This is a genomic window from Microbacterium sp. AISO3 (assembly GCF_002204305.1).
GTDB lineage: Bacteria > Actinomycetota > Actinomycetes > Actinomycetales > Microbacteriaceae > Microbacterium > Microbacterium arborescens.
Genome location: NZ_NHRF01000231.1, coordinates 1 through 55,858 on the forward strand (window position 1 = coordinate 1; position 55,858 = coordinate 55,858).

The following is a 55,858-nucleotide window of genomic DNA, read 5'->3' on the forward strand; positions in this document are numbered from 1 at the left end:
GGCGTCCTCGGCGGCACCCAGGTGCTCGCCCCGGTCACCGCACCGATCGACCTGAGCGGCACCGCCGTCTCGGTCATCGGAGACGCGACCAGTGACACCACCACCGGTGGCACCACCGCTGGCAGCAACGGTGGCATGACGGGCACCACGCCCGAGGCGACCACCGACGGCACCGACGGCATCCTCGGCGGCACCCAGGTGCTCGCCCCGATCGTCGCACCGATCGACCTCAGCGGCACCGCCGTCTCGGTCATCGGAGACGCCACCACCGACACCACCACCGGTGACAACGGCGCTGGCAGCATCGGCGGTTCCTCGGCCGACGCGTCGACCGACGGCACCGAAGGCGTCCTCGGCGGCACCCAGGTGCTCGCCCCGGTCACCGCACCGATCGACCTGAGCGGCACCGCCGTCTCGGTCATCGGAGACGCGACCAGTGACACCACCACCGGTGGCACCACCGCTGGCAGCACCGGCGGCATGACGGGCACCACGCCCGAGGCGACCACCGACGGCACCGACGGCATCCTCGGCGGCACCCAGGTCGTCGCCCCGGTCACCGCACCGATCGACCTCACCGGAACCGCCGTCTCGGTCATCGGCGACGCGTCCAGTGACACCACCACCGGTGGTAACGGCGGCACGACGGGCACCACGAGCGGCGCGTCGACCAGCGGCTCGGACAGCATCCTCGGCGGCACCCAGCTGGTGCTCCCGATCACTGCCCCGATCTCGCTGACCGGAACCGCGATCTCGGTGATCGGCGATTCGACCACCGAGGTCGTCACCCCGGCCGGCCCGGGAACCGACCCGGGCACGGACCCCGGAACCGACCCCGGAACCGACCCGGGCACCGACCCCGGAACCGACCCGGGCACCGACCCCGGAACCGACCCGGGCACCGACCCCGGAACCGACCCGGGCACCGACCCCGGAACCGACCCGGGCACCGACCCCGGAACCGACCCGGGAACCGACCCCGGAACCACGCCCAGCACGGATGGCAACGGCGGAGCTCCCGCGGTTCCGACCGCGTCGAGCACGACGGACACCGCTGTGGTCGGCACGACGGCCTCGGCAGCGTCGGCTCGCCCGCTGATGCTCGCCAAGACCGGCGGTGAGGCTCCGATGGGTCTCGGCATCGGCGCCCTGGCGCTGACGCTGATGGGGCTCGTCCTCGTCGCTCTGCGCCGCCGCGCGACGGTCTGATCCCGACAGGAGTCAGTTTCGGATACAGCGGATGCCGCGGGCCTCGGCCTGCGGCATCCGCTCCGGCCTGCCCGCGGGGCACGCCATCGACGCGCACGCCACCGCGCCGGGATGCAAGGGATCTGCACCGACACCCCGGCGCTCGGCATCCGCTCTCGGGGTGTCGGCCCGCAAACCTTGCATCCCGGCCCGCGGCACACCCCGGAAACGACGGATGCCGCGAACCCGAAGGTCCGCGGCATCCGTACGGTGCGCCAGGGATTACTTGGCGGCGACCACCTGCAGGGTGATCACAGCGGTGAGGTCGTCACGCAGGCGAATGGTCGCCTCGTGCTCGCCCACGGCCTTGATCGGCGAGGTGATGTGGATCTTGCGCTTGTCGAGGTCGCCCAGACCAGCGGTCTTGACGGCGTCAGCCACGTCGGCGGGCTTGACTGCACCGAACAGACGGCCTTCGGCGCCGGCCTTGACCGACAGCTTGACCTTGTTCGACTCGAGGTTGTTCTTGAGGGCCACGGCCTCTTCGTGGTCGTGGATCGCGCGGGCGTCGCGAGCGGCGCGGATGGACGCCACCTGCTTCTCGCCACCGCGGGTCCAGGCCACAGCGAAGCCCTGGGGGATGAGGTAGTTGCGGGCGTACCCGTTCTTGACCTCGATGACGTCACCGGCGCTTCCGAGCCCGGCGACCTCGTTCGTGAGAATCAGCTTTGCCATGTCGGTGCTCCTTACCGGCCAGCGCCGGCGTAAGGCAGGAGCGCCATTTCGCGCGCGTTCTTGATCGCCTTGGCGATCAGACGCTGCTCCTGCACCGAGACACCGGTGATACGACGGGCGCGGATCTTCCCACGCTCCGAGATGAACTTGCGGAGCGTCGAAACGTCCTTGTAGTCGATGACGCCGACGCGGATCGCCTTCGCGGGGGCCGCGTTCTTCGCGCCCTTCCGCGGCTTGCGGCGGTCGCCGGTTGCCTTTCCAGCCATTGTTTTTCCTTACGAGAGTGATGATCGGATGCCGCTGCGCGCAGCATCCGGAATCCGATTCAGAACGGGGTGTCGTCGCCGTAGGAGGCGCCGCTGGTACCCGGTGCGCTCCACGCGTCGGGAGCCGAAGAACCCGGGGTCGCCCACGGCTCCTCCTGCACCTGCTGCTGCGGGCGCGACTGCTGACCGCCGCCGAAGCTTCCGCCGCCACCACCACCGGAGCCGGATGCGGCGCGCGTGACCTGTGCGGTCGCGTAGCGCAGCGAGGGGCCGATCTCGTCGACCTCCAGCTCGATCGCGGTGCGGTTCTGGCCCTCACGGTCCTGGTAGGAGCGCTGACGCAGGCGGCCGGTCGCGACGACCCGCATGCCCTTGGTCAGCGAACCCGCCACGTGCTCGGCGAAGTCACGCCACACGGACGCGCGGAGGAACAGCGCTTCGCCGTCCTTCCACTCGTTCGCCTGACGGTCGAAGGTGCGAGGAGTCGAGGCGATCGTGAAGTTCGCCACCGGCAGTCCGTTCTGCGTGTAACGCAGCTCGGGGTCTGCCGTGAGGTTGCCCACGACGGTGATGACGGTCTCGCCGGCCATGAGCCTTACGCCTTCGCAGCCTTAGCGGGGGCGGCAGCCTTGCGAGCGGCCTTCGCCTCGGAGCGCGCCTTCTCGGCGGCGACCTGTGCGATGGCCTCCTCGGCGCGCAGGACCTTGGTGCGCATGATCGACTCGCTCAGCTTCAGCTGGCGGTCGAGCTCCTGCGTGGTCTCGCTCGTCGCGGTGAAGTTGACGACGGCGTAGATGCCCTCGTTCTTCTTCTGGATCTCGTACGCCAGGCGGCGACGGCCCCAGATGTCGATGTTCTCGATGGTTCCGCCGTCATTCGTGATGACCTTGAGGAACTTGTCAAGGTTGGGAGCAACCTGACGCTCATCGATCTCGGGCTGGAGAATCACCATGAGCTCGTACTGGTACGTGTGCGTCACTGACCCACCTCCTTCGGACTAGAACGGCTCCCGGGCGTTTCCCGGAAGCAGGAGGGTGTGTAGCACGTGCCCGACCGAGGTCGGACAACCACAACAGCTTACCTGATCGCGCGTGATGCCGCCGACCGGTCACCGGTAGCGTGGGCGCATGGAGTGGATCGCGGATGTCTCGACCGGCGACTGGCTGCGCGAGCGCATCGACGATCCGTGGCGAGGGACGGTCCACGACGTGGTGCCGCGGGGCTTCGAGGCGTACGCGCGCATCCTGCATCCGGCATCGGTTCAGTCGCGTGCGGACGGCGCGCCACTCCCCCCGTTCGACGCGTGGGTCGAGATGCCGTGGCAGCAGTCGCAGCAGGTGGCGGCAGACCTCGTCACCGATCCCGCCACATGGGCCGAGACCGCCGCCGCGTTCGGGACGACGCTGCATCCGCTGGCGCAGTGGGACTCGATCGTGCGCTCGCCCGAGTTCGGCACGAACCAGCGCAGCGCGCCCGACGGCCGGTGGTTCGCCGCACCCGGGATGGGCGATCTCGACCCGCACCACATGGCGGTTCTCGCCCGCGAGCTGATCGGGCACACGTCGACACCGGATGACGTGACCGCGGGCCTCTGGGAAGGCCGGGGCGGCCTGCTCGGGCACCTCGGACGCGCCCCGTCGCGCACGGTCTTCCAGCCCGGCGACCCCGACGACGCGACCCTCGCCCGCCACAACCGCATGCTCGGGTCGTCGATCGGCGACCGCTTCAACAGCGTCTTCCGCAAACCCACCTGGCAGGAGGGCATCCTCTCGCGCGAGATCTCGGAAGGACCACGGCTGAGGCTGCCGGAGTGGGCGTTCGTCCTGTTCCGCGGCGCTGTCGACGAGTTCGCCGACGACGACTGGGAGCTGCGGATGCCGTGGCGCGACCTCGCCGCCGAGGCGATGGGAGCCGTGCCGACGTCGCAGAGCCCGAGCCTGCTCTGGCCCGCGGACCGCGCCTGGGTCATGGTCTCGGAAGTCGACTTCGACTCGACGATCGTCGGCGGCTCGAGGGAGCTCGTCGACGCGATCTGCCGCTCCCCCGAGCTCGAAGCCCTGCCCCTGCCGGCCGACGCATCCCTGTCGTGGGGAGCAGACGAGGTGAATCGATGAGCGTCCCGTTCGACCCCCGGCCCCTGCTCGAGCCGGTGTCGCCCGCCACCGCACGTGCGTTCCGGAAGCATCTGGCCGACAGCGGCCGGCTTCCCGGCGGGTCGGGCACCGCCGGCGTGATCATCGCGATCGTCGTCATCGTCTTCGTCGTGCTGGTGTTCGGCGGAGTCCTGTCGGCCATCGTCGGCGGTCTGGTGGTCGCCATCGGGACGCAGTCGGGTTCCGGTGCGGTGGTCTCGCTGGCGCCCGTCATCCCCCTCGTCATCCTGATCGCGCTCGCGGCGCTCATCCCGTTCTTCGTCCGCCGACAGCGCGCTGCGCAAGCCGCGGTCTGGTACCGGCTCGACGGGTTCGCGCGGGCCAACGGCATGAGCTTCGAGCCGCAGCGGCCCCAGCCCCCGCTGCCGGGCATGATCTTCTCGCAGGGGTCGGGCCGGATGGCATCCAATCTCGTCCGCGGCGACCAGCCGCGTTTCGTCGAGTTCGCGAACTACCGCTACACGACCGGGTCGGGCAAGAACCAGCAGACGCACACGTGGGGCTACGTCGCGGTGCACCTGTCGACTCCCCTGCCGCACATCGTGCTCGACGCGCTCGGCAACAACGGGCTGTTCGGCTCGAACCTCCCCGTCGCGTTCGACCGCGACCAGCACCTGAGCCTCGAGGGCGACTTCGACCGGTACTTCCGCCTCTACTGCCCGCGCGGATACGAACGCGACGCGCTGTACCTCTTCACGCCCGACATCATGGCGCGGTTCGTCGACAACGCCGCGGCACTGGATGTCGAGATCGTCGACGACTGGCTCTTCTTCTACGGAAAGCGCGACTTCTCGACCCTCGACCCGGCCACCTGGTCGTGGCTGTTCGGCGCCGTCGGCGCAATGATCGACAAGTTCGCACAGTGGGAGCGCTGGCGCGACGACCGGCTGGCGGCGCCGGCGGCATCCGGTGCGGGGGCGGCGCCGGGCGGTGCCGCGGAGGCCGCGACCGCTGGGCCGGCTGCGGCGGGACCGGGTGCGGCTGCCGGCTCCGCACCTGCGCTGCCCGTCACGCCGCCGCCGGGACTGCTGCGGCCGCCGCCCGGTGTCGCGGCCCCCGGCCAGCGGCTGAAGAAGAGCGTTCCCTGGATGGCGGTGGTCGTGGTGCTGCTCATCGTCACGGTCGGTGCCATCGGCCCAGTCATCGCCTTCATCGGCGGGATCTTCGCCGCCGTGCGCTGACCCGGTCGGCGGGGCACCCGTGTCGCGCGTTCGGTCGGTCGAGGTCCCATCTGGGCCGGGAATCACCTCCCGATACCCGGCCGAACTGGGACCTCGCCGAGCACCGCCGGGCGAATCCGCGTCAGAGGTAGGCGCGGTGGTAGCGAGGCTCGAGCGACGCCGCGCCCGTGAGAGCGAGCTCGGCACGGCGGGCCCAGTGGGGGTCGCGGAGCATCTCGCGGCCGAGGAGGACGAGGTCGGCGTCGCCGTCGGCGACGATCCGGTCGGCATGCCGCGGGTCGGTGATGACACCGACGGCGGCGGTCGGAACCCCGGCGGCTCGAACCACGGCTGATCCCGGCACCTGATAGCCGGGCGACGGGGAGTACTCTGCACCGGCGACGAGTCCCCCCGACGAGCAGTCGACGAGATCGACCCCGGCTGTGTGCAGGCGCCGCGCGAGCTCAGCACTGTCGGCGGCCTGCGACCCGCCCGGAGCGACGTCGTCGACCGACAGCCGCACGATGAGCGGCATACCCTCGGGCATCTCCGCCCGCACCGCGGCGACCGTCGCGAGCAGGAGGGCCGCCCGGTCGGCACCCCACCGGTCGTCGCGGCGGTTCGTCACCGGTGAGAGGAACTCGTGCAGCAGGTACCCGTGCGCGCCATGGAGCTCGATCGCGTCGAAGCCGGCGGCGATGTTCCGCACGACAGTGAGCTGCTCGAGCCACCGGGCGCGGGGATGATTTTTCAGAGCCTTGCGACGCTGGAGCGGCTTGAGCGCTTCGAGGTTGATGCGTATGCCAAGCCCCTCCGCGACCGCGTATTGGTCAGCAGCGGACATGCCGTCGAGGAGTATCGACACGTCGGAGAAGTCGAGAACGTCGACCAGTACCCAGATCGGGATGACACCGCCGTACTGCTCGGCATGATGGCGAATGAAGGCCGAGCGCTTCGCGGCGCGGTTGACACGCGAGCGAGCGTCGGCGAGCCAGGCCGCGTGGTCGAAGCTCTCGCGGAAGACCGCTGGGTTTTCGTGCGCGAGCGGATCACGAGCACCGAGCACATAGCTGACATGACTCCGCAGCGCGACCTCGACGCGCTCGAGACCGTCATGGACGAGCGTTCGGAGCTTCCTGTCGAACTCGTAGAGGTCGGCGATGGTGGAGAAGGTTGTCCCCGGTAGGAACTCGTCGGTGCGCAGCAAGTTGCCTTGGCCGTCGTTACCGAGCGCGCGGTAGATGTACCAATATCCGCTAAGCCGGTAGTAGTTGACCGCTCGCAGCCACCGTGCGGGATCTCCGTCGATTTCCATGCCGCGGCTGCGCAGTAGCTCGATCTGCTGATCGATCGTGAGGTACTGCTTCACAGAGGGCGACACGGGGCCATTGTCGCAGCCCGGAAAGAAATCCAGCCCACACCGGAGATCCGGGCGGGCTGAACGATTGAGTCCAACGTAACACGTCTCGGGGACATCGGGCGGGGAGAGCGACGAGCACTGGCTTGTCGGCGCCACCGGGGCTGTCCTCTTCTACCGTTCCAGCCCGCGACCACGCGCTGCCTGTCGAGCTTGCTCGGCATCGCGAGCGATGCGTGTGGCTTCCGTGTCGTGTGCAGCGCGCGCGGCGGCTTCGGGGGTGCGTCCGGAGGCCGACCGGGTCGCCGCGGCCTCCTCGGCGCTGTCCGCTGCCGCGTCGGCGGGTGCCGCGGCACGGGGGGTGGGGCGTTCGACGTCGACGCCCCACCAGGCTGCTTGCTCGCGCTGGCTGTCGGTGATGGTGCGGCGGGTTCCGACCATGCCGTCGAGGTCGCGGGCAGCGCCGCCGGCCTTGGCCGTGACGCCGCGGTCTCCGACCTCACGTTGCATCGCACCGACGAAAACTTCCTTCGCCTGCTCGGGAGTTCCGGCGACAAGGTGGAGGGTGTTGGACGCGCGGCCGCGGGTGGCGGAGACGTAGACCGCGGATGCGTTGGACGCGTCGGTGACGATGCCGTGTCCGGCCTGCACTGTTGCGCCTTGGACGCCGAACTCGGTTGCGGCGTACGCGAGGTGGGTGTGCTGCTTGACGTAGTCAGCGGGCAGCTGGACCTTGCGCTTTCCGTCGCTGACGGTGACGGACTGGTCGGGGTGCACGCGTTGGACCTTCCACACCTCGCAGTTCGCCACGCGTAGTTCGGTGTTGTTCTTGCGGGTCATGAGGCGGTCGCCGTTGCGGATGGTGAGCATGTCGCTGCCGGTGACCTCGACGGCGGGCGCGGTGGTGTGGCCGGCCTCGGCGTGGGCGCGCTGGACGAGGGCGTTGAGCGCATTTGCTTCTTCGTTGGTGGCCGTGGCGATCGCGACGGATGCGCCTGCCCGGGCCCGGGCGATCGCGTCGGCGGCGATCGTTTCGTGGGCGGCTTCCATCGTGTCGTGAACGACGAGATTGCCGCGCTCGTAGAGCCGGTCGAAGAGTTCTTCTGGTCGTTCGCGGGAACGCATCTGCAGCGTGAGCTCGGCGTACTGGCGGTCTTGGAAGCGGTGGAGGTCTGTCAGGTCCAGCGGTTGCGGGTGGGCCTCGACGGCCATGTCGAGGACACCGCCGCGGCCGACTGCCGGCAGCTGTGCGCGGTCGCCGACGAGTGCGAGAAGGGCGCCGTTCTCTTCGGCGATTTCGACCAGGGCGTGCGCGATGTCCTGGTCGATCATTCCGGCCTCGTCGACGACGATCCGGGTCTGGTCGTCGACGTGGAAACCCTCGGATGGCCCGTCGTAGGCGCGTTGCGTGAGCGGGTCGATGTCGCCGTGCTGGAGTCGCTTCCAGCGGCCGAGCGCGTCGCGCCGGAACCCGTGTTCGTGGGCGAGCTTGTGCGCGGACGACGCCGGTGTGCCGAGCGCTTCGCCGGCTTCTTGCGCGGCGCGCAGCGTGGGTGCGGCGACGACGAAGCGACGTCCGTTCTTCGCGGCGATCTTGGCCGCGGTCTTGAGCATCGTCGTTTTGCCGGCGCCGGCGGCCCCTTCAACAACGACGAGGGGAGCTTTGCCCCCGAGCGCGCGTGCCGCGTCGGACTGCGCCTGCGAGAGCTTCCCGATCGTGCGCTTCCCGAGGACGAGTTCGGACGCGCGAGCGCGCGCTGCGAAGACAGAGCGGAGCTTCGTTTCGACCTCGACAACACGGTCGGAAGTGATCCAGCGAACCCAGTCGGGGACGTCCTCGACGCGGATATCAAGGCGCCTGAGAGCGTCGGCTGTGGTGGCGGCGGTGGACTTCACCCACGCCTCGATCTCGGGGCGGGACGCGACGACACCCGACTTGCCGAGAACGACACCGATCTCGCCTTCGAGGTCCGCAACGGACCAGGCGGACTTTATCCCTTCGAGGGCAGCGACCGCATGTTCAGCGACCTGCGCACGGTCGACGTCGTCGAGCGCGATTGGCTCTTGCGGCTCGCCGCCGCCGAAGTCCTCGGTCTGCAGCCCGGCGTGCTCCAGCTCGCTGAGCCATCGATCTTCGGCGCGGCCTGGAGCGTGCACCTTCTGAGGACGGTCGATCGCCCATGCCTTCTGATCCCACTCGCGGATCAGGCCGGGGATGGGCTCTTCTCCCGGGTTGAGCTCGCGCCATTCCTGCTCGAGAAGGGAGACGTTGTTCTGCACCTGCAGCGCACGCTTGGACATCACCTCGGCGTGCTGAGCGAGCTCGACGACCTTGCCCGTCGACGCGTCGAAGGTAAGTCCTGCAGAGCGCAGCGCCTGGCGGAGACCGGCGTGCGAGTTGATGACGGCCTCCGCGATCCCGCGGAGCGCGCCCTGCTGCTTGAGAGTCGCGGCGGTGTGAAGGCCGCGCCACTTTCCGTCTGCGAAGACGCGCGTGTTCCATTGCACGTGGATGTGACGGTGGGGGTCACCGGCGCGTGAGGTGCGGTGTACGACGGCGACCTGCTCAAGCCGTTCGACGGGCACGAACTCCTGTGCACCGCGTGGCCCCACGCGGGTGACAGAGTTCTGCGCCATGTAGGTGCCCATCGTCTTCACCGCCTCGGCTTGCGCAGCATCGAGCGCGGCGGAGACTTCGGGGAAGAGGGCCGCGGCGACGGACAGCGACTTGTCGCAGTTGACCGTCATCTCAGCGAACCGCGGCGAAGCAGGCCGGACGACGACGTCGCCGTTCTTGTCGATGCGGACCTCGTCGCGAGGATCGCCCCGAACCTCTCCGGTGAGCGGGTCACGCCAGTCGACCCACGACTGGTACGCGTCGCCGTCGAGCTGCGCCTCAGCGCGCACAGTGCCGGTGGTGTCGTAGGCCGACCATTCGGCGATCGCGTCGCCGTTTTCGAGGTAGTACTCGTCGGCGTGCGAGTGATCCGATTCCAGGTACGCGCGAGCGGTGGAACCGGGACCCCGGTAGAAGACAACACCCCCACGCACGCCGCCAGAATACTATGGGCAAGCCCGTAGCATACGTGCATCTGATTTCAGGGTCTCTCGAAGAGAGGCAAGCTGGAAGCGGATCAGGTGAGATGCTGTCGAGAAGTCTTGGACTTACGGACGTGGCAATACTCGGAGCTTCGCTTCCTCTCAGAGAGAGGTTCGCGGAGATTCGACCTGCGCAACGTGCCCTCGGCAACGGCACCCCGCACCCAACCGGCATACCCAACCAGTCGCCTACAGACCTCACCGCGACGGCCACGCGCACCAGGACCAAGCCGACCGCGAGCTAGGCTGTGCTCCACCGATTTCAGCTTCCGCGGCAATGCCGCGCACCGCCTGTAGCGGGCGTTAGGTTTCGGGGTCAGGGCAGCGTGGGGCGCACCGGTTTCAGCGCCACACGGGTCGCGACGTATGGTGTCGCCCATGGAGCGCAACATCCGCGAATTTGTCGATGCACAGGTCTCCGAGAAGATCGCGAAGGGCGAAGCCCTCGCGCATCGGATGAAGACCGCCGAAGACGCAGCAGCAGCACTCGAAGAAGCCAACCGCGAGGTCACAGCAGCGCGGCGCGAAGCGCTCGCGGCCGGCTGGACCGAGAACGAGCTCAAGCGCCTCGGGCTTGCGCCCGCACGCGCGGCGCGGGCGCGCAAGCGCACCACGAAGCCCGCGCCGGCCGCGCCGAACAACGCCGCCGCCGGCGGCGGCAACGAAGAGCACCCCTACGGTCAGTAGCGTGTTGGTTTCGAGCTCACCACAACGTGGGGTGGTCGAAACCGACAAGGGAAACGGCGCGCGTCATGCGTTCCTCATCCCATCCGTGATCGCGGACAGTGTCTCGCAGACGTCGAGCACGGGCGACGCGATCGGCGCGAGGGAGCGAGGCGAATCGCTCGCTCGTGAAGCGGTTGCGGTGACGGCCGGCACGGGCGGCATCGTCCTGGTTCGCGGCCGCGTCACCGACACGCAGGTGCGACGCGGCTGGGTCGACGTCGACGTGCACGCACAGCGGCACGTCGCACCGATGCAGCAGCATCACATCCGGTGTGAGATTCACGCCGGTGAGGTGTCGGTAGAGGAACCGTTGCGGGCGCATCGTGCGCTGGCCGGCGCCGTCGCCGGCAGTCCAGAACCGGCCGTATCCGTCATCGCCGACAGCGCCGGTCCAGACCCAGCAGTCGTCGCGCCGAGGGCCGCGCACGACGTAGGACCAGAAACGGTCGACGTCGGACATTCGGCCCATGCGGTTATCTCCTCGCAGTGTCTGTACGGCCGAACCTACCGGGCTTGCGCCCGGTAGGCCGAGCCGGCCTCATGCCATCGGGTCGGGCAGCTCGAACAGCTTCCACATCGCCTGACGGAAGTCCTCGATCGACGAGTGCTTCAGCACCACCTCGTCGAACCCCTCACGGGTAGTCACCGACGTGTACCCGGTCTCCATACCGTCCGTGCGCTCGATGATGACTCGCGTCCTCGCGACCGGGCTCCACAACAGCTCCGCCATGTCCCCGTGCTGCGGGTCCATGCCGCCCTGGAAGTAGGGGATCGGCGCGGGCATCGGGGCCTCGTAGGCCCAGAAGTGGAGGGCGTCGCGCAGGGTGCGGAACGTGGTGCACATGGTGAGTCTCCTTCGTTGTTCTTGGTCGGTGTGAGAGCAAGAGAACGAAGCGGCGGAACGAAGTGCCATGACGCAGCGGTAAGCGGACTGAGGAGCGAAGCGACGAGGGAGCATTAAGGAGCGAAGTCGTGGCACGCAGAGACCGAGCGTAGTTATCGTGGCGAAGCACCGATCCAAGAACAACGAAGGAGACGGGACCTCCCACCACGAGCTCAGCGGCTGTGGAACCGTCTTCGCGGTTCTCCGAGACATCGCATGAAGCGGTCCGTATCGACTGTCTGAACGCGCTGCATCACGCCGTCTTCCACGACGTCGCATGTCGGGGCTGCTCGATAGCGTTGCCACGTGACCTGGGCAGAGAAGGAGTGGGTGGACGCCTCGGAGCGTCAGCAAAGCACGATCGCGACCGCCGTCGTAACCGCGTTTCTCGCGGTCGGCGCTGTGCTTTACGGAGTCGGGCTGTTCACCGCGGCCACGAGTGGCAAGGGGCAGCTGTTGATCGCCGGGGGCATTCTCGTACTGCTCGCGACCGCATACGCAGCAATGGCCCTCTTCTCATTCCGGCCGACGCAAGGCGCGCCGGCATCGCAGACGATCTTTCACATCTCGCCGGCTATCTGGGCGGTAGGCGACCCGGTGACGCTCGAAGTGGCCCGCTGCAGCAAGAAGCAGGCGGTCGCGGAAAGGTGGCGGCCGCGACGGGCCCGGCTGGTCTACTTCTTCCGCCAGCGCCCGACGCTCGGGCACGCGCGCGGACAGTCGTTCTCGGGCGGCCGGCACAAGCCCCGCTACCTGTACGAACTCGAGCTGCAGCACCCGATCGACGCGCTATACGGTCGTGGCGCTGTGATCGCCTCTCCCCAGGACGTGAGCGTCGTCGTGGTTGCCCGACAGGAACTCGGCTCGTCCTGGAGAGGCAAAGCTGGCCGCTGACCGAACCAAGAACGACGAAGGGACGGGACCTCCCACCACAGACTCGCCACGGCGACCATGCAATCTCGTCTCCTCGAGGTGGCTCGGAAGCATCTGAGCGGTGAACCACCACCTCAGGCTGGGGGCCCCACCCAGTAGCGATTGCTCGCTAGCTTCCGGAGCCGTTTGTCAGTCCAGAGCGCCGACGCGTCGGCCTAGCCGAGCTACCCAACCTGCCAGCCCTGCGTTCGATCACGCCCGCTAACCCCACCAATAGAGTGATGATGTGTCCATCATCCTGACCGCCGACGTGTTCACCCCGGCGAAGCTACCGACCGTCACCGACGTCGACCGCACGGACGTGTCTAGCGAACTGTCGCGCTGGGTCAACCGAGGAGGCTACTTCGTGTCGCTTCTCGGCACCACCAAGCTCGGCAAGACCACTCTGGTGAAGAGCTTTCTCGCAATGTTACCGAAGGACTCATGGTCGGTGTACCTGCCGGGGCAAAGTCTGGGTAGCGGCGCTGACGATCTCTGGTTGAAGCTTGCTCAACAGCTCCAGATTCCGACGTCGAAGGAGTCTGGTCTGGCGAGCAGTGACAAGACGAGCTGGGGCTTCCTCGCACGTCTGCAGGTGAGCTTGTTCGGTGCAGGATCTGCGGTCCAGAGCAACGTTACGAGTGAGCAGCAGGACAGCAGTTCCTCCGTCCAGAAGTTCAACGTCGACCCGTCGGTCGCCGTCACCGAGGCGGTCGAGCTGCTCCGCGCGAACAACCGGCAGGTTGTCATCGCGATCGACGATTTCCACTTCGTAACCGACGCTGCGGCACGACGAGCCATCGTGCTCGCGCTTCGTCCGCTCGCGGACCTCGGGTGCGCCGTCATCCTCAGCACGATTCCCGGGGGTGAGCTCGACACCGCGTTCTCGACAACGAACACCGGCGGGCGCCGGAAGACCGTGAGAGTACCCCGCTGGGGCGTTGACGAACTCGAGCAGATCGCGACACAGGGGCTCAAGGCGCTGCGCTTGTGGGCCGCGCCGGACTTGATCACCAACCTCGCTGAACAGAGCTTCGGCAGCCCGCAGATCATGCAACAGCTGTGTCTCGACCTCTGCGAGATGGAGAACGGCATCTACCGCAGCGACGAGCGCGCCCCTGTCGAGGAGGTCCGCGCCCCCGACGACATAGACAAGTTCTTCCGGTCCCTGGAGGACGACGAAGCGCTGGGCTGGCTAGCTAAGCTTTCCGCCGGGCCGGACCCGCGTCGTAAGCGTGAGAAGAAGTCGTACCCCACCGACCCACCAGCGGAGCTCGACGGCTATCAGCTGATCATGCAGTCGCTACACGATTTCGGCTCGCCACACGAGCTGCCGCTGTCAGAGCTGAAGCGACACGTGGGCGACCGTCTAAAGATCGACGGCAAGGAGCTCGGCCGACTCGCACTCGAATTGAAGGCTCGCAATCTCGGTCTACTCGCGTCGAAAGACACCACGTCAGCGCTGGAAGCGCAGAACCGCACCGCCCCTGAGGATGCTCTGGATGACGAGAGCGACGACGAGGAGTTCGCGTTTGCCGAGCTCGTCGCAGCAGACGCCATACCTCAGCCAGTCTTTGAGCTGCAGGGCACCGGCATCCAGGCCACGATCCGCATCTTGGACCCGCTTCTCTCATACATGATCAAGTGGCACCCGGAGAAGATCGTCGAGTCGGGACGTGGATGACCGCGAGAGCGGGCCTGCCGCAGCGGGGCAAGGCAGCGCGAAGAAGGGCGTCAGACGCGCGCACATGGTTTCTCGGGGCTACTTGAAGGCCTGGGCAGATTCCCGTGGCGTGATCGAGGTCATCGACAAGCAGAAGGGCGAGAGGTACCCCTCGTCCATCAAGAATGCGACGATCGTCAGCTACGTCTACGACTCTTCCGTTCTCACCCAGGATCTGGAGGCCGAGTTCGCTGCAGTCGAAGATGCCGGCATCCCCGCGATCGACAAGCTCCGCCGCGGCGAGACCGACCTGTCGGCCGACGACATGCACGCCCTGATTGCCTTCCTCGACATGCACCTACACCGGGGACGGTACGCCGATCGCGCCGGCGTGCGGGTCCCAGCCCAGGTCCTGAGAACCGATGGGACAATCGAGGCCGCCGAACTCGCGCTCGGCGATCTCCTGACGCTCGCGCGGGGCCTGGACGACATAGTGCAGTTGCGTGATCTCGGCCTCGAGCACTGGTACTGGCAGATCCTCCTGCAGGAGCGGCCTCTTGCCACTGGTGACGGAGCGGTGATGTTGTGGTCCCCGGCGGAGGGATCGCCCGTGTCGACGGTCACGTTCCCGTTGTCGCCTACGCAACTCCTGGTCGTGGGGGAAGCGCTCCGAGAGCACCTCCCCATTAGCGCAGCGATCGCCAAGAACAGCAAGCGATGGCTCGTGGGGCTAAGGGGAACCCTCAATCTAGCGCGGCATCAGCCTTCAAGCTGACATAAGATCCCCTATCGGTGGCCTCGGCATCGGCTCTGTGTGTCCGGAAGTGTGGTCGATCGTCGAATTGCATCGCCAGCGAACGCACGCTCCGCTGATGCGCTAGTGGCTCTCTAGGGCCGGAGGATGATCGCGGTATATCGCGGCCTCTCGGACGCATCGAGCCCAGCCATTAATGCAAAAAGCCACCGCGTGGCGAGCATGCGGTCTGTGCTGGCAACGAATCGGAAACGGCGCTCGAGCTCGCGGACGAGCGGGTCTTCGTCGCTGGCGAGATTCAGTGCAGGGCCTGGGCTGCCTGTGCCACCAGGGCTGCCCGCGCCAGGGAGTGTGTTGGGGTTCTGCCGAGCGTCAGTGAAGCCCGCGTCCACGTACGCGAACGTCTGGGGCACAACCCACGGGGCTTTGAGGACTTTACCGGCGAGTATCGCGAGGTTGGACGCCATAGCGTTCTCATCCGGGGAGATGCGGATCATCCAGCGCACCGTCGCCGAGATCCACCGCTCCAGCCGTACTCCATCCGGTGTGTGCTGAGCGGCGTGCGAGAGCATGAAGTCGCACTTCGCTTCGGCGCGGGCGCCGTCAAGGTGCTCGACTACGCTCGCGACGTTCATTGCGGCGCCGGGCCGAAGTGTCATAGCCCTGGCGAAGATGTCCTCATCGAAGTCGACATGTACGTACCGCTCGGCCACGAGGTGCGCTCGCACCTGTCTCACGATGTCGGACGCGAGCCGGCCGTCCTCCTCGAGGACGTCCAATAGTGCGGGGGTCGAGAATGTCCGTACTCCAAAGTCAGCGGCCAGGATGTTCAAAGTTCGGTCATCAGACCACAGCGCTCGTACGTCGCTCGCGACAGCTGCTGCCGCGTACCAGGTGTCGTCTTTCAGCTGCTCCGCGCGATCGCGGGTGGTCGTCCGTGGGCGCTCGTGCCGGGCCAGGGGCCGCATCAGTTCCACGAGCGCGGATAGGCGGCTGACGTCGAGACTCGCCTCGTCTGTGAAGCGGGCCCGGAGCGCGACGGGGCCGCGCATCCCACCCGTGATCGAAGTCGCGTAGCCGAATCGCTCAGCCCGCGAGAGCCCGGAGACCGCGTCGCGAAACTGATCCGCCGATACGCCCAGGCCGGCGAACACACCCGTGAGACCCAGCCTCAACTCCTCGGGCAGTGTCGCTAAGAAGAACAGCGATGTGGTGTCCGCCACCACCGAGTTGGCGAGTGCGAGACGCGCGACGTTTCGTTCGAAGTCGTCGCCTCGCGAACTAAATCTCACGCCAGAGGCATGAGTCACGACGGCCTCGGCCAGGGTGCCTCCGTGGGCGTAGCTGACGGTGCCTACGGGCAGGAGGCCGGTGAAGATCTTCGCGTCGAACTCTGAGGTGTCCGGTCGCTCTCCCACCGCGTCAATGATTTGCGCCATCAACTTCGCCCCGGCAGCGGTATCGTCGTCGTCATCCTCGTCAATGGCTTCGAGACGCTTGATTGCCCCGTCCGGGAAGTCGCGGAAGTAGTTGCTGAAGAGCGCAGCTCGCGCGAGCTGTTCGGGGTCCTGGTCTCCGCCGTCGCCGTCGGGGTGTTGCTCCCGGAGGCCGTCATCCGGTTGGTCGTGTCGGAGCTCATCTGTCGGCTTTGCTGCCGGGGCTCTGCGCGGCGCGATGAGCAGCCCGACGATGCGGCGTCGGATGTACTCGTCCTCCGCCCAGTCGTTGGCAATGGCGACGAGATCTGCGGTGGCGCCGACGAGCTCGCCGTACTGCTCGTAGAGACCCAGCCACACGTGGATCAGCTGACGGCGGACCGGCCGTTGTCTATCCGTCAGGGTGTCCCACGTTCTCAGAGCTGCCTCGAACTCGCCGGCGTAGTACTGACAGGAGATGAGCGTCCAGACCGCGAGGGGGTCGTTGCTGCTTACCCGGACGAGATTCTCGGCCGCGTCGAGCGCTTTGCTCCAGATGCCGCTTGCTGAGTACAGCTCCACGAGTAGTGCATACGTCCGGGGATAGGCACCCCACTGGTGCGGGGCGTTGGCGCGAGCTTCCTCGGCGTCGTGCAGCGCTTCGTCGGGCTCATCTCGCTGCCACCGGACACGAGCCGCGGCGAGCCAAACGTCGGAGTCGTTCATTCGAGCGGCGGCAGCTTCAAGGGTGAGAGCTTGCTTCTCGGTCTCTCCCTGGGTCTGATAAATCTCACTCAGGATGAGGCTCAGATTGGCAGACGTATGCGCCGCGGCCTGCAGCCGGTCCATACCGCCGGAGGCTCCGCTCGCGGCGTCCGCGATCAGCCGCAGATGCTCGGCGAACACCGCGTTGCCAGCAGCGCGCTGCTTCTCTGCGAAGGGGTGGAATCTCCCGAGCCGCGCCAGCGCGAGCGCGAACGTTCCCTTTTCCTGGTAGTCGTCAGTGAGGTCGAGGGCGCTTTCGAAGTGGCGGGCAGCTGCTTCGTCGTCCTCGTCGGCCAAGGCGATCAGTGCTCGGAGGTGGCTTGCCGTCGCAGGTGCGAGGTCGGGCTCGTCAACGAGTGCTCGCCCCTGCTCGAGGTCACCGTTGTCGGCGTGCAGCAACGCCGCCGAGGCGCGGATCTTCAGGCTTGCCGCCTCCATCGGGGTCGCTTCACCATTCGGCTCAGCCGTGATCAGACTCAACGCGCGCAGCGGGTCGTTCAGCAACCGCGCGATGGTAGCTGCCAGAACGATCACGTTCACTGAATCGACTTGCCATTGCCGGAAGAGATCCCGAGCCTTGATAAGCAGCGCGAACGCGTCAGCAGTATTGCCCGCATGCAGTGCCGTGGACTCGAACAGCTGCTGGGCGACAAGGGATTGCGCGGCGATGATGACCGCGGCGGGGCTTCCGGTCTCCTCGAAGAGCGGCAGGGCGAGTCGAACCGCCTCTGCGTGATCGTTCTGGTTTGCGGCAAATCGCGCCAGCAGCAGAGACCGCGTGGCGGTCTCTGCTGCTGTTCTCGGGTCCCAGGCCTCGAGTACGTCGCGCGCTTGGTCGGTATCGCCCTTGAGCTCTAGCTGCCACGCCTTCACGAGAGCGTGTTCGGTGTCGCTAGGGGACTTCTGCGTGCTCTGGTGGCTGGGCTGACTGTTGCTGTCCCGCTCGCTGCGTCTGAGCCACTCGCGTCGGATCTCCCAGTAGCCGAGCGGGTGGGCGCCGAGTGTGAGCGCCTTGTCCAGGAACACTGCAGACGAGGATGCGGCGCCGGCGTCGTCGGCCAAGTCTGCTAGCCAGCACCAGACCTGCGCCGGGGCGTCGCTGAGGAACTGTGGCTCGCGGTGTGCCCACCCATCAAGCCGTGCGCTTCGATCTGGCCCGTCGAGGAGGCCGAGCACCGTGTCGAGGCGCGGCCACACCTGCTGTGCCTCGCGCGCGGCCAGTGCTCGCAAAGGGCGCATTCCGGTCAGGCGCGTCTCCCGGAGGGTTCGGTCGTGGTCACTCGTGACGACAGCGTCTTTAACAGAATCGATGCGCTCTCGAACGGATGCAGCGTTAGTGTTCGAGGCGACGACAGCGTCAGCCCGATCGGTGGCAGCCTGCTCGATCCAGCTGAACAGCTGGTCGCTCGTGACGGAGCTGTCTGCCGTGAACGCGTCCAGCGAATCGCGGAGGGCCGGACGCGCCGCATCGTCTCGCATCCTCTCGAGAAAATGTCTCGCATACAGATGCATCCTCAGAGCTCGAGTGTTCAACTCGAGGCCGTGCTCGCGTGCGCGCTTGCGAACGATGCGGACGACGCGCATCTCATAGGTGACCCACTTGCCAAACCACAGCCCGGGTCCTAGTAGCGCCGATAGCCATTCAGGCAAGGTGCCCCCTTTGCTCGCCTGCAACCGATCATGACACCTGGTACTCCTCAGGCGGCGAGACGGCACCGCATCTGACCGTGCATGGGGCGAGGAGTCGGCCTGATTAATGCTCCCGACGCTCGGAAATGCTGAGTTCGCTGGACGGAAACAGCGCACTGCCGATGCCGCAGCGCTACCTCCATGTCACATCGACGCCTTGAGTCGCGGTCTCCTCGACGGAGCTGAGCTTCCGATCCACCGGAAGACGTCCGCGCGTCCACTGACGCCGAGTCAGCAACATGATCCCTGCGAACCAGGAAACTGACATAATCATCAATATCAGAGAAAATAGCAGGTCAGGCCAGCTATCGACCGTTCTGCTTCATTGAGGACTGTGGGCTTGTGATGGCGAACTGCCATTAGCTCACGGGTGGCCCACAGCACTCTGTCAGTCCGCGTCGGCCACAGTGTCGACTTTGTTCTCACCTAGGGAGAGTTGCCGCGCCGTGTCGAGGCTGCCGAGGAGCGTCGTGCGAGCTTCCCCCAGCCGCCACTGCGTGATCGCGGTCGCCATGTGGCCCGCGGCGCTGCCGCGGGAGGAGGCCGGTGAATTCGCGACGTGACGCCAGGTCGCAGCGAGTCGATCAGCTACCTCGCGCTCGCCTCCGCTCGTGCGCATCCGCAGGACCTCGACCGCGATCGAAACGGGTGCGGCGTGTGGGAACGTACGCGCGAGCTTCTGGTCTCTCCCCCAACGCATCATGTTGAACTCCGCGTTGTAGGCCTGCACCGCTTCCACATGGTCCGCGATGCGGTTCAGCAAAGTCTCCACCGCCCGGTCCACGTCATCACGCGCCGCTGCGCGCCGCTGCAGTCGAAAAGCCAACCAGACGCCGAACACACCAATCGCGCCGCCCACGAGAGTCGCAAGCAGCTGCGGGACGAAACTGTCGAGGAAGCTCACCCCGCAACTTTGCCACTCGGCGCGCGTCGCACGGTGGGCGGCTCTCTGACTTCGAGTGGGCACGCTACAAGCTCCCAGCTCCGCGCCCGGCGCCCGGGCTCGCATGCCGCGATCCAGCCGGGCGTCGCAAGCACGCATTGACGCCTGCCCCTCCGCGTACGCTCAGACCATCCGAAGAGCAACACCCGAGGAGCAACGAAATGAACGACTGGGCGCCTGACAAAAGGCCTTGGTTCCGATCCCCTGACAGACGTGTGACGTGCCTTTTCTGCGGCGAGGAGAGCGCTACACGGTCATGGGAGGACGAGGCCGCAGACACTGGACGGATCGAGCTCTACTGCTCCAACCAGAGTTGTCAGGCACGCGAGATGGTCGTGCTGGTCCTCAAGGACACCTATCAGGCTCACACGCGAGCAGACGTTCGCATTCTCGAGGCCCTTGACCGCGGCTCGCACGGTCTGGGGCTCGCTGAGCCTGACCTGCGGGGGCAGTCAGTCGCCGAGATGGTGTCCACCATTCGCCGTTCGCTCACTCCGATCCGCCAGAGCACGGAAGATGTCACAGTTGCAGCTCGAGGCCGTGGAGCACCCATACCCGTCGAGCGCGGCGACAGCGTGGACGACGACGAGGATTAAACGTCACTGCCATGTCGCGCAGTCTCTCTAAACTGACGCCATGATCGATGACCCCGCTAACGCGCTCGCTGACATCCTGGAGGGGTGGGCGTTCGTCGAGGCGGGGCACTCGCTCGAAGATTCCCGCGACCTCGGCAACCCGGAGGACAGCACGGAGTTCTGGGCCTTCCATGCCCGTGTCTTCGATCTGATCCGGGAAGTCGAGCGCGCGATCGTCCTGGTGGAGAGCCGGCGACCAGCCACCCACTTCCGGAGGCATATCCCGGCGATCTATGCCGCAGTCTGTGGGTACACCGTGCCGTTCCGCAGCACGGCCTCATACCGTACTGCCGTCATCGACAGGGCGGTGATCGATTCGCTCAGATCCCTCGGGGACGTGCTCCAATCGATGGACGCGTTCGTCGAGAACGACGCTGCGGGCCGACAGCGCGTCGAGAAGTCGATCCAGGCAGTGCGAGATCTTCTCGCGGACGTAGAGGACCGCGAGTCCCGGGCCTACCTCACAGCGCTCGTTGCCGAGCTCGAGCAGGCCATCGCCGATGTCGACACATTCGGCACAGCTCTTGTGCGCCGACTGAGCAATGAGCTCGCGGCAGTTTTGATCCAGCAAGGCGCGAAAGAGTCCGTGCGCGGCGAGAAGCAGAAGAGCGCACGGTTCTTCAACGTGGCGCGTGATCTCATACTCGTTGGCGCCACTTCGGCTGTCACGAAGGTGATCGATGTAGGCGTGGACCAGGCGATTGCCCAGATCACGAGCTAGCTCAGTCGCGGGACGACAGCGCCCGCCGAACGCTCGACGCCCCTACCCCGAGCACACGGCCGATGCTCTCCCAGCTATGGTGCTCGGCGCGTAGCTGCCGAGCCGTTGCGATTCGCTCCTGTGTCATCACACTTGGCCGACCCCCGACCCGGCCTTGGCTGCGGGCGTACTCGAGGCCTCGTTGGGTGTTGTCCCTGATCGTGTCGACGCACAGCTGCGCGATCTCGTGAACTGCACGGGAGAACCCAGCGCCTAGGACGTACACCGGGCGTGAGGGCTCAGATGTATTCACCACGTCATTCTCGCGCTCGCCCCTCACGATGCGCCGGCCGGAAAAGATCGTCGTCGGCTGCGTGATCTGGCTGGATGGCACCCCGTGTCACAGGTGGTCGTTATTCTCTCGCCATGGAGTGGAAGTGGGATGTCGAGAAGCCTCTCGGCCGCGGCGGCTTTGGTCATGTGTATGAAGCCTGGGGGCCGTCGGGACCCGGTGCCGCCAAGGTAGTGAAGAAGGCCGCCGGGGGCGACCGCGAACAGTTGGTGGTGTCCGGCCTGCCACCTTCGCGACACATCATCCCCGTGTTGCACGTGGAAGAGACAGAGGACTCATGGGTTCTGTTCATGCCTCGCGCCGAATTTTCACTGAGAGATCGAATGTCCAAACCAGTCTCAGTGCCGGAAGCGATCACGATCCTCAAGGACATTGCACAGGGGCTGGCTGAGGTCGCGACAGCGGCTGTTCACCGCGACCTGAAGCCCGAGAACATCCTGTTCCTAGACGGGGCGTGGGCACTCTGTGACTTCGGGATCGCAAGGTATATCGAAGCCACGACCGCTCCCGATACGCTGAAGGACTCGATGACCGCGCCCTACGCGGCCCCTGAGCAATGGCGCTTCGAGCGCGCCACTTCCGCGACAGATGTGTATGCGTTTGGCATCATCGCGTACGAGCTACTGTCGGGGCATCGCCCCTTCACTGGTACCCGAGAGCAGATACGGATGGGGCATCTAACCGAGGTCGCGCCGATGCTTGAGGGGCCGCGGAAACTGGCTTGGCTTGTCAACGAGTGTCTCGGGAAGGCAGCTGAGGCACGGCCTTCAGCGGCCAACATCACAGCCCGCCTCGCCCGTGTGGGAACCGAGGCCACCTCGCCCGCAGCTCAGGCGCTTGGGCAAGCGCAATCTTCTCTTCTCGCCGAAAGGGCAGAAGCTGAGGCGGCCGCCGCGGTGGCACGGACCGAAGCGGAGCGTCGGGAAAACTTGGTTTCGGCGGCGAGGTCGGGCCATGAGGCAGTTATCGAAGAGGTGGTCGAGTTCATCCGTGACAGTGCGCCCGACACAAGTGCGGAACGGCGCGGGGGTGGCGTCGCCCTGACGCTGGGCGGCGCTCAGTTGCGAATCACCCCGTTGCAGCCTGTTGGGTCCTCTGGGGGGACGCTGGATGTCGTTGCAGCTTCGAGCATCGAGCTTTCTGTCAGAGGTAGATCTCGCGGCCACTCGCTCTACTTCGGAGACTTCGACGAGCCCCACCACTACGTCTGGTACGAGATGGGGTTCATGCAGGGTTGGGGCGCAGACTTCGACAACGAACCTAGAGCGCTACCTGGGCCAGAAGGGCTCTCTATTCTGACCAGCCGCGCAGTTGGTGGCGGCCAACTGGGCTGGGGTATCTCCTCCCTCGATCCGGGCGACCCTGAAGACTTCGTTCAGAGGTGGGCCACCTGGTTCGGATTGGCAGCGCAAGGCAAGTTTCCGAGGTTGTCCAGCCTCCCGGACGGTCGTACGACGTACCCCCGCCGCCGCTACTGACGGCGCGACCCTACGCACATGTTCGCGGCGTTCGCCAGAAACGATCGCGAGACATAGATCGGTAGTTCACACACCCCAGCAGGCAACGCACGGGCTCGGGGCCGAGACCACGGCATCAAGGAAGCCCGCCACCCCAACGCTCGCGAAGCACCAAGCCGGAACCGGTAGCGGGTCGAGACCTGCGTGTCGCCCTGGGGCCGAGCTGGCCAAACGGCGACTTCTCACCTACCCTGAGAGCACGCCTCCAACAGTTTGAATGGACTCATATGACCATCGCCGAGACACCCCGCGCCGCGGCCGCAGCGCTACGGTACCCAGGTTCAAAATGGTCACTCGCTCAGCAGATCGTTGCTCAGTTTGGGCCCCACTTTCACTACGTCGAGCCGTACTTCGGTAGTGGCGCGGTTTTCTTCAACAAACAGCCGTCTCCGCATGAGGTTCTGAACGACCTCAACGGTCAGGTCTCTAACATGTGGCGGATGCTGCGTGACCGCACCGAGGATCTGTGTTGGGCGCTCGAGACCACCCCGTGGAGTCGAGCCGAGTACGAGCAGTCGGACAAGCCCAGCGGTGACGACCTGGAGGACGCACGTCGGTTCGTGGTCCGTGTGTGGCAAGCTCACGCCTCTGACCTCGCGAAGAAGACCGGGTGGAAGAACCGTGGAGTGCATCAGCGGGCGGGCGGGATGTCGCACAGGTGGCAAAAAGTTCCACACCAATTGCGGACCCTGGCGTGGCGGTTGTCGGATGCTGAGATCGAGAGTAGAGACGCGCTGTCCGTGGTGCGCCGGTTCAACGGGGCCGATGTGCTGATCTACGCCGACCCTCCGTATCTTCACGAAACCCGCACCCAGAAGATGTACGCGGAGGAAGTGGACCTTGACCACCATGTGCAGCTTCTCGAAGCGCTCGTGACCCACCGGGGACCGGCCGTCATCAGCGGATACGCGAATAGTCTCTACGACGAGACCCTGGTCGGTTGGCGACGCGTCGTCACAAAAGCTCCGAAGGTGGAGAAAGGAGCCGCACGGTCAGAAGTGCTGTGGGTCAAGCCTCTGTGAACCCGGCCGGCCATAGCGTCGGAAAATACTCGCGAGCGCGCTGCGTAGGCTGAACGAGAGGTGGCTCCTCCAGAGTGAACCTTGGGGTGGCCCAATCTGCCCACGCCAGCGGCGGCCACCACTTGAGTTGGCCGCCGCTGTTGGGATACCACTGCCAAAGCAGGTGCCGCCTGCCCTCGACGTCGACGAACCCGTCGATACGGGTCTTCGTAGACTCCCACTCAATGTCCCCGATGGGGTTGAAGCCGTAGAGGTCGAGCGGGAACGCTGACAACTGGAACTCTTGCCAGTTCGCACTACGACTGAGAACCGCGTACTTGCTTGCCTGCAATGACAGCCCATGAGTTTGCGCGTCGGCTTCGTGCCATGACGTCACCAACTGAACCAAGGCCGGGCCAGCCAACCCCGGCTCTGTAACCCAGTTGATCTGCCGATCGACGAGATGGGTGCGAAACTTCGCCGCAGCGTTGCTCAGTTCAACGAACGCAGCCTCCCGCGCAGCCGGCGCGAACGCCGCCATCTTGCAGGACACGCCATAGCTGGGGCCTTCGTCCGCGAGGCGCAGCACATCGAACACTCCCTTGTTCTCTGCGGCCGTCCCCCCGATGATGCTGGCAAGCCCGCGCTCAAAATCCCGAAAACCCGGCATCGAGCCAGCCTTGGTTTGGTTCTGCCCGGAGCCATCGCGGTACGTGCTCAGAACCAGTCGTAGCGCTTCGAGCTCATCCCCAGACAAAGGGCGGTCACGGAATGGAAGCGTCGTCATTCTCTCATTCAAGCAGTCCCCGTCTGCGGCGACCCAACCACAGGGACCGCCGATAGCGCATACCAGGTTGAGCCACGAGCACAGTGCGACCGCGCAGTCACAACGTGCGGCTAGTGTCGAGGTGCAACCTACATCTTCTTATCACGACCATCCGCTGGGTTTCGATACGGCTAGATTTCGTATGCCTCCGTGGCACAGCAGTCCGGCGTCCCGCAACCGATCGTTTTCAGCCGCGCGAAACGATCTGCGTTGTGCTCGACACGAGGTGACCGGCTGGAGAGATCTGCCTGTGCAGTCCGTTCTCTTCGAACACGTGGGCCGCGCCGGGGAAGGCTTCGAACGGAAGTGGGTTCAGCGCTTTCGGGTTGTGGAACACCGTGAGGCCGTCTACCCAGTCCTCTTCATAGCCGGGTCCGACGAACTGCTCGAAGTCAACCTCTACTCCGGTGTTGTCCTTCGAGTAGCGTCGGCCCCGGTGCTTCACCGTCACGCTCGGATCACCCATGTCCGCCGCGATACCCATTCGGTTGAACTTGGAGAGCGTCCCAGCCGCGTTGAACGCCACTGCACTGACATGCTCTGAGTCCGGCAGCTTGAAGAAGCCCGAAGGGAAGTCCTTCGTACCCCACTTGATCCGAGAGACCGGCACCTCGACGCGCTGCACCTTGCCATCGGACTCAACGTCCTCGATGCGCACGCCGTACAGATACTCGAAGAGGGCCGACTGGCTCCACGTCATCGACAGCTCTTGATGGAAGTCCTGGATGGCGATGACGAAGGGGATGGTCAGGTCCAAGCCTTCGCGCGTCCAGTAGCCTTTGTCGTTTAGCTTCGCCCACAGCGGTCCAGAGAAACGAGTCGGCAGATAGTTGTGTACGTACTCGAAGATCTCGTCTTCCGTCTTCGGCAGAGGAACGACCTGGTTGGCGGGCGGAGGGTTCGACGTGGTTGCTTCCACATAGAAGTCACCCACGATGCCTCGCGCCAGGAAGTCCGGTGCAGGCTTCGGCTGCTCTACCCGGTGGCCCGCTTCCCTGAGCACGGCCCATAGGTAGAGTTCCCAGACCCGCGCATCAAAGCCGGTTGTCTGAAACTGCTCGATGTACGAGCCGTCCTGGTTCTCGTACCAGCGCATCGCTACTTCGATCAGCCTCTTTGCGGCGATGGCGCTCGGACTGTCGCGAAGGTACTTGAAGCGCTCGTGCAGCTTGCTCTCCTTCGCAACCTTCGCGAAGAAGTCCACCGATGCCTTCTCATCGCCTTGTCTTCGCTCGTTGTCGTAGTCGTTGTGGACGCGAGCCATGCTCGCCGCGGTTCGCTGGACGGCTTCACGGAGGTCCGCATGGTCTTGAAGGATCTCCACACCGCGGTACCTACCGGCGAGATCCGGAGCCATGACCGCGCTGTGCAGGTCTTCGTCGGTGAGGTCCAGAAAGATCGTGGCAAGCACCCGTGCAGGCGCGATCTCCAGCCAGTCCACTTCTTTGATCGGCGGCAGCCCGCCAGGCCCGCGCGCCCAAACCACGTGAGCGTTGAATCGTCGTTCAGACACTTGCCGTATCTCGACGGGCTCTACTTCTTCGTCCCCCACCGTGTACCCCCTTGTTGGTCACTTCAGGCTAGCGGTGGGGATGACCTGGCATCGGCAGTGTCCGTTGCCTCGGTTGCGGCGTGTTCCAGAACGATCGTTATCGCGAAGGTGGCGAGCTGGGAAACTCGTCTCGTGGAAGCCATCTCCTCGAACCTTGACCGGTGTGCGGTGCACACCTGATGCACCTCGCAAGCAGAGCCCTGTTCGGGCTCGCGGGCGTTGCCGCCGCTCTGTATGTCACCTCTGTCGGCGTCACGCTCCTCGACGCCGAACACCCCCACCCCTGGCTACCGAACGCCTGGTACTGGTTGGTGCTCGGCGTGCTTGCCGTCAGCCTCGTCGGTGGCGCCTTGCTGGAGTTGCTAGCCGCGCGAAAGAAGCCCTCGCCCACCCCCGCGGACACAGGGCCGACCGCTGACACTCCCCGAACGGTCGGCGGGCAGGCGCAGCCTGCACGGGCGCGCATCAGCGGCGCCAACCAGCGGTTCGGTCGCGTCATGACCAGCCGGATGATCGGTGGCCGATACGTCTATCTCGTGAAGTGGGCCAGCAACTACAAGACGATTGGGTACCTCGCAGCGGGCAAGCGGGGCGGATTCGATGTCTACGACACCGACGAGGTGTACCTGACGTGGGTGCCAACTTTGGAGGCGGCGGCGAACCTAATGGATCTGACAGCGGAGTGAGCTACCGCCCAGCGAAGGCCGCGCAGCCTAGACCCACTCACTAACGTCCTCAGCGTCGCTAGATTTAGGCTATGGACAAGTGGATATTGCGTGGCCGCCTGATCTCCACCGGGGCCCCGGTGGAGATGGTCATCGAACGGTCGTACATCGTGTCGATGACACCACCCGACCTCCTTCAGCCCGTACCGAACTATTTGCAAGGCTTCGCCAAGCTGGGCCCCGACGACACGCTCGGTCGAGTGAACATGATCAGCGAGTACCGCCCTCTCGAAGTTACCTACGACGAGGCCATCGAAAGTAACGGCCTCCTCGTAACCGGCGATCTGTATCCATATTTTCTCGGTGGCGGGAACGGCGGATATGACGTGCTATTCGCCAACATCGAGATCACGGAGTTCGTAAGGGCGTGATCCGGTCAGCGCAGCCCCACGTCCCCCGCACGCCCGTGCCGGCCGGGCTCTGACATCACGTGAGCGGGAAGGCCCCCCAACAACAGGCCAGACCTGCCCGACAGCCTCCCCCACGGTTCGACCTCACGCGGGCATGATCACCTGGTTGCGGATCGGCCGGAGGGTTTCGGAGGCGGGCCGGTTGTTCCAGTCGCGTGCCCAGAACAGCGTGGCGATCTCTTCGTGCTCGAGCTGGTCGGTGAGTCGGAGCTCGTGGTCGCGTTCGATGTTGTCGGCGACCCGGTGGCAGGTCTCACGCGAGGCGCCGCCGATGAACTCGTCGGGCTGAGCTCCCGTCTTGTCCCCGTTCCCGGACGCGCGCAGCTCGACGGCGAGAACATCGGCCTGGGCGTCGGTCAGCTTGATGGCGTGGGGGTACATTTCGTTTCCTCTTCGTGTCGGTGCTGATTTGGGAGTCACAGTATCGGTTCGTTCTCCCTCTCGTTTTTTGCCGTGAAGGCGGTTTACCGCCGCTAGGGAGGGCGGCCGGAGTGCAACCCGGAGGGCGGAGGGGGAGAGAGTTTCGGCGCGATGTGAGGGAGCGCAGCGACCGCGTGCCGAAAGTCTCGGAGGAGCCGGCGGCGCAGCCGCTTGAACGGAGGTTGGCCGACCGTATGCTGCCGAAGGCTTCACGGCAAAAAAGGAGCATCCCAGAGGGGTGCGATCGCTGCCGGGCCGCGTGAGCGGGCCGTCCTCTTCCGCGCGCGTCGCGCCAAGGGACTCTGCGCCGCTTCGTCGGCGTCCGTTCAAACGGCGCCGCCGCTGCCGAGATTCTGGCCGTCGTTTCAACCGTTCAGATGACGCCCGAGCCTGACGTATCGGCCGGTTCGCGTTCGATCAGTTCGCCGGTGAGCCATTGGGATAGCCGGTTGATCTCGGACGCCGCCTGGTCGGGGTCGGGGTGGTCGCCTGCTGAGTCGTCGATGGTCGCGCCGGTGTCGAGGGTGAGGATGAGGGTGGCGTGGCAGACGGGCCGGCAAGGTTCGACGAGCACCAGGTGGCGGTTGTCGATGATCAGGCCGGCGACCTCGGTGATTTGGGATGGGTCGACGTCGACGACGCGGGTCCGCGTCGGCGCGTTGTGGTGGTCGCGTTCCTCGACGACCGCGAGAGGTTCGGTGTGTGACATGCCTTAATCGTCGCGGCCCCCCTGGCTGTTCAGGTTCGGTGTCCGTCGGTCTGTGGAGAGATGGGCCCCTTCGGGGGTGTGTGAGGGGGCAGGGCCCCCTCACTGCGCCCTCAGGTGGTTTCGCGGGCCGCCGCGGCGGCGTTGGCGATCGCGAGGGCTTGTTCCTCGGTCATGCCGACGACGACGATCTGTCCGCGCTTGATGCGTCGGGGCTTGTTCGACCGTGGCGCGAGAGCGGCGAGTTCTTCGGCGGTGACCGGATCGAGCGGGGCGTCGTGGGCCTGCACGGTGATGTGGCGGGCGTACCCGTGGCGCTCACGTTCGATCCATGCGGTGATGTTCGCCCAGGCCTGTGCGCGTCTCTGCCTGGTGCCTGCGAAGAACGCGTCGGCGGTCCGCCTGTTCTCCGCGCGTCGGTGGGGGGTCACCTTCGGGCCGGTGTGCCGGGGCGGGAGCTCGGCCGCGATGAGTACGCGGACGACCTCTGTGTCGGGGCGGCGGGTGAACTGCGGGTACCGTGCCCGGATCGGTGCGTTGCGCTCGCGCTTGGCGGCGTTGTATCGCTTGTCGAACCCGCGGGCGTAGAACGCGATCAGCTCGAGCTGCGCGTTCACGACCCGCTCCCCCATGAGTCGTTCGATCCGGTACGGCGTGCGCTTACGTGCGAAGAACCGGTCGGCTGGTGTTTGCATGTCCCTCTCTCCCTCTCGTTTTCGCCTGGAAGGCACGAAGTGCCGAGCAGGCGGAGAGGGGGGGGAATGCAACCCCGCAGGGGCGGTGGAGGAGAGAGTTTCGGCGCGAGATAAGGGAGCGCAGCGACCGCGTGCCGAAAGTCTCGGAGGAGCCGGCAGCGCAGCTGCTTGCACTCCCCCGTCGGAGCCGTACGATGCCGCAGGCTTCCAGGCGAAAAAACGAGCGCCCCGCAGGGGTGCGGGCACCGCGATCCGCGGAACGCGGATCGTCCACTCAGATGAGCGCAAACGGCCTGTTGTGCGGTGTTGTCGCCGATATCACTGCGATAGCGTCGGGCGCGTGGCACAGCGCAGCATCGTTTACATCACCGATGACCTTGACGGCACCGAGGACGCCGAAACGGTCACGTTCGCCTATCAGGGGCAGAACTTCGAGATTGACCTCTCCGAGGGCAACCGGGAGAAGCTCGAACAGCTTCTGCAGCCGTACATCGCCGCCGGCCGGAAGGCCGCGGGCGGACGAGCGGCCCGCAGCGGGGCGCGGCGCAGCCGCGGTGCCAGCGACCTCTCCGCGATCCGCAGCTGGGCCGCTGAGCACGGCTACGAGATCAACACGCGGGGCCGCGTCCCCCAGGCCGTCCTGGACGCGTACAACGCCGCGAACTGACGCAGCCGGCGGCGGCGCGTCCTGCCGGGTCGCGCATTGCGCGTATCGAACATATGTTCGCATCGGGCTACCCTGTGTGCAGGGAGTCGGGATGGGAACGAACAGGCGCTACGCCGCGGCGGTCGATCGCCGGATGGATGCGACGATCCTCGAGCGCATCGCGCGAGACGCCGGCCCCCTCCAGTCCCTATCCCGCGAGGAGATCGGCTTGGATACCGAGCCGGTCACGATCGACCCGAAGCCCAAGCCCGTGCGTGCGTGGGTGCGGTTCGGCGCGACTCCGGTGTGGGTCGATGGGCAGGCATGCCGGTGGACGGCGGATGCCGTGGCGGTCCGGTTCCTCGTCGGCGAGGTCGAGCACCGCGCCTGGGTGTGGGCGTCGGCGGTGACCCCAGTGGCCACTCCCCCGTCGCTGTGACCTGATTCGCTCACTCGCACGCGGACCACAGGCCCGCCCCTGCAGCTGCAGCCGCCTCCTGAGCCGCTTTGTGGACGTCCTGGCCCGCGTAGGGTGCGTCGTAGGTGTACTCGTACCCCATGCCCGCGGCAAGGGCGCTCTCTGCGATGCTGCGGCCGTCGACGAGAACGTGTCGCAGGAGTCGCCCGTACCGGTCGACGTCGTCCTGGGTGGGGTCGGGGTAGAGCTCCACGATGCGGCCGTAGAGGGCGTCGTTGACGGACCGAGCGACGCGCGGCTGCGGCGAACTCCGCGACGACGGCGTCCACCTGGTCGGCATCGAGGCGCGCGGGTTCTGCGAAGCGCCCGAAAGGCTCGCCCGATGCGCCGAGCGTGCGCCATCCGCCGGCGCTCTCGGGAACCGATCCACGGTGCTCCGGCGGGTCGCCCGGCAACCCGGCGTACTTGCTGCCCTTGCGTCCGGCGTGCGCGAGCTGTACCGCGATGCGGCCGCCGGTGCGGTGCACGGCATCGGTGACCCGTCGCCAGGCGGCGACGTGCCGGTCGTCCCACATGCCGGCGTCGTCGGGGGTCACCCGGCCCGACGGCGACACCGCCGTCGCCTCGGTGATGATGAGTCCCGCGCCCCCGAGAGCGAACTGGCCGTAGTGGACGACGTGCCAGTCGTCGACGACGCCGTCGGGAAGCGGCGCCGCGTACATGCACATCGGCGAGACCCCGATGCGATTGCGCAGAGTCACGTCGCGCAGTCGCAACGGTCGCAGCAGGGCCGGGCCGTCCGCCTCGTCGGCAGCACCGTTCGCAGCGGGGGGCGGGGAGGTCAGGGTCATGCTCCTGCTTCCTTTCGGCGGAGACGGATGACGGCGACGACGGTCGCGAGCAGCAGGGCGAGCCCCAGCCCGGCGATCGTCAGCCCGACGTCGCGGATGCCGCCGGCGACGGCGCCCGCGTCGAGCAGGTGCGCCACGACGACGGCGGCGAGCGCGGCGCCGACATACTGCGCGGTGCGGTAGATCCCGGTGGAGGCACCGGCAGCCCCGGCGGGCACCGCGTGATGGAGCAGGAGCTGGTTGCCCAGGTTGTTGAAGCCGTTGGGCACGCCGAGCAGGGCGCAGACGATCGCGAGCACCCAGAGCGGCATGTCGGCCGCACCGGTGAGTGCGAGGAGCGTGCCGGCCAGGACCATCGCCGAGGTGCCGACGGCGAGCAGGGCACGCGGGTGCCAGGTGCGCCCGAGGCGCGTGGCGACGACGGTCGAGAGGGCCCCGACCCCGAACACCGGCAGCATGAGCAGTCCCGTCACGGCCGGTCCGAGGTCGCGGGTCGCCTGCATCCACTGCGGGAGTCCGTAGAAGATGACGTAGAACGAGATGAACGTCGCGATCGCCCGCAGGCAGGTGAGGCCGAACTGCGGGTACCGGCCCAGCAGGCGCACGTCGACGAAGGGCCGCTCCGCCCGCAGTTCACGCCAGACGAACCCGGAGGCCAACGGGACCGTCACCGCCGCCGAGACCACCGCGACCGTCGGCGCCGAGTCGATGCTGAGCAGCGCCACCATGAGCGCGACCAGCGTGCCGATCATGAGGACCATGCCGGCGGGGTCGAGCGCCCGCCAGGTCTGCGCTGCGCTCGCCCGAGGGCCGCGGGCGTCGGCGGGGACGAAGGCCAGCACGAGCGTCGCGCAGAGGATCACCATCGGGATGTTGACCCAGAAAATGCCCGGCCACCCCCACGCCACCACCACGAGACCGCCGACGGTCGGGCCGAGAGCTGCCGTCGTCTGCCCGCACAGCGCGATGATGCCGATCGCGCCGGTGGGCGTGGCGCGCGCGAGGTCGGCCTGGCGGCGGATGATCGCCATCGCCGCGGGGAACTGCGCGGCGGCTCCCAGCCCGAGCACGACCCGGTCGACGATCATCCAGCCGCTGTCGGCGATGAACGGACCGGCGACCGAGGCCACCAGGATGAGCGCCAGGCCCAGGAGGTAGACGCGTCGCGGTCCGTACAGGTCGGCGAGGCGTCCTGCCGTGGGCGACCCGACCGCAGCAGCGATGTAGAGCGCGCTGATGATCCATGCGGTCGCGCTCGTGGCGACGGCCGCGTCTCCCCCGAACGACGCCACCATCGGAACGAGCGCGACCGCGATGATCGACGAGTTCAGCCCGAGGAGGATCGTGCCGCTGCCGAGCGACCACGGCAGCCGCAGCGGCAGCGAACGGCGGCCGTCCGGGCCGCCCGCAGCCGCGGGTTCCGGCGTCACTCGGCGAGCTCCGCCACCCCGCCCGGTGTCGCGAGGAGCACATCGGGGTGGGCGGCGAGCATCCGGAAGGTGCGCTCGACGACGTCGGCGAAGCACGCCTGACCCGAGACCCAGCCGAACAGGCTGAGTCCGAGGTGGCGGGCGCCGACGATGTCCGCGTCGGCGATCAGCTGGTCGACCGTCGCGGTGAGCAGCTCCTCGTAGTCGTCGGCGACGATCCCCCGGGCGTAGAGCTCGAACATGTCCTCCGTCTCCAGCGGATGCGGCACGGCGACAAGGCCGTCTGAGGCGCCGACCAGCGTCACGGGGCGCTCGTCGATCGGCCAGTCCCCGAACCAGCCGAACCCCGCCTCGCGCAGCAGGGCGGTGGTCCGCGAGGTGCCGGCGCGTTCGGGGCCGAACCATCCGGTGGCCTCGCGCCCGGTCAGACGCTGGACGGTGTCGCGTGCGCTCTCGATGTACGAGCGCTCGGTGGCGGCATCCATCTCAGGAGACAGGATGACGTTCGCGCCGGCACCTCGCACGACGATCTCGTCGGCACGTGCCGCGACGCCGCGGGCGAGCCCCGGCACAGTACGGGCACCGAACTCGTCGAGCGCGACGGCGACGGGAACGCCCGCACGGTCGGCGATGTCGAGCAGCCGCCAGATGCCGGTCGTCAGGCCGAAGTCCCACTGCGACAGTCGGGCGACCTGTCCGTGCCGGGGCTCGGAGGTGTCGCGGCCCACACCGCCCTGCATCGACGTCGGCGAGAACGCTCCCGCGGGAAGGTCGTCCTGGTACGAGGGAGCGTGCAGCAGCACCGAGACCACGAGCTTCTTCGCGCCCGGCAGCGTCCACGCCGGACGGTGCGCGTCGTAGGCGCGCGGCAGGTCGGGGGCGAACACGGTCGCGTCTGCGGGGTGGGAGATGAGGCTCATGCGCCGACCTCCGTCAGAAGAGCCGCGTGTTCGTCGGCGAGCGTGCGAGCGAAGTCGACCTGCGCGTCGTAGTGGTGGGCGAGGTAGTGGTCGCTGATCGCGCCGGCCGTCGTGGCCCAGATGCGCTCGTCGGCGCGAACGTGCGCGAACAGCTCTCGGAGAGCCCCGGCGAACCACGGCTGCCCGGCGAGGAAGGGGTGCGTCGCGAGGCAGACCACCCGCCCCTGCCCGTCGCGTTCGCTGTCGGCCAGCGAGCGGTCGATCTGCGCTTTCGCCAGGGCGATGAAGTCGGATGCGGAGAGGCTCCGCACGTGCACCATGGGGACGTCGTTGAGCATGAAGCTGTACGGCATCGACACGATCGGGGCGTCACCGACCGTTCGCAGCGGGCGGGGCTGCTCGTCGTGGATGAAGTCGGCGAAGTACTGCATGCCGTGCGCGGCCATGAGGTCGACGGTGTTGTCGGTTCCCGAGATCTTCGGGCCCAGCATCCCCTTGATGCGCCGGCCGCCGTAATAGGTCTCGCTCAGCCGTTGCGAGAGCGCGTAGAACGCGTCCTCTTCGTCGTAGGGCATGTCGTAGATCGGCCGCAGGTTCGAGATGCCGTGGCTCATGATCTCCCACCCCCGCTCGAACATGGCGTCGCGAACCTCGGGCTGCTCCTCGAGCAGCGACAGGCTGAGCGACACGGTCGACGGCATCTCGAACTCATCGACGATGCGCAGCATCCGCCACAGGCCGACACGGTTGCCGCTGTCGCGGTGCATGTAGTGCTGCGCGTCGGGGAAGGCGATCCGGCCCTGCGGTGAGCCGCCCCCGGGCGCGATCCAGTCGTAGTGCTCGACGTTCGGCGCGTGCCAGAACGCGAGCAGCTTGCCGCCCGGCCACTCCACGCGTGGCCGGGTCGCCATCGGGGCGTACCAGAGGCGCTCGTTGTTGCGGATCGTCATGCGAGCTCCGCGGTGGCCTCGGCCAGCGCCTCGGCATCGGCACCCTGCATCGCCTCGAATCGGTCGAGGACCCACTGCTTGGTCACGACGTCGCCGAAGCGGTCCTGCATGTCCCACAGCGACACCTCGCCCGACACCGTGCGGAAGTCGTCGCAGCACTCCTCGACGATGCTGATGTGGAAGCTGCGGTAGGCGGCATCCACGACGCTCGCCCGGACGCATCCGCTGGTGGAGGTGCCCGTGAAGATCAGCTCGTCGACGCCGAGCTCGGCGAGCAGGTCGTCGAGGCGGGTGCGGTAGAACGCCGACGCGACGGTCTTCTCGACGATGTGGTCGGTCGGAGCCGGCGGAACGGCAGCGCTGATCTCGGTCCACGGGTTGCCGCGTTCGCAGCGCTCGGTCAGGCTCGAGCGCACCCGCTGTGCCAGCATCCGGTCGTCGAGCGAGTCGAGGATCATCACCGCGTAGATGACGGGAACGCCCGCGGCCCGCGCCGCCTCGAGCAGCTCGTTCGTGTGCGCGAGCGCCACCGCCGTCCCGGGGCCGATCTTCTCGTGCTCGGTGAACGCGCGCTGGAAGTCGATGACGATCACGGCGGGTGACGTTCCCGGTCCGACCTTCGTGCGCCGGGCGCGCAGGTCTCGGATCGTGTCGATCTCGACGTTCCAGTCGATCGTGTCGTTCATGCGAGGTCTCCTTCGGAGGGTGGGGCGAGTCGGCCGAGAGCGCGAGTGAGCGCTCCGGGGTCGGGGTCGTGGAAGTCGTGGACGGCGCGATGGATGTCGGGGGCGCCCAAGCCCGTCGGGCGCAGCGCCTCGGTGAGCAGCGCGTCGATCCGCGCATCCGAGAAAGGAGTATCGACGGCGTCGCCCTGCGGGTGCCTGACGGATGCCGTGTGGGCGGTGCCGTCGGCGAGGTGCACGGTGACCCGCGCGGGACGCGAGGTCGCGGTATCGGGCCGCAGGTCGGCCGTGGCATCCGTTACCGCCACCACGGCGGCGATGCGCGCCAGTTGCGGGTGCGGAGGCACATCGGCCCGCTCGGCCGACACGTCACCGAACCACAGTGCGCTGGCGACGGCGAACGGGACGGAGAAGTACGCGCCGTGCCGCGAACCCCACGATGTGGCGGGCAAGGATGCCGCCGAGGCCACCCCCTCGACGCGCACCGAGACGATGTCGGCGAGGTCGACGCCCGCCGCGACCATGCGAGCGCGAACGAGGAGCGCCGCGTCGGCGGGACCGTGCGTGTAGGCGCATGCGGAGTGCTGCTTGAGGTAGCTGGTGGTGACGAGGCTCTCGTCACCGAGGCCGCGGATCACGGCATCCGGGTCGATCGTCCCGAGACCGCCGAGATCGGCGGCGAGCCCGTCGGGGTCGGCGGCGAGCCCGGCGGCTGAGAAGCGCGCCGCCGCGAGTCCGGCCAGGGCCCCCTGGCCGACCCACTGATCGCGCGCCGCCGAACCGCGCAGCACGGGCTGCCACGACGTCGCGGGAGCCATCGCGGCGCCGGTGCCGACGGCGCGCGCGACGCCGTCGGCATCCGCACCCAGGAGCACCGCGCACGCCGCCGCCGCACCGACGGCGCCGAGGGGTCCGTGGGTGTGCACGTCGGGCCGGAAGGTCGTCGCCCGCCCGACGCGCGCGGCGACCTCGTAACCGACGTAGAGGGCGTCCCACAGCCGCTCGCCCGCGATGTCCTGCGCCTCCGCGAGCGCGAGCACGGCCGGCACGGTCTGCGCCGCGGGGTGCCCCTTGCTGTACCGGTTGCCTTCGTCGCGCTCGGTCGAGACCCCGGCCACTCCGTTAAGCCACACAGCTGATTCGACGGCGACGCGGCGCGGGGATCCGACGAGGGTCGCGGGCCCGGGGCTCGGCGTCCAGGCACGCCGCAGCCGCTGCATCTCGGGCATCGCGGCGGCTCCGACGGTGACCGCGAGCAGGTTCTCGACGGCGCGGACGAGCGAACGCTTCGCATCATCCGAGGCCGTTGCGAACGGCGCCGACGCGACCCACTCGCCGAGAATCCGAGACGCTTCGCGGTGAGTCGTCATGCTCAGTGGCCCAGGTAGGCGGCCTGGACGCGCTCGTCCGAGGCGAGCGCCGAGGCGGTGCCGTCGAGCGCGACGCTGCCCGATTCGAGAACGTAGGCGCGGTCGGCGAGCTGCAGCACCTGGTGGGCGTTCTGCTCGACGATCAGCACGCCCACACCGCGATCGCGGATGGCGTTGACGGCGTGGAAGACGTCCCAGGTGAGCTTCGGCGAGAGCCCGGTCGAGGGTTCGTCGAGCATGAGCAGACGTGGCGCTCCCATGAGAGCGCGGGCGATGGCGAGCATCTGCTGCTGACCGCCCGACATCGTCTCGGCGAGCTGCTGGCGTCGCTCGCGCAGGATCGGGAACAGGTCGAGGATCTCGTCCTCCGAGAACCCCGTGCGCCCCTTCTTGCCCCAAGCGCCCATGCGCAGGTTGTCCTCGACGGTGAGCGAGCCGAAGAGCGCGCGGTGCTCGGGCACGAGCATCAGGCCGCGCTGCGCGACCAGGTGGCTGCGTCCGTAGCCGACGGCGCCGCCGTCGAAGCGGACCGAGCCGCCCTGCTGCTTCACCTCGCCAGCGATGGTCTTCAGCGTCGTCGACTTGCCGGCGCCGTTCGCCCCGACGATCGCGACGACCTCTCCGGCGTCGACCGAGAGCGAGATCCCGTGGAGGATCTCCAGTCCGTGGTAACCCGCACGCAGGTCGTCGATCTCAAGCAGCATCGCCGTACTCCTTACCGAGGTAGGCCTCGATGACTCGGGGATCTTGCAGAACGTCGTCGACCGAGCCCCGCGCGATGACGGCTCCCTGGTCCATCATCACGACGCGGTCGCTGAGTCGGCGGACGGCGGTCATGATGTGCTCGATGAAGAGCATCGTCACGCCCTCCTCGCGCCGCAGCTCGTCGAGCAGGTCGAGCACGGGAGTGCGCTCGGACGGCACCAGACCAGCCAGCACCTCGTCGAGCAGCAGCACTCGCGGACGCATCGCGAGGGCGCGGGTGAGCTCGAGACGCTTCTGGACCGCCGTCGGGAGCGAGCCCGACTCGGCATCCGCCCATGACCACAGGCCGGTGCGATCGAGGAGCGTCGCCGCCTCGTCACGCGCCGCGCGCTCGGGCCGCACGCCGCGGCTCTGCACCGCGATCGTGACGTTCTCGAGGGTGGTCATCGTGTGGAAGGGCCGCATCAGCTGGAACGTCCGCACGAGCCCCGAGCGTGCGAGCACGTGCATCTTCGCGCCGGTGATGTCGCGCCCGTCGAGCGTGACCCGCCCCGAGTCGGGCGGGAAGGCGCCCGTCACGCAGTTGAACAGCGTCGTCTTGCCGGCGCCGTTCGCGCCGATGATCCCGACGATCTCGCCCTCGTCGACGGAGATGTCGACGTCGCGCAGCGCGTGCAGGCCGCGGAACGACTTGTTGATGCCCTGAATCTCGAGAAGGGTCACTTCTTCTTCACCACCCAGTTCTTGACGGTGCCGTAGACGCCCTTGGGGAGGAGCAGGACGCAGGCGATGAGGATGACGGCGTAGATGAGGATGTCGAGACCGCCGTGGCCCTGGAGGAACGACAGCGCCTCGGGAGGGTGACGGAGGAAAGCGGCGACGGCATCCGAGAGCGGCGCCATGACGACGGCTCCGATGACGGGACCCCAGACGGTCGCGACCCCGCCCACGACGGCCGTGATGATCGCGTTGTTCGAGACGTGGGCGCCGAACGCGAGCTCGGGATCGATGAACATGTAGTACTGCAGGTAGAGCGTGCCCGCCGCGGCCGTGATGGCGGCGGAGAGAGCGACGGTGGTCAGCTTGTACCGCAGCACGTTGACGCCGATGGCCGCCGCCGCCAGGTCGTCGTCGCGCGATGCCAGGGTGAAACGACCCGTGCGGCGACGCAGGAACTCGATGACGACGACGAGTGCCAGCACGACCATGCCCACGCCGATCCACCAGTAGTTCGGCGAGCCGACGGGGAACTGGAACATCGCCCAGTCGTCGCCGCGCAGCACGGGGACGGTGAAGCCGACCGTGCGGTTGAGCGCGTCATTGCCGACGACGAACAGTCGCAGCATCTCGGCGAAGGCGAACGTCGACAGCGCGTAATAGGCACCGGTCAGCTTGTAGCGCAGGGCGAGGAAGCTGATGCCCACGGCTGCCGCTGCTGCCAGGGCCATCCCGGCGATCAGGCCGATCCACGGACTCACACCGAAGTCGACGAGCAGCACGGCCGTGACGTACGAGCCGATGCCGAAGTAGGCGGCGTGACCGAAGCTGAACATTCCGCCGAAGCCGCTCATCATGTTCCAGCCGATCCCCATGAGGGCGAAGATCAGCACGCGCATGGCGACGGCGAGCTCCGCAGCGGGAAGGACGAAGGGCAGGGCGACCCCGACGACCGCCAGCACCCCGAGGGCGACGTAGTGACGGAAGGTCGTGCGACGGTGCAGAGGGATACGCGGTGCGAGCAGGTGAGCACCCGTGGTGAAGTCGGGCGCCGTCGGGCGCGCGGGGGTGGCGACGGTCATGCGGTCCTCCCGAAGATTCCGCGGGGCTTGGCGAAGAGCACGATGAGGAAGACGACGAACACGGCCAGCAGCGGTGACTGGCCGGGCAGGATCAGCCCGCCCAGCTGCTCGGTGAGGCCGACGATCAGCCCGCCGACGAGCGCACCGGGGACGTTACCCATGCCGCCGAGGACCACGACGACGAACGCCGTCAGGTTGAACACCGACCCGGCTGTCGGTTCGATCGTGGTGAAGGGAGCAACCAGCGTGCCGGCGGCTCCGGCTGCGGCGGCGCCGAGCGCGAATGTGAGGATGTAGATCCCCTTGATGTCGATGCCCACCAGGCGGGCGCCCTCGGGGTTCGCGGCGACCGATCGGACCGCCGTGCCGACCGGGGTGCGCTGCAGGATGAGCCACAGGGCCGCGACGAGGACCAGCGCACCGACGAAGGCGTAGATGCGGCTCAGGTCGACCGTCGCGCCGAGGATCGGAACACCGGTGTTGCCGGGCAGCTGGACCGAGAGCGGGTTGGGGCCGAACACGAGCAACAGGATGTTCTCGATCGCCAGCGCCAAGCCGATCGTGATGAGCAGCTGGGTGTGGATGGGGGCGCGCATGATCGGGTTCAGCAGACCCGCCTGCGTCGCCGCGCCGAGCAGGAACATCGTCGGAACGGTGATCAGCAGCGTCGCGTAGGGGTGCATCCCGGTGAGGTTCACCAGCACGTACGTGAGGTACATCGCCAGAGCGACCATGGCCCCGTTGGCGAAGTTGATGATGTGGAGCACCCCGTAGACGAGGGTGAGTCCCATGGCGACCAGGCTGTAGATGCCTCCGGTCAGCAGTCCCGTCACGAGCGCCTGCGCCAGCACGGTCGGGCTGCCCGAGATGAACCCGGCCACCACGGGCGCGAGGGCGAGCACCCCGAGGGTCACGACCAGAGCGCGCGGCGAGGGGCCGTTGTAGCGGCGGTTGCGGACGGGCTTCTCGCCGGCCGGGGCGGTGGGCGGGGACGCCTGGATCGTCATGAGACTCACTCCTCGCTGTCAGCGGACGGGGGCCGGGTAGACGAGCGGCTGCTGAGCCAGGGCCGCCGGGTAGACCTGGGTGACTGCGCCGCCGAGCACCTGCATCGTGACGACCGAGGCGTTGACGTTCTGTCCCGTCTCATCGAACGAGACGGGACCGTCGTTGACGACGTGCGGCTCGTACGTCGTCGCGGCGATTGCATCACGGATGTCGGCGGGGTCGGCGCTCCCGGCGGCGTCGATCGCTTCGGCGATGAGCGTCACGGCGTCGTAGGTGAGCATCGCGCTCGTCCGCATCGGCTCGCCGAACTCGGCTTCGAACGCCTCGGCGACCGCGACCGCCTCATCGTTGGTGGCATCCCACCGGTAGTTCGCGTCGAAGTAGTTCTCACCCCCGTTGGGGGCGTCGGCGGTGAACTGCACCTGGTCGTATCCGCCGTTGGCGACACCGAACACGGCGTCGAGATCGGGGGCGATGGAGCTGACAGCGCGAGCGATCGCGAGGCTGTCGTTGTAGTAGCCCGAGACGGCGAGCACGTCGGCGCCGGCGGCTGCCACCTGCTGCACCTGGGTCGACAGGTCGCTCGACGAGGGGTCGTAGCTGATCGCCGGTTCGACCGTGATGCCGTACTCCTGGGCCTTCGCAGCGAACGCCTCGTAAGCCGAGGCGCCGAAGTTCCCCTGCTCGTAGAGGTAGCCGACCTTGGTCACCGGGGTGCCCGCGGCCTCGGCGATCTCGGACAGATAGGTCGCGCTCTGCTCGCCCATCATGCTCGCCGACGGCTGGATGCGAAACGAGTTGGTGTAACCCTGCTCCAGGATCGAGTCGAGTGCCGACACGTCCATGACGAACGGCACGCCGTTGCGCTCGGCGACCGAGGCGATGTTCGCGCTCGTCGCGCTCTGGTACGAACCGACGAGCGCCGCGGCGCCCTCCTGGATGAGACGCGTCGCCTCGCTCTGCCCGGTCTCCGGCTCGCCGCGGGTGTCGGCCGCCTCGAGGACGAGCTTCGCGCCGCCGAGGGATTCGATGCCGCCGGCGTCGTTGATCGCGTCGACGGCCATCTGTGCGGCGTTGCTCATCTGCTGGCCGTCGACCGCGTTCGAACCGCTGAGCGGGTGGAGGGCTCCGATGACGATCTCCTCGGGTGCCTCGCCCGAGGATGCTGCCTGGCTTGCTCCGACGGCGGATCCGGCACAGGCCGCGAGCGTGACGCTGCCGACGGCGAGAGCGGTCACGGCGAGCGTGAAGCGACTCGTGGTTTTCAACTCGACTCCTTGGAGGGTGGTGTTCCGTCTGATGGAGCTGTTTCGGTGACCGGAACGTTCGGGTTAGTCCCTGACTGGGATGTATGCGACGGTATGCCTCGGATATGCGGCGCCAGTTGCCCGCGTGTATCCGGAATGTTTCGTCTCGCCCGAATCGGGCATCTGGCGTTCCGTTCAGTGAAACGTGGCCGTACGCTTCTGCGCAGAGCGTGCCGGACGCTCATCCACGCGAGGAGAGTGCGCCATGGCCGATACTGCCCCGTCGACGACATCCCGGGTCGCCGAGGTGCTGATGTCGTTCACCGACGCGACCGCGCCGCTGGGTGTCTCGCAGATCGCGAGGTCGTGCGACCTGAGCAAAGCGGTGGTTCACCGCATCCTGCAGTCCCTCGTCGCATCGGGACTCGTCGACTATCTGCCCGACACTCGCCGCTACTGCCTCGGCCCGGCGGCGATCGCCCTGGGTCAGACGGCAGCCGCGGGCAGCCGGCTGTACTCCGCGGGGATGCCGGCGATCTCGCACCTGGCCAATCAGACCGGCGAGACCACGACGCTGACGGCCCGCCACGGACATGGACGGCACTACATCGGCCTCGTGGAGAGCATCAACCCGATCCGCATCAGCGTGCGCATGAGAGACCATGTTCCGCTGTGGTCGGGAGCGAGCGGCATCAGCATCCTGGCGTTCATGGACCCGGTCGACGTCGACTACGTCCTGAGCCAGGAGCGGCACGCGTACACCGAGGCGACCGTCATCGACGAGACGATGATCCGAGACCGTCTGGCCGAGACCCGCGAGCGCGGGTGGGCGCATACCGCGGGCGAGCGCGTGCGGATGTCGAGCAGCGTCGCGGCCCCGATCTTCGACCGTGATGGCAGCCCGGCCGGTTCTCTCTCGGTCGCCTACCTCGTCGACCGACTCGGCGACACCCAGCACCACGACCTCGCGCAGCTCGTGCTGGCCGCCGCCCGCGACGCGACCGCCAGACTCCAGTAACCCCCCGCCTGTTCGCGGCGGCGAGGGTGCGCATCTGCACGGTCCGGGGCGGCCCGCACCGTGCAGATGCGCGTTCTCGGCGTCAGCGAGAGGGCGAGACGGCGGGCTGGCGGGCGATCCAGTCGTCCATGCTCGTCTCGGGGTGGTCGAGCCAGTGGTCGCCGTAGTAGTCGGCGAAGGGCAGGTATTCGTCGAGGATGCGGCGCAGCTCCGAAATCGCATCGAGCCCCTCGGGAGCGATGTCGACGCGCAGGTCGACGTGCGCGCGCCGTTGACCGCGTGCCGTCGTGATGATCGACGACGACAGGTGCCGGCGCCCCTCACCACCGGCGGCGAGGCCGGCCTCGAGCGCCCGCATGAGACGCTCCTCGAAGAGCCCGGCGGTGTCGTTCTCGTACGACGCAGCCATCGCCTCGAGCACGCGCGGGCCGATGAGGGTGTTCCCGAGCACGGCGAAGCCGTCGCCGACGAGGTGACCGGCGTACTGCGACTCGATCACGACGTCACCGGTGTGGGCCGCGACGCGGCCGTCGTCGAGGACGATGCCGAGTTGCCGGTACCGGAACGACTCGTCGGTCTCGGCGAGCGCCGCGATGATCGTCTCGGGCGCCAGACCCGTCGTCCCGAGGTCGAGGGCGCGCTGGCCGAGCCGCCAGTCGGAGTGCCACTGGCTCGTCACCGCGACCCCTCCCGCAACATGGGGGCATCGCGAGGCGAGCGCGATCGACCCCGTGCCCTGGCAGACCCCGACCGCACCCGTGCTCGGGTCGGTGGCGATGATGCTGAACGTCATCGTGTTCTCCTTCCGGGCGCGCTCAGCGCGCCGTCATTTCCCAGCGGATGACCACGCGGCGGAGAACCCGCACGACGAGGTTGAGGACGATGCCGAGCACCGAGAGGATGATGAGCAGCGCGAAGACCGCCGCCGTCTCCATCCGGCCCTGCGCCTGCAGGATCAGCACGCCGAGGCCCTTCTGCGCCCCGACGAACTCCGCGACGATCGCGCCGATCATCGAGTTGGCGACGGCGAGCTCGAGCCCGGAGAAGATCTGCGGGAGCGCCGCGGGCAGCATCAGGCGCGTCTGGATCTGCAGCGGCTTCGCGCCGTTGACCCGGAACAGGTCGACTTGGTCGCGGTCGACGCCGCGGAACCCGTGCAGCGCGTTGACGAGCATCGGGAAGAACGCCAGCAGCACGACCACGACGACCTTCGAGGGCATCCCGAACCCGAACCAGATGATGAACAGCGGCGCGACAGCCACCTTCGGGATCGACTCGATCGCGACGATGTAGGGAAACACCACGGCGTAGACGGTCGGGAACTGCGCGAGCACGATCGCGAGCACGAGGCCCGCGACGACTCCGATGCCGAGGCCCGTGAGCACGATCGACATGGTGGATGCCGTGTTCTCGAGGTAACGCGGGAACGCGTTCGGGTCGAACAGCGCCTTCAGCACATCGCTGAGCGGCGGCACGACGTAGACGGGGGTGTTCGTCCAGCCGGGGACGAACTGCCAGCCCAGCAGCAGCAGGCCCAGCAGAGCCAGCGAGGCGATGACCCGCTTGGCGGGCGTGTTCACGACGCGTCGCGTGACGAGCCGGGTCGTGACGGGGCGGGTCCGGACGGAAGTGCTCATGCGTTCACCTCGAAGTGACGACGGATGTGGGCGGTGAGGGCCGCGAACTCGGGATCGCCGAGGAGCTCGGGGGTGCGCGTCTTTCCGAACGGGATGTCGATGATCTCGGCGATGCGTCCGGGGCGCGGGGTCATGACGACCACGCGCTCGGCGAGGAAGACTGCTTCGCTGATGCTGTGCGTGATGAGGACGGCGGTGGTGCCGGTCTCGCGCCAGATGCGGTTGACCTCGACGTTCAGGGCGTCGCGAGTCATCGCGTCCAACGCCCCGAAGGGCTCGTCCATCAGCAGCACGGCGGGATCGTGCACCAGCGCCCGGCAGATCGCGGCGCGCTGCTGCATCCCGCCTGACAGCTCGTGCGGGTGCTTGGTGGTGAAGTCCTCGAGACCCACCATCGTCAGCAGCGTCCGCGCGTGGGTGCGATCGGCGCCGGTCACCCGTCGGCGCAGGCTGAGGGGTAGCAGGACGTTGTCGAGGATGTTCAGCCACGGCAGCAGGGTCGCCTTCTGGAACACCATGCCGGCCTCGCCCCGCGGGGCGCCGATCGGCACATCGGCGATCGTGGCCGTGCCGGCGGTGTGTCCCTCGAGACCCGCGAGGATGCGCAGCAGGGTCGTCTTGCCGCATCCGCTCGGCCCCAGAACCGAGACGAACTCGCCCTCCGCGATCCCGAGGTCGACGTGCGAGAGCGCCGTGACGTCGCCCGTGCGGGTCTGATAGGTCTTCGAGAGGTCGGAGATCTCGATCAGGCTCATGGCTTCTCCAGTCCGTAGACGCGGCAGAGGTTCTCGTTGAGCACGCGCGCGGCGAGCCACTCGGCCTGAGATGTCGTCCACAGGCGATCGGCGACCCCGGCAGTGAGCGCGCGGTCGAGCGCGAGCCGGCCGCGGGCCGTCGAGGCGACGTGGAACTCGGGCTGCCCCGTGTCGGTGCCGAACATCACGCGGTCCGCAGGGAGCAGCTCGAGCCACTCCTGCAGCATCCGTTCGAGGGCGTGGTGGTGGAGGTACGGCATCCACGAGTAGTCGAGGAAGACGTTGCCGTGCGCCTGACTGAGCGCCGGGAGCAGCGACGTGTACGGGTAGCCGCCGTGGATGAGGATGATGCGCAGCCGGTTCAGCGCCGGATCCGACAGCAGGGGCTCGAGGTTGCGCGGATCGGCGCCGCTGAGCAGCAGGCCGGGCTCGGCGTGGCCCATACCGGTGTGGATCTGCACCGGCAGCTCGCGCTCCACCGCGAGCTCGGCGATCGCGAACACGAGGTAGTCGGCGAGAGCGGTGTACGCGGGCGTCTCGAGCGACGCCGCATCGGAGCGCAGCGTCGTATAGGCCGCCTCGGCCTCGTCGCGCGGGCGTCGCCGGAAGTCGAGCGCGCGCACGTAGGCCGACGCGATCTTGAGGCCGACGAAGCCCGACTCCTGACGGCGGATGATCGAGTCCCGCACGAACGCGACGTACTCGCCCAGCGTCGCCGGCGGGGCGTCGAGGCCGGCGGTCTTCAGCAGACCCTCGAGCACCGTGGCGAACACGCGCCGGAAGCGGGGCGTGTCGGAGCCGCGGCGGCGGAAGGCGGGGTGACCGAACGGGTAGAGGTAGGGGTCGATGCGGCCGATCGGCTTGTAGCGCTCGGGCGTCCAGGCGTCCGCGTCGATCCACGGCAGGTCGGTCAGCACCGCCGCCGTGCCCGAGATGTCGAGCGCCTCGCCGTACAGACCCGCGAAGTCGGCACGTCTGCGGTCGCGGCTCATCCGCACGATCTCGTCGTGACCCAGGTCGCCGTAGAGCGCGCGACTGCCCTCGACGAGCGATACGCCGTGCACGCTCGTCGACTGGAACCGGATGCTCTCGTCGAAGAGCTTCTCGATGCCGTGGGCCGCGTCGAGCCGGGCGAGCTCGTCGCGGTCGCCGCGGCCGCGGGCGGCGACGAACTCGTCGAACACACCGACGGGGAGGTTGGCCTCGACATGGCCGGCCGCGTTCTCGCGTTCGAGCGCATCGATGCCTTCGAGCTCCTCGCCGGGCCGGACGTAGCCGGCGTGGGAGTGGTGGTCGATCGCCGGGACGCCGTCGGTGTAGGTGAGGGAGGTCATTCGGCGCTCCAGTTCTGAGCCTCGGCGACGACGGCATCCGCGTCGAAGTCGTTGTACGCCTCGACGAAGGTGTTCGGGGCGGCCGCGACCGTGTCGACCTCGGAGTCGATGATTCCCGAGTCGAGCGCGAAGGTGCCCCACGCGGCGAGAGCCGACTCGCTGTACGCACCCCACGACGCGGTGTCCTGCGGGTCGTCGGCGGTGAGCAGCTCGAGGCGGCGGTTGAGCGCGACGAGGTCGATCGCCAGCTGGTCGTCGATCGAGTTGCCGGCGACGAGCGTGTCGGGGTACTCCTCGTACATGATCCGCAGGGCGGCCTCGGGGTTCGTCGCGGTGAAGAGGGTGGCCTTCGCCATCGCCCGGCCGAAGGCCTCGATCGTCTCGGCGTTGTCGGCCGCGTAGTCGCTGCTCGTGAAATAGGTCGTCGAGAAGAGCGATGCGGCTTCGTCGGTGGTGAAGTAGCGCAGCGGGGTGCCCTGAGCCTCGAACGCGGCGTACTCGGTGTCCCACAGCGACAGGGCGTCGACCTGACCGGTCGCGAGCGCCTGCAGCGCTGCGGCACCCGTCCCGACCGCGAGGTGGCTGTAGTCCACGTCGGGCGTGAGGTCGACCGACGCGAGGATGCCCTCGGACAGCAGCATGTTCGACGTGCCCAGGCTGCTCTGGCCGATGACGGCACCCTCGAAGTCGCCGAGCGAGGTGATGGGGCTGTCGTCGAGGACGGCGAGCGATCCGGTCTGCTTGCGGATGTAGTTGTAGACCAGCTGCAGCTGGCTGCCCTTCGTCATCGCCTGCCAGATCGGCTCGGGCGGGGTGCTCCCGATGTCGAGCGAGCCGGAGTCGATGCCCTGGACGATCGAGGTGGAATCGCCCGTCACGACGATGTCGACCTTCAGCCCCTCGTCCTCGAAATACCCCATCGCCTGGGCGACGGCCATCGGCGAGTTGTTCGCGCCCATGTTCGTGGGGATGCCGAACTCGACGGTGGTCGTGCCGTCGGCGGATCCGGAGTCTTCACCGGCGCAGCCGGCGATGGTGAGAGCGAGGGCGGCGGTCACGGTGACCGCAGCGGTACGGGTGAACTTCATGGTGTCTCCTAGCGCGGGTGGTTCGCGGATCGGGTCGATCCGGCGATGTGGGTGGAGCTCAGGGACAGTGGTGCGATGCCTGCGCGCAGGCGTTTTCGGCATGGCCGAACACCGGTGCCGTCCGTCGGGAGCAGGACGGCACCGGGAGCTGAGGGACGGGGTCAGTCCGTCCGGGGCGGATTCTCCGAGGGTGGCGTCACGACCCAGAGGGCCTCGCCCACCGCATCGCCGATGTTGACGATGCTGTGCGGCGTGGAGGTGCGGTAGTCGATGCTGTCGCCGGCGGTGAGCTCGAACTCCTGATCGCCGAGCCGGAACCGGAAGTCGCCGCGGAGGATGACGCACACCTCCTGCGAATCGCCGTGCGTGTAGCTGTCGCTTCCCTCACCGTGGCCGGGCTCGTACTCCGAGACGAGCACCTCGACGTTGCCGAGCGGGGGCTGCGTGATGCGGAAGTGCCGCACGTCGTTGCCCGCGGCCAGCATGGGGCGCTCCTCCTTGCGGAGCATCGTGCCGAGGGTGGGCTGAGCGCTGAAGAGCTCGGTCCACGGGATGCTGAACGCCCCGGCGATCCGGCGGACGACGTCCAGGCTCGTGTTGGCCTGGCCGTTCTCGATCTGGCTCACGTAGCCGGCGCTGATCGATGCGCGTCGTGCGAGCTCGCGCGTCGACATCTTGCGCAGGGCGCGCAGTTCCCGCACGCGGGGGCCGAGATTCGCGTCGTCCATCGCTCTCCTGGGGTGTCGGTAATCACACTGATCGGTGTCAGTAAGCAGAGCGTATACCGGGCGAGCGCGTCGGAAATTGCTGATGTGTTTCGTGTGTGTAACCGAGTTCCCGGCGCCACATACAGCAGCGAGGACGCGCACCTGCACGGTCCGGAGCCCCCGACACCGTGCAGACGTGCACCCTCGCGCCTTCAGGGCCGCGCGACCGGGCTGATCACCAGCTCGTCGATACGCACGTGCGGGGGCGCATCGATGATGAAGCGCACCGTTCGCCCGATGTCGTCGGGAGTCAACATCCGCTCGCGGGCGTCCGCATCCGGCACTTCGGGCCGGAGGCTCAAGAACTCCGTGTCGACGTCGCCCGGGCACAGGTGGCACGCGCGGATGCCGGCGGCAGCCTCCTGCGCGTTCAAGGTCTCGCAGACAGCGGCGAGCGCGCGCTTGCTGGCGCTGTAGGCGACACCCGCGACGGGCGAGAAGCGCCAGGCTGCGATCGACGACACCACGACGACGACGGCCGAACCGGATGCCCGGAGGTCCGGGAGCGCTGCGTCGATCACGTGGATGACGCCGTGGAGGTTCGTGTCGATGACCTGTTCGACCTCGCTGACCGACTGGTTCTCCCACGTCCGCCGCGGCGAGTTGAGGCCGGCGGCGAGGACGAGCTCGTCGATGCGGCCCCACCGATGACGGATCTCGTCACGCGCCGCACTCACCGCGCCCGTGTCCCGGGCGTCGAACGGCAGCACGATCGCCTCGCCGCCCGCATCCGCGACCTCGCGCGCCGTCTGGGCGAGCACGTCGTGGCGCCGTCCGCTGAGCGCGAGGCGCCGGTCGGGGGCCAGGGCCAGCGCGGCGGCGCGGCCCATCCCGCTGCCGGCTCCGGTGATCCATGCGACGCGTCGCTGGGAGGCGATGGTGGAGGTCATGCCCGGGCCGCCATCTCGTACGCGCGCTGGGGGAACTGGGTCGCGAACTTGCCGCCGCTCACATCGAGCAGCGTGCCCGTGACGTAGCGCGAGGCATCGCTCGCGAGGAAGCAGACGGCGTCCGCCACCTCGCGCGGGTCACCCCAGCGCCGCAGCGTGAGCGTGTCGAGCAGGCGACGCTGCTCGTCGTGCGGCTTGTCGGCGAAGCCGTTCATGTCGGTGGGGATCATGCCCGGAGCGTACGCGTTCGCGGTGATCCCCCAGGGGCCCAGTTCTCCCGCGAGTGTTCTGGTGAACTGGACGACAGCGGCCTTGGATGCCGCATAGGCCGCACCGCCGACACTGGGGACGATGGCCGCGAACGAGGCCGCGTTGACGATGCGGCCCCCGCCCTGCCGCTTCATCGCGGGGATGACCGCATGGCAGGTGCGGAACGTGCCGGTGACGTTGACGTCGAAGACGCGGTTCCAGGTCTCGGCATCGGCGTCCTCGATGAGCCCGTCACCCAGGATGCCGGCGTTGTTCACCAGCACGTCGACGCGTCCGAACCGGCTCAGCGCAGCATCCACGGCCTGCCGCACCGAAGCGGACGACCGCACGTCGCACGCCAGCGAGGCACCGTCGAGTTCCGCGTCGCGGCGTGCGTCGTCGGCCCAGGCCACCGCATCTTCGGCGATGTCCGTCGCGACGACGACGGCGCGCTCGCGCATGAACGTCTCGGCGATGGCGCGGCCGATGCCGCGACCCGCTCCGGTGACGACGACGACCTTGCCGTCGAGATCCCACTGCATCGTGCTCTCCTCCGATCGGGGCCGCGCCTACGCGGCTCTCCTCGATGATGTCGCAGCGCGGCGGCGTTCGGCACCGACGAGCGACACGACGACGAGCCCGGGCGCGATCACGATGAGGGGCGGCAGCATCCATACGACGGTCGCGCTCACCCCGAGGCCCACCAGCACCAGCGATGTTCCGATCGGGTCGTCGACGACAATGCCGCGCCCCTCCCGCCAGAGGTCGATCCACCGCGCACCCGGCGTCCAGAGCGCCGCGGTTCGCAGCATCGCGACGGCGACCACGACCGCCAGTCCGCCGCTGATGATCGCGAAGACCGTCCCGCCGGGAAGCGCCCCCTGTGCCGCCCCGACCGCGTTCAGGGCGAGGAGCGCGATGACCACGGCGCAGGCCGCACCGAACCACCAGCCCGAACGCACTGCCTGGAGGCCGCGCAGAGCGAAGAGTCGGATCGAGTCGGGCTCGTCGTCGAGGTGTGCGCGGAAGTGCTGCACCCCTGCGCCGAAGGCCGGAGCCAGGGTCACGAGCGGCAGCGACAGGAGCGTCACCCCGATGCCGACCACGAACATCTCGCCGAACCCGGCGACGCCCGAGCCGCCGAAGACCGCGCGGCTCTCGGGCGATCCGTCTGTCCTGCGCGCGGAGGTCATCCCTTGAGCCCCTCCGTCGCGACGCCCGCCACCAGGTACCGCTGGAAGGCGAGGAAGAACAGCACCACGGGCACCAGGGCGAGGATCGCCATAGCCATCTGTGCGCCGTAGTCGCTGGTCGAGGTCTGGTCGACGTAAAGGCGCAGAGCCAGCGGCATCGTGTACATGCCCGGATCCTTGAGGTACAGGAGCGGCCCGAAGAAGTCGTTCCACGACCAGATGAACGCGAAGATCGAGCTCGTGACGAGCGCGGGTCGCATGAGGGGCAGGATGACGGCGGTGAAGGTGCGCGCATGGCCGGCGCCGTCGATGCGCGCGGCCTCGTCGAGATCGCGCGGCAGACCCCGGATGAACTGGATCATGAGGAACACGAAGAAGGCGTCGGCCGCGAGGAACTTCCCCAGCAGCAGCGGCCAGTAGGTGTTGATCATGTCGAGCTGATTGAACACGATGTACTGCGGAATGATCACGACGTGGAACGGCAGGAGCATCGTCGCGATCATGCACAGGAAGAAGACCTTGCTGCCGCGGAACCGGATGCGGGCGAACGCGTACGCCGTGACCGAGCACGAGAGCACGACCCCGACGACCGAGGCGACCGCGAGGATGAGGGAGTTCACGACGAACGTCCAGAACGAGACTCCCCCGATGCCGGCGAAGGCGGTCGCGTAGTTCTCGAGGGAGAAGCTCTCCGGCACGAGACTCACCGAGCCGATGATCTCGTTGCCCGGCTTGAACGACGACATCACCATCCACGCCGCCGGATAGAGGATGACGACGAGCACGGCGATCGCGAGCACGTGGAAGACCGCTGCGCTCCCCCGCGTGCGCCAGCCCCGCCCTCCCGCGTGCTCGCGGCCGCGTCGCCGCGACGACGAGTCGGTCGTGATGAGCTCGGTCTGGGTGATCGTGTTCGTCATCGTTCGTCCCCCGCATAGTGAACCCACGCCCGCGATGTGCGGAACAGCATGAGCGTGACCAGCCCGACGGCGATCACGAGCACCCAGGCCATCGCCGAGGCGTAGCCCATCTGGAAATCTCGGAATCCCCGCAGGTAGAGGTAGAGCGTGTAGAAGAGCGTCGACCCGGCCGGCCCACCGCTGCCGTTGGAGATGATGTAGGCCGAGTTGAACACCTGGAAGGCGTGGATCGTCTCGAGGAGCAGATTGAAGAAGAGCACGGGCGACAGCATCGGGATCGTGATCGAGAGGAACCGGCGCACCGGTCCGGCGCCGTCGACGGAGGCCGCCTCGTACAGCTCGGGCGGCACCTGCTTCAACCCCGCGAGGAAGATCACCATCGGCGCGCCGAACTGCCACACCGTCAGCAGGATGAGCAGCGGCAGCGTGCGCGCCGGGTCGCCCACCCATCCGCCCTCCGAGGCGGGTGGCCCGCCGAAGAACGAGCCGATCTGCGCGACGATGCCGTCGTCGATGAACATCGCCTTCCACACGATCGCGATCGAGACGCTGCCGCCGATCAGCGAGGGCAGGTAGAACGCCGACCGGTAGAACCCCTGGCCCCGGCGCGGTGCGTTCAGCAGCAGCGCCACACCGAGCGCGGCAACGAGCTTCAGCGGCGTACCGACCAGCACGTAGATCCCGGTGACCTTGACCGCCTGCAGGAAGTTCGGGTCGGAGAACATGCGCGTGTAGTTGTCCACGCCGATGAACTCGGGATCGTTGAACAGGTTGTAGTCGGTGAACGACAGCACGAGCGAGGCGACCATCGGCCCCGCGGTCAGGGCGAAGAACCCGATGAGCCACGGGCTCAGGAAGAGATAGCCGGCACGCGTCTCGCGTCGAGCCCGCACGGTCGAGCCCGCACGAACCGGGACGACGGCTGCAGCAGTCATGGCTTGTTCCTTTCTCCTGCGAACCGGCGTCTCGGCCGTACGGCAGGGTCGTGCGGAGCGGTCAGGAGCCGAGCACCAACGAGATCTCCGAGAACAGCTCCTGCGCGAACTGCTTCGTGGTCAGGTCGCCGTACCTCAGCTGCTCGTGCAGCTCTCCCCACTTGGCCTCGATGGTGCCGTAGCCCGCGGGGAGGATCGGGTAGCTCGCCGTCAGCTCATCGTCGATGGATGCGAGGTAGTCGAGGTTGACGGTGTCGGCTGCGGTCTGATCGATCGCATCACGTCCAGCCTCCGTCGGCGGTGTGCCGAGCGACGTACCGAAGATCGTCGCGACCTCGGGCGAGGTGGTGAGGAAGTTCACGAAGGCAGCAGCGGCCTGCTGCTGGTCGGAGTTCTTCGCCACGCTCAGCAGCATGCTCGGCTTGGGCGCGAGCACATGCTCGTCCTGGCCCTTCTCGAGCGGCGGCTGCACCATGCCGATGTTCTCGGTGCCGGCATCCGTCATGCCCTGCAGCACCGTCGTCGAGAAGTTGAACCAGATCGCCGTCTCACCGGCGAGGAAGCCCCCGCTGGGCGAGAGGGCGACGCTGCGCTCGACGGGGTAGAAGTCGCCGTCGTCGCGGAGGTCGGCGGCAGAGTCGAGGTACTCGATCACATCGTTCTCGTCGAACGCGGGCGCACCGTTCTCCTCGAAGACCGGGTTGCCGTCCTGCATGAGGTGGTAGATGAAGTTCGGGAGGCCGCCCGTGTAGTCCTCCGCCCCGTAGATCCGGGGTTCGGATGACGCTCCCGCCGCGTTGACCTCGAGGACGAAGTCGTTGAACTCGTCCCAGGTCATGTCGTCGGTCGGATAGTCGATGCCGAACGAGTCGAGGATGTCCTTGTTGTACATCATCGACCAGGCGTTCGTGCCCAGCGGGACGCCGACGAGTTCGTCGTCGACGGTTCCCGATCCCAGCACCTGATCGTTGACGCCGTCGAGCGGGAGCAGTGAGTCGCGGTAGGGCGAGAGATCGGCGAGCAGACCCTTGCTGGCGTATTCGCCGAGGTAGCCGGCATCCATCATCACCACGTCGGGAAGCGACTTTCCCGCCGCCTCGGTGTTGCGCGCAGTCCAGTAGTCGCCCCAGGCGTTGAAGTTGCGCACCACCTCGACGTTCGGGTACTGCTCGTTGAAGAGCGCCACGACCTCTTCGAAACGGGCGGCACGGTCTTCGTTCCCCCACCACGAGAAGCTGATCTTCGCTGCGGTCTGGTCGTCGAAGGTGATCTCCTCGGGGGCGGCGTTCGAGCCGCTTCCCGTGCCGCAGCCGGCGAGCAGAAGTGCTGCGGCTCCGACGAAGGCGAGCGATGCGGGCAGTCTCTTGATCATGATTCCTCCTCATTGAGCGGGCATGGGCCCGGGGTGTCGATGGCGGTGGCCGGTCGAGAGCCGGCCGAGGTCAGTCGGTGTCGGTTCCCTGGACGAGTGAGCGGATCGTCTCGACGGGCAGCTTGGGTTTCCGGGCTTCGGTGAGCAGGCCGTTCCGCTCCTGCATGGTGTCGGTGAGCTGCGTCCAGCACCAGCCGGCGAGCCCGTCGGGTCGGCCGGTGAAGCCTCGCGTGCCCGACTGCACCGCGCGGAGGATCGCCGCGACCATCCGGCCGTACTCCTCGGCGCCGCGCGCTTCGGAGTAGCCCCAGGAATCATCCGGGCTCGCATCAGCCGCCCACTTCACCCCGCCGAACTCGGTCAGCATGACCGGCTGTCCGCTGTCGGCCGTTCCGGGCAGACGCACGCGGCGACCGGCCGGGCCGATGCCCGAGACGAGCTTGCGCAGCTCGACCGCGTCGACGTCGTAGCGGCGGGCGAGGATGCCGCCGTCCGCCTCGTAGTCGTGCAGGGTCCACAGGTCGGAGGTACCGAGCTCCCACCCGTCGTTGGAGATGACGGGCCTGGTGGGGTCGAGCGCCTTCGTCAGGTGGAACAGCGCTTCGGCGAAAGCCCGCTGATCCGAGCGCGAGGCGATGTGCTGCACGCCCCAGCTCTCGTTGAGCGGCACCCACGTGATGATGCTGGGGTGCGCCCGGTCGCGGAGCACGGCTTCCGTCCACTCCGCGGTCGTCCGCTGCACGGCTCGCTCGTCGAACGTGTACGTCGCGGCCATCTCGCCCCACACCAGGAGTCCGAGCCGGTCCGCCCAGTACAGGAACCGGTCGTCCTCGACCTTCTGGTGCACGCGCACCGAGTTGAAGCCGAGCTCGGCGATCAACTCGGCCTCGCGTCGCAGTGCGTCGGGCGAGGGGGCCGCGAGGTGAGACTCGGGCCAGTACCCCTGACTGAGAACCGACCGCAGCGTCACCGGGCGGTCGTTGAGCAGCAGCGCGCCGTCGCTCCAGGAGACGCTGCGCAGACCGAGGTAGCTCGCGACGGCATCCGTTCGGCCACCGTCATCCGTCAGTTCGATCCAGGCGTCGAGCAGGGTGGGCCGGTCTGGGCTCCAGAGCAGGCGTTCGTAGTTCTGACCGTTTCGCTGTCCGTCCAGGGCGATCGTCAACGTCGCCCTCGTGCCGCTCGTCCGCATGGTCGCGGCGGCGAGCTCCCGACCTTCGTGCGCGATGCGGACGCTCGCGCTCGCGCGACCGGGCCGGCTCAGTCGGAGCTCGAGGGTCACCGTGCCGTCGGTGAGGTCGTTGGTCCAGTTGAGCGCGGTGATGTGCTGCGGCGCGACGGACTCGAGCCACACCGACTGCCAGATCCCCGTCGTGCGGTGGTACCAGATCGAGTGGGGCTGTTCCTCCCAGTCCTGCTTCCCTCGAGGCTGCGCGAGGTCGTGCGGGTCGTCCTCGGCGCGCACGACGATGACATGCTCGCGAGCGTCACCGTCGAGCGCGTCGGTGATGTCGACGGCGAAGGGGGTGTGGCCGCCCTCGTGGCTGCCGACCATCTGCCCGTCCACCCAGACGGTGGCCCGATAGTCGACGGCACCGAAGCGCACAATCGCACGCTGCTCCGACCGGTGTCCGGCGGCGGCGAGGTCGGCGTCGGTCAGCGTCCGGCGGTACCAGACGATCGGATGGAACCCCGTCTCGCCGACGCCCGAGGCCGGCGACTCGGGCGGGAAAGGCACGAGGATGCTGCCGGCCAGGTCACGGCCGTCGAACCACCGCTCGGCGACGCCTCGGTCGTCATCGTCGTGAGCGAACCCCCACTCCCCGTCGAGCAGGAGGAACGAGTCGCGCACGAGCTGCGGACGCGGCCGCGCCGGTTCGAGCGTGCTCGCACGCACCGTGTCGGGCTCTCGACCGGCATCCTGCTCCACTGCATTGACTCCCTCTGCCGGCATCGATGCCGGCGTTGTCACTGACCCGCCCGCAGACGGGATGGAAACCGCTTTCCGTCCCACGTTGAACTACACGATAGTTCCACGCTGAACTAGAGTCAACAGCGACCCTAGGAACTGCTCGACAGGAGCCTGCATGACCCGCGTCACACTCGCCGACGTCGCCGCTCGTGTCGGCGTGAGCGCGAAGTCCGTCTCCAACGTCGTGAACGGAACGGGATGGGTCGGCGACGAGATGCGACGGCGCATCCTCGCTGCGATCGACGAGCTGGGGTACCGACCGAACCTCGCCGCACGGCAACTGCGGAACGGGCGCAGCGGACTGATCGCGCTCGTCCTCCCCGATCTGCGAGAGCCCTACTTCGCCGAGTTCGCGTCGCAGTTCGTCACCACCGCGCAGACCCGGTCATTGACGGTTCTCATCGCGCAGACGGGCGGCGCCCGTGCCGCGGAGCTGGCGATGATGGCCGGCGAG

At 67.7% G+C, this 55,858-nt stretch carries 56 protein-coding genes and 1 pseudogene (1 of these 57 cut by a window edge); 17 read left to right on the forward strand and 40 right to left on the reverse strand.

Features of this window, described 5'->3' with window-relative positions:
* The coding region (locus CBF90_RS17090; RefSeq protein ID WP_088381104.1) for a chaplin family protein at positions 1-1,209 on the forward strand (1,209 nt) is incomplete at its 5' end.
* A gap of 261 nt (positions 1,210-1,470) precedes the next feature.
* On the opposite strand, the gene rplI is transcribed toward CBF90_RS17090, so the two are convergent.
* From rplI to rpsF, 4 genes are read right to left on the reverse strand one after another with little or no spacing between them, the layout of a single operon-like run.
* On the reverse strand, positions 1,471-1,923 hold the full coding sequence (gene rplI / locus CBF90_RS17095) for a 50S ribosomal protein L9 (RefSeq protein ID WP_023953547.1): 453 nt from the start codon (positions 1,921-1,923) through the stop codon (positions 1,471-1,473).
* A gap of 11 nt (positions 1,924-1,934) precedes the next feature.
* Positions 1,935-2,189, reverse strand: a complete 255-nt coding sequence (gene rpsR / locus CBF90_RS17100; protein ID WP_023953545.1) for a 30S ribosomal protein S18 — start codon at positions 2,187-2,189, stop codon at positions 1,935-1,937.
* 59 nt (positions 2,190-2,248) lie between these two features.
* Positions 2,249-2,779: a single-stranded DNA-binding protein gene (locus tag CBF90_RS17105; protein ID WP_023953543.1), complete on the reverse strand. Its 531-nt coding sequence runs from the start codon at positions 2,777-2,779 to the stop codon at positions 2,249-2,251.
* Positions 2,780-2,784: 5 nt separating this feature from the next.
* Entirely contained in the window at positions 2,785-3,141 is a 357-nt protein-coding gene (rpsF, locus tag CBF90_RS17110) for a 30S ribosomal protein S6 (RefSeq protein WP_036305492.1), read from the reverse strand.
* Positions 3,142-3,316: 175 nt separating this feature from the next.
* Between rpsF and CBF90_RS17115 the strand changes: the two genes are divergently transcribed.
* The gene (locus CBF90_RS17115; protein WP_088379791.1) at positions 3,317-4,303 is read left to right on the forward strand and encodes a hypothetical protein; all 987 of its coding nucleotides are present in this window, start codon (positions 3,317-3,319) and stop codon (positions 4,301-4,303) included.
* Positions 4,300-5,523, forward strand: coding sequence for a hypothetical protein (locus tag CBF90_RS17120; RefSeq protein ID WP_088379790.1), 1,224 nt, complete (start codon positions 4,300-4,302; stop codon positions 5,521-5,523). The genes CBF90_RS17115 and CBF90_RS17120 overlap by 4 nt, the downstream gene beginning before the upstream one ends.
* Positions 5,524-5,644: 121 nt before the next feature.
* On the opposite strand, the gene CBF90_RS18855 is transcribed toward CBF90_RS17120, so the two are convergent.
* Complete coding sequence (locus tag CBF90_RS18855; RefSeq protein ID WP_141097122.1) at positions 5,645-6,883, reverse strand: Abi family protein; 1,239 nt, start codon at positions 6,881-6,883, stop codon at positions 5,645-5,647.
* A 150-nt stretch (positions 6,884-7,033) separates the two neighbouring features.
* Complete coding sequence (gene mobF, locus CBF90_RS17130) at positions 7,034-9,910, reverse strand: MobF family relaxase (RefSeq protein ID WP_088379788.1); 2,877 nt, start codon at positions 9,908-9,910, stop codon at positions 7,034-7,036.
* A 426-nt stretch (positions 9,911-10,336) separates the two neighbouring features.
* On the opposite strand from mobF, the gene CBF90_RS17135 reads away from it, so the two are divergent.
* Positions 10,337-10,645 carry a hypothetical protein gene (locus CBF90_RS17135; protein WP_088379787.1) on the forward strand — a complete coding sequence of 103 codons (309 nt, stop codon included), beginning with the start codon at positions 10,337-10,339 and terminating at the stop codon, positions 10,643-10,645.
* Positions 10,646-10,661: 16 nt separating this feature from the next.
* On the opposite strand, the gene CBF90_RS18530 is transcribed toward CBF90_RS17135, so the two are convergent.
* A complete protein-coding gene (locus CBF90_RS18530) occupies positions 10,662-11,153 on the reverse strand; it encodes a hypothetical protein (RefSeq protein ID WP_172407772.1) in 492 nt (163 codons plus the stop codon).
* Between the two features lie 69 nt (positions 11,154-11,222).
* Complete coding sequence (locus CBF90_RS17145) at positions 11,223-11,528, reverse strand: hypothetical protein (protein WP_088379785.1); 306 nt, start codon at positions 11,526-11,528, stop codon at positions 11,223-11,225.
* Between the two features lie 345 nt (positions 11,529-11,873).
* On the opposite strand from CBF90_RS17145, the gene CBF90_RS17150 reads away from it, so the two are divergent.
* The 3 genes from CBF90_RS17150 to CBF90_RS17160 all read left to right on the forward strand — a co-directional run bounded on the left by CBF90_RS17150 (position 11,874) and on the right by CBF90_RS17160 (position 14,917).
* Positions 11,874-12,461 (forward strand): hypothetical protein, encoded by a 588-nt coding sequence (locus tag CBF90_RS17150; RefSeq protein ID WP_088379784.1) that lies wholly within the window; start codon positions 11,874-11,876, stop codon positions 12,459-12,461.
* Positions 12,462-12,726: 265 nt separating this feature from the next.
* A complete protein-coding gene (locus tag CBF90_RS17155) occupies positions 12,727-14,163 on the forward strand; it encodes a hypothetical protein (protein WP_088379783.1) in 1,437 nt (478 codons plus the stop codon).
* On the forward strand, positions 14,156-14,917 hold the full coding sequence (locus tag CBF90_RS17160; RefSeq protein WP_141097120.1) for a DUF4238 domain-containing protein: 762 nt from the start codon (positions 14,156-14,158) through the stop codon (positions 14,915-14,917). The genes CBF90_RS17155 and CBF90_RS17160 overlap by 8 nt, the downstream gene beginning before the upstream one ends.
* Positions 14,918-15,030: 113 nt before the next feature.
* On the opposite strand, the gene CBF90_RS17165 is transcribed toward CBF90_RS17160, so the two are convergent.
* Both CBF90_RS17165 and CBF90_RS17170 read right to left on the reverse strand, forming a co-directional pair.
* A complete protein-coding gene (locus CBF90_RS17165) occupies positions 15,031-18,660 on the reverse strand; it encodes a lipopolysaccharide assembly protein LapB (RefSeq protein ID WP_141097119.1) in 3,630 nt (1,209 codons plus the stop codon).
* 493 nt (positions 18,661-19,153) lie between these two features.
* Complete coding sequence (locus tag CBF90_RS17170) at positions 19,154-19,669, reverse strand: hypothetical protein (protein ID WP_088379780.1); 516 nt, start codon at positions 19,667-19,669, stop codon at positions 19,154-19,156.
* Positions 19,670-20,037: 368 nt separating this feature from the next.
* Between CBF90_RS17170 and CBF90_RS17175 the strand changes: the two genes are divergently transcribed.
* The 4 genes from CBF90_RS17175 to CBF90_RS17195 all read left to right on the forward strand — a co-directional run bounded on the left by CBF90_RS17175 (position 20,038) and on the right by CBF90_RS17195 (position 23,934).
* Entirely contained in the window at positions 20,038-20,304 is a 267-nt protein-coding gene (locus CBF90_RS17175; RefSeq protein WP_141097118.1) for a hypothetical protein, read from the forward strand.
* A 40-nt stretch (positions 20,305-20,344) separates the two neighbouring features.
* Entirely contained in the window at positions 20,345-21,064 is a 720-nt protein-coding gene (locus CBF90_RS17180) for a hypothetical protein (RefSeq protein ID WP_088379778.1), read from the forward strand.
* 405 nt (positions 21,065-21,469) lie between these two features.
* Positions 21,470-22,873, forward strand: coding sequence for a serine/threonine-protein kinase (locus CBF90_RS17190; protein WP_172407770.1), 1,404 nt, complete (start codon positions 21,470-21,472; stop codon positions 22,871-22,873).
* Between the two features lie 266 nt (positions 22,874-23,139).
* A complete protein-coding gene (locus CBF90_RS17195; protein WP_088379776.1) occupies positions 23,140-23,934 on the forward strand; it encodes a DNA adenine methylase in 795 nt (264 codons plus the stop codon).
* On the opposite strand, the gene CBF90_RS17200 is transcribed toward CBF90_RS17195, so the two are convergent.
* Together CBF90_RS17200 and CBF90_RS17205 are read right to left on the reverse strand one after the other, a co-directional pair.
* Entirely contained in the window at positions 23,921-24,700 is a 780-nt protein-coding gene (locus CBF90_RS17200) for a hypothetical protein (protein ID WP_141097117.1), read from the reverse strand. The two genes, CBF90_RS17195 and CBF90_RS17200, sit on opposite strands and share 14 nt — an antisense overlap.
* A gap of 226 nt (positions 24,701-24,926) precedes the next feature.
* Positions 24,927-26,291: a hypothetical protein gene (locus CBF90_RS17205; protein WP_141097116.1), complete on the reverse strand. Its 1,365-nt coding sequence runs from the start codon at positions 26,289-26,291 to the stop codon at positions 24,927-24,929.
* A gap of 161 nt (positions 26,292-26,452) precedes the next feature.
* Between CBF90_RS17205 and CBF90_RS17210 the strand changes: the two genes are divergently transcribed.
* Together CBF90_RS17210 and CBF90_RS17215 are read left to right on the forward strand one after the other, a co-directional pair.
* On the forward strand, positions 26,453-26,977 hold the full coding sequence (locus tag CBF90_RS17210) for a hypothetical protein (protein ID WP_141097115.1): 525 nt from the start codon (positions 26,453-26,455) through the stop codon (positions 26,975-26,977).
* 71 nt (positions 26,978-27,048) lie between these two features.
* Complete coding sequence (locus tag CBF90_RS17215) at positions 27,049-27,387, forward strand: hypothetical protein (protein WP_088379772.1); 339 nt, start codon at positions 27,049-27,051, stop codon at positions 27,385-27,387.
* 123 nt (positions 27,388-27,510) lie between these two features.
* Here the strand turns inward: CBF90_RS17215 and CBF90_RS17220 are convergent, their stop codons facing one another.
* The 3 genes from CBF90_RS17220 to CBF90_RS17230 form a co-directional block, all read right to left on the reverse strand.
* The gene (locus CBF90_RS17220) at positions 27,511-27,807 is read right to left on the reverse strand and encodes a hypothetical protein (RefSeq protein ID WP_088379771.1); all 297 of its coding nucleotides are present in this window, start codon (positions 27,805-27,807) and stop codon (positions 27,511-27,513) included.
* A gap of 412 nt (positions 27,808-28,219) precedes the next feature.
* Positions 28,220-28,555: a hypothetical protein gene (locus CBF90_RS17225; protein WP_088379770.1), complete on the reverse strand. Its 336-nt coding sequence runs from the start codon at positions 28,553-28,555 to the stop codon at positions 28,220-28,222.
* Positions 28,556-28,665: 110 nt separating this feature from the next.
* A complete protein-coding gene (locus CBF90_RS17230; RefSeq protein ID WP_141097114.1) occupies positions 28,666-29,247 on the reverse strand; it encodes a hypothetical protein in 582 nt (193 codons plus the stop codon).
* A 340-nt stretch (positions 29,248-29,587) separates the two neighbouring features.
* On the opposite strand from CBF90_RS17230, the gene CBF90_RS17235 reads away from it, so the two are divergent.
* Together CBF90_RS17235 and CBF90_RS17240 are read left to right on the forward strand one after the other, a co-directional pair.
* Positions 29,588-29,914, forward strand: a complete 327-nt coding sequence (locus CBF90_RS17235; RefSeq protein WP_064955887.1) for an Lsr2 family protein — start codon at positions 29,588-29,590, stop codon at positions 29,912-29,914.
* A 91-nt stretch (positions 29,915-30,005) separates the two neighbouring features.
* Complete coding sequence (locus tag CBF90_RS17240; protein WP_088379892.1) at positions 30,006-30,332, forward strand: hypothetical protein; 327 nt, start codon at positions 30,006-30,008, stop codon at positions 30,330-30,332.
* Positions 30,333-30,342: 10 nt separating this feature from the next.
* On the opposite strand, the gene CBF90_RS17245 is transcribed toward CBF90_RS17240, so the two are convergent.
* From CBF90_RS17245 to CBF90_RS17295, 12 genes and pseudogenes are all read right to left on the reverse strand, one after another.
* The gene (locus tag CBF90_RS17245) at positions 30,343-30,651 is read right to left on the reverse strand and encodes a thermonuclease family protein (protein WP_088379768.1); all 309 of its coding nucleotides are present in this window, start codon (positions 30,649-30,651) and stop codon (positions 30,343-30,345) included.
* Position 30,652: 1 nt separating this feature from the next.
* Positions 30,653-31,162, reverse strand: a pseudogene (locus tag CBF90_RS19420) (NADH:flavin oxidoreductase/NADH oxidase); the annotation flags it as partial.
* Positions 31,159-32,592 (reverse strand): MFS transporter, encoded by a 1,434-nt coding sequence (locus CBF90_RS17255; RefSeq protein ID WP_172407769.1) that lies wholly within the window; start codon positions 32,590-32,592, stop codon positions 31,159-31,161. The pseudogene CBF90_RS19420 and the gene CBF90_RS17255, both read right to left, overlap by 4 nt.
* The gene (locus CBF90_RS18535) at positions 32,589-33,512 is read right to left on the reverse strand and encodes a hypothetical protein (RefSeq protein ID WP_172407768.1); all 924 of its coding nucleotides are present in this window, start codon (positions 33,510-33,512) and stop codon (positions 32,589-32,591) included. The genes CBF90_RS17255 and CBF90_RS18535 overlap by 4 nt, the downstream gene beginning before the upstream one ends.
* Positions 33,509-34,462, reverse strand: coding sequence for a polysaccharide deacetylase family protein (locus CBF90_RS17260; RefSeq protein ID WP_023953536.1), 954 nt, complete (start codon positions 34,460-34,462; stop codon positions 33,509-33,511). Before CBF90_RS17260 ends, CBF90_RS18535 begins: the two co-directional genes overlap by 4 nt.
* Positions 34,459-35,148, reverse strand: a complete 690-nt coding sequence (locus CBF90_RS17265) for a cysteine hydrolase family protein (RefSeq protein WP_023953534.1) — start codon at positions 35,146-35,148, stop codon at positions 34,459-34,461. Before CBF90_RS17265 ends, CBF90_RS17260 begins: the two co-directional genes overlap by 4 nt.
* Complete coding sequence (locus tag CBF90_RS17270) at positions 35,145-36,515, reverse strand: MmgE/PrpD family protein (RefSeq protein ID WP_088379766.1); 1,371 nt, start codon at positions 36,513-36,515, stop codon at positions 35,145-35,147. The genes CBF90_RS17265 and CBF90_RS17270 overlap by 4 nt, the downstream gene beginning before the upstream one ends.
* A 2-nt stretch (positions 36,516-36,517) precedes the next feature.
* Positions 36,518-37,216 carry an ABC transporter ATP-binding protein gene (locus CBF90_RS17275; RefSeq protein ID WP_036305480.1) on the reverse strand — a complete coding sequence of 233 codons (699 nt, stop codon included), beginning with the start codon at positions 37,214-37,216 and terminating at the stop codon, positions 36,518-36,520.
* Positions 37,209-37,943: an ABC transporter ATP-binding protein gene (locus CBF90_RS17280; RefSeq protein ID WP_064955320.1), complete on the reverse strand. Its 735-nt coding sequence runs from the start codon at positions 37,941-37,943 to the stop codon at positions 37,209-37,211. The genes CBF90_RS17275 and CBF90_RS17280 overlap by 8 nt, the downstream gene beginning before the upstream one ends.
* Positions 37,940-39,019 (reverse strand): branched-chain amino acid ABC transporter permease, encoded by a 1,080-nt coding sequence (locus CBF90_RS17285; protein ID WP_088379765.1) that lies wholly within the window; start codon positions 39,017-39,019, stop codon positions 37,940-37,942. Before CBF90_RS17285 ends, CBF90_RS17280 begins: the two co-directional genes overlap by 4 nt.
* Positions 39,016-40,026, reverse strand: coding sequence for a branched-chain amino acid ABC transporter permease (locus tag CBF90_RS17290; protein WP_197690553.1), 1,011 nt, complete (start codon positions 40,024-40,026; stop codon positions 39,016-39,018). The genes CBF90_RS17285 and CBF90_RS17290 overlap by 4 nt, the downstream gene beginning before the upstream one ends.
* 18 nt (positions 40,027-40,044) lie before the next feature.
* Positions 40,045-41,295: an ABC transporter substrate-binding protein gene (locus CBF90_RS17295; protein ID WP_064955318.1), complete on the reverse strand. Its 1,251-nt coding sequence runs from the start codon at positions 41,293-41,295 to the stop codon at positions 40,045-40,047.
* A gap of 244 nt (positions 41,296-41,539) precedes the next feature.
* Between CBF90_RS17295 and CBF90_RS17300 the strand changes: the two genes are divergently transcribed.
* Positions 41,540-42,292, forward strand: a complete 753-nt coding sequence (locus tag CBF90_RS17300) for an IclR family transcriptional regulator (RefSeq protein WP_088379764.1) — start codon at positions 41,540-41,542, stop codon at positions 42,290-42,292.
* 82 nt (positions 42,293-42,374) lie between these two features.
* Here the strand turns inward: CBF90_RS17300 and CBF90_RS17305 are convergent, their stop codons facing one another.
* The 13 genes from CBF90_RS17305 to CBF90_RS17365 all read right to left on the reverse strand — a co-directional run bounded on the left by CBF90_RS17305 (position 42,375) and on the right by CBF90_RS17365 (position 55,386).
* Positions 42,375-43,085 carry a DUF1028 domain-containing protein gene (locus CBF90_RS17305; protein ID WP_088379763.1) on the reverse strand — a complete coding sequence of 237 codons (711 nt, stop codon included), beginning with the start codon at positions 43,083-43,085 and terminating at the stop codon, positions 42,375-42,377.
* Between the two features lie 22 nt (positions 43,086-43,107).
* Positions 43,108-43,929, reverse strand: a complete 822-nt coding sequence (locus CBF90_RS17310; protein WP_023953517.1) for an ABC transporter permease — start codon at positions 43,927-43,929, stop codon at positions 43,108-43,110.
* Positions 43,926-44,684: an ABC transporter ATP-binding protein gene (locus tag CBF90_RS17315; RefSeq protein WP_064955316.1), complete on the reverse strand. Its 759-nt coding sequence runs from the start codon at positions 44,682-44,684 to the stop codon at positions 43,926-43,928. Before CBF90_RS17315 ends, CBF90_RS17310 begins: the two co-directional genes overlap by 4 nt.
* Positions 44,681-46,018, reverse strand: coding sequence for an amidohydrolase family protein (locus CBF90_RS17320; protein ID WP_088379762.1), 1,338 nt, complete (start codon positions 46,016-46,018; stop codon positions 44,681-44,683). The genes CBF90_RS17315 and CBF90_RS17320 overlap by 4 nt, the downstream gene beginning before the upstream one ends.
* Positions 46,015-47,106 carry an ABC transporter substrate-binding protein gene (locus CBF90_RS17325; protein ID WP_172407767.1) on the reverse strand — a complete coding sequence of 364 codons (1,092 nt, stop codon included), beginning with the start codon at positions 47,104-47,106 and terminating at the stop codon, positions 46,015-46,017. The genes CBF90_RS17320 and CBF90_RS17325 overlap by 4 nt, the downstream gene beginning before the upstream one ends.
* A gap of 161 nt (positions 47,107-47,267) precedes the next feature.
* Complete coding sequence (locus CBF90_RS17330; RefSeq protein WP_064955313.1) at positions 47,268-47,834, reverse strand: helix-turn-helix domain-containing protein; 567 nt, start codon at positions 47,832-47,834, stop codon at positions 47,268-47,270.
* Between the two features lie 191 nt (positions 47,835-48,025).
* Positions 48,026-48,763: an SDR family oxidoreductase gene (locus CBF90_RS17335; RefSeq protein WP_088379760.1), complete on the reverse strand. Its 738-nt coding sequence runs from the start codon at positions 48,761-48,763 to the stop codon at positions 48,026-48,028.
* A complete protein-coding gene (locus CBF90_RS17340; protein ID WP_088379759.1) occupies positions 48,760-49,554 on the reverse strand; it encodes an SDR family NAD(P)-dependent oxidoreductase in 795 nt (264 codons plus the stop codon). The genes CBF90_RS17335 and CBF90_RS17340 overlap by 4 nt, the downstream gene beginning before the upstream one ends.
* A gap of 27 nt (positions 49,555-49,581) precedes the next feature.
* The gene (locus CBF90_RS17345; RefSeq protein ID WP_088379758.1) at positions 49,582-50,205 is read right to left on the reverse strand and encodes a hypothetical protein; all 624 of its coding nucleotides are present in this window, start codon (positions 50,203-50,205) and stop codon (positions 49,582-49,584) included.
* Positions 50,202-51,125 (reverse strand): carbohydrate ABC transporter permease, encoded by a 924-nt coding sequence (locus CBF90_RS17350; protein ID WP_023953506.1) that lies wholly within the window; start codon positions 51,123-51,125, stop codon positions 50,202-50,204. The genes CBF90_RS17345 and CBF90_RS17350 overlap by 4 nt, the downstream gene beginning before the upstream one ends.
* Positions 51,122-52,060 (reverse strand): carbohydrate ABC transporter permease, encoded by a 939-nt coding sequence (locus tag CBF90_RS17355; protein ID WP_023953505.1) that lies wholly within the window; start codon positions 52,058-52,060, stop codon positions 51,122-51,124. Before CBF90_RS17355 ends, CBF90_RS17350 begins: the two co-directional genes overlap by 4 nt.
* A gap of 61 nt (positions 52,061-52,121) precedes the next feature.
* Positions 52,122-53,432 (reverse strand): ABC transporter substrate-binding protein, encoded by a 1,311-nt coding sequence (locus CBF90_RS17360; RefSeq protein WP_023953503.1) that lies wholly within the window; start codon positions 53,430-53,432, stop codon positions 52,122-52,124.
* Between the two features lie 70 nt (positions 53,433-53,502).
* On the reverse strand, positions 53,503-55,386 hold the full coding sequence (locus tag CBF90_RS17365) for a glycoside hydrolase family 2 protein (protein WP_088379757.1): 1,884 nt from the start codon (positions 55,384-55,386) through the stop codon (positions 53,503-53,505).
* 133 nt (positions 55,387-55,519) lie between these two features.
* On the opposite strand from CBF90_RS17365, the gene CBF90_RS17370 reads away from it, so the two are divergent.
* Positions 55,520-55,858: the 5' portion of a LacI family DNA-binding transcriptional regulator gene (locus CBF90_RS17370; RefSeq protein ID WP_071918861.1), read on the forward strand. It continues 654 nt past the right edge of the window; the window shows 339 of its 993 coding nt (coding positions 1-339); it begins with the start codon at positions 55,520-55,522; the stop codon falls past the right edge of the window.

Coding starts and splice junctions, on each gene's coding strand:
- rplI (WP_023953547.1), bottom strand. CDS start 1,923: ATGGCAAAGCTGATTCTCACGAACGAGGTCGCCGGGCTCGGAAGCGCC.
- rpsR (WP_023953545.1), bottom strand. CDS start 2,189: ATGGCTGGAAAGGCAACCGGCGACCGCCGCAAGCCGCGGAAGGGCGCG.
- CBF90_RS17105 (WP_023953543.1), bottom strand. CDS start 2,779: ATGGCCGGCGAGACCGTCATCACCGTCGTGGGCAACCTCACGGCAGAC.
- rpsF (WP_036305492.1), bottom strand. CDS start 3,141: ATGGTGATTCTCCAGCCCGAGATCGATGAGCGTCAGGTTGCTCCCAAC.
- CBF90_RS17115 (WP_088379791.1), top strand. CDS start 3,317: ATGGAGTGGATCGCGGATGTCTCGACCGGCGACTGGCTGCGCGAGCGC.
- CBF90_RS17120 (WP_088379790.1), top strand. CDS start 4,300: ATGAGCGTCCCGTTCGACCCCCGGCCCCTGCTCGAGCCGGTGTCGCCC.
- CBF90_RS17135 (WP_088379787.1), top strand. CDS start 10,337: ATGGAGCGCAACATCCGCGAATTTGTCGATGCACAGGTCTCCGAGAAG.
- CBF90_RS18530 (WP_172407772.1), bottom strand. CDS start 11,153: ATGGGCCGAATGTCCGACGTCGACCGTTTCTGGTCCTACGTCGTGCGC.
- CBF90_RS17145 (WP_088379785.1), bottom strand. CDS start 11,528: ATGTGCACCACGTTCCGCACCCTGCGCGACGCCCTCCACTTCTGGGCC.
- CBF90_RS17165 (WP_141097119.1), bottom strand. CDS start 18,660: ATGCGCGTCGTCCGCATCGTTCGCAAGCGCGCACGCGAGCACGGCCTC.
- CBF90_RS17175 (WP_141097118.1), top strand. CDS start 20,038: ATGGTCGTGCTGGTCCTCAAGGACACCTATCAGGCTCACACGCGAGCA.
- CBF90_RS17180 (WP_088379778.1), top strand. CDS start 20,345: ATGATCGATGACCCCGCTAACGCGCTCGCTGACATCCTGGAGGGGTGG.
- CBF90_RS17190 (WP_172407770.1), top strand. CDS start 21,470: ATGGAGTGGAAGTGGGATGTCGAGAAGCCTCTCGGCCGCGGCGGCTTT.
- CBF90_RS17195 (WP_088379776.1), top strand. CDS start 23,140: ATGACCATCGCCGAGACACCCCGCGCCGCGGCCGCAGCGCTACGGTAC.
- CBF90_RS17200 (WP_141097117.1), bottom strand. CDS start 24,700: ATGACGACGCTTCCATTCCGTGACCGCCCTTTGTCTGGGGATGAGCTC.
- CBF90_RS17215 (WP_088379772.1), top strand. CDS start 27,049: ATGGACAAGTGGATATTGCGTGGCCGCCTGATCTCCACCGGGGCCCCG.
- CBF90_RS17220 (WP_088379771.1), bottom strand. CDS start 27,807: ATGTACCCCCACGCCATCAAGCTGACCGACGCCCAGGCCGATGTTCTC.
- CBF90_RS17225 (WP_088379770.1), bottom strand. CDS start 28,555: ATGTCACACACCGAACCTCTCGCGGTCGTCGAGGAACGCGACCACCAC.
- CBF90_RS17230 (WP_141097114.1), bottom strand. CDS start 29,247: ATGCAAACACCAGCCGACCGGTTCTTCGCACGTAAGCGCACGCCGTAC.
- CBF90_RS17240 (WP_088379892.1), top strand. CDS start 30,006: ATGGGAACGAACAGGCGCTACGCCGCGGCGGTCGATCGCCGGATGGAT.
- CBF90_RS17245 (WP_088379768.1), bottom strand. CDS start 30,651: ATGCCGACCAGGTGGACGCCGTCGTCGCGGAGTTCGCCGCAGCCGCGC.
- CBF90_RS18535 (WP_172407768.1), bottom strand. CDS start 33,512: ATGAGCCTCATCTCCCACCCCGCAGACGCGACCGTGTTCGCCCCCGAC.
- CBF90_RS17260 (WP_023953536.1), bottom strand. CDS start 34,462: ATGACGATCCGCAACAACGAGCGCCTCTGGTACGCCCCGATGGCGACC.
- CBF90_RS17265 (WP_023953534.1), bottom strand. CDS start 35,148: ATGAACGACACGATCGACTGGAACGTCGAGATCGACACGATCCGAGAC.
- CBF90_RS17270 (WP_088379766.1), bottom strand. CDS start 36,515: ATGACGACTCACCGCGAAGCGTCTCGGATTCTCGGCGAGTGGGTCGCG.
- CBF90_RS17285 (WP_088379765.1), bottom strand. CDS start 39,019: ATGACCGTCGCCACCCCCGCGCGCCCGACGGCGCCCGACTTCACCACG.
- CBF90_RS17290 (WP_197690553.1), bottom strand. CDS start 40,026: ATGACGATCCAGGCGTCCCCGCCCACCGCCCCGGCCGGCGAGAAGCCC.
- CBF90_RS17300 (WP_088379764.1), top strand. CDS start 41,540: ATGGCCGATACTGCCCCGTCGACGACATCCCGGGTCGCCGAGGTGCTG.
- CBF90_RS17305 (WP_088379763.1), bottom strand. CDS start 43,085: ATGACGTTCAGCATCATCGCCACCGACCCGAGCACGGGTGCGGTCGGG.
- CBF90_RS17310 (WP_023953517.1), bottom strand. CDS start 43,929: ATGAGCACTTCCGTCCGGACCCGCCCCGTCACGACCCGGCTCGTCACG.
- CBF90_RS17315 (WP_064955316.1), bottom strand. CDS start 44,684: ATGAGCCTGATCGAGATCTCCGACCTCTCGAAGACCTATCAGACCCGC.
- CBF90_RS17320 (WP_088379762.1), bottom strand. CDS start 46,018: ATGACCTCCCTCACCTACACCGACGGCGTCCCGGCGATCGACCACCAC.
- CBF90_RS17325 (WP_172407767.1), bottom strand. CDS start 47,106: ATGAAGTTCACCCGTACCGCTGCGGTCACCGTGACCGCCGCCCTCGCT.
- CBF90_RS17330 (WP_064955313.1), bottom strand. CDS start 47,834: ATGGACGACGCGAATCTCGGCCCCCGCGTGCGGGAACTGCGCGCCCTG.
- CBF90_RS17335 (WP_088379760.1), bottom strand. CDS start 48,763: ATGACCTCCACCATCGCCTCCCAGCGACGCGTCGCATGGATCACCGGA.
- CBF90_RS17340 (WP_088379759.1), bottom strand. CDS start 49,554: ATGCAGTGGGATCTCGACGGCAAGGTCGTCGTCGTCACCGGAGCGGGT.
- CBF90_RS17345 (WP_088379758.1), bottom strand. CDS start 50,205: ATGACCTCCGCGCGCAGGACAGACGGATCGCCCGAGAGCCGCGCGGTC.
- CBF90_RS17350 (WP_023953506.1), bottom strand. CDS start 51,125: ATGACGAACACGATCACCCAGACCGAGCTCATCACGACCGACTCGTCG.
- CBF90_RS17355 (WP_023953505.1), bottom strand. CDS start 52,060: ATGACTGCTGCAGCCGTCGTCCCGGTTCGTGCGGGCTCGACCGTGCGG.
- CBF90_RS17360 (WP_023953503.1), bottom strand. CDS start 53,432: ATGATCAAGAGACTGCCCGCATCGCTCGCCTTCGTCGGAGCCGCAGCA.
- CBF90_RS17365 (WP_088379757.1), bottom strand. CDS start 55,386: ATGCCGGCAGAGGGAGTCAATGCAGTGGAGCAGGATGCCGGTCGAGAG.